The sequence below is a fragment of the Sulfitobacter sp. 1A13679 genome, assembly GCF_043557115.1.
Classification (GTDB): Bacteria; Pseudomonadota; Alphaproteobacteria; order Rhodobacterales; family Rhodobacteraceae; genus Sulfitobacter; species Sulfitobacter faviae.
This window is the reverse complement of sequence record NZ_JBIFFO010000016.1, coordinates 57,174-104,970: the sequence shown is the minus strand read 5'-3', so window position 1 is coordinate 104,970 and position 47,797 is coordinate 57,174. Positions and strand designations below refer to the sequence as shown.

Annotated in this window: 40 protein-coding genes and 1 pseudogene (1 of these 41 running past the window's edge); 23 read left to right on the top strand and 18 right to left on the bottom strand. The window is 63.9% G+C overall.

Translation table 11 applies throughout. The annotated features are described in order from the left end of the window. The 3 genes and pseudogenes from glmU to ACGYLA_RS13585 all read left to right on the top strand — a co-directional run. A pseudogene (gene glmU, locus ACGYLA_RS13595) lies at positions 1-534 on the top strand (bifunctional UDP-N-acetylglucosamine diphosphorylase/glucosamine-1-phosphate N-acetyltransferase GlmU); the annotation flags it as partial. A gap of 2 nt (positions 535-536) precedes the next feature. Next, positions 537-2,357 (top strand): glutamine--fructose-6-phosphate transaminase (isomerizing), encoded by a 1,821-nt coding sequence (gene glmS, locus ACGYLA_RS13590; protein ID WP_394433152.1) that lies wholly within the window; start codon positions 537-539, stop codon positions 2,355-2,357. Further along, entirely contained in the window at positions 2,354-3,052 is a 699-nt protein-coding gene (locus tag ACGYLA_RS13585) for a DNA alkylation repair protein (protein ID WP_394433150.1), read from the top strand. The genes glmS and ACGYLA_RS13585 overlap by 4 nt, the downstream gene beginning before the upstream one ends. A gap of 3 nt (positions 3,053-3,055) precedes the next feature. On the opposite strand, the gene ACGYLA_RS13580 is transcribed toward ACGYLA_RS13585, so the two are convergent. Beyond that, positions 3,056-3,571 (bottom strand): hypothetical protein, encoded by a 516-nt coding sequence (locus tag ACGYLA_RS13580; RefSeq protein ID WP_394433148.1) that lies wholly within the window; start codon positions 3,569-3,571, stop codon positions 3,056-3,058. An 85-nt stretch (positions 3,572-3,656) separates the two neighbouring features. On the opposite strand from ACGYLA_RS13580, the gene moaA reads away from it, so the two are divergent. From moaA to ACGYLA_RS13565, 3 genes are read left to right on the top strand one after another with little or no spacing between them, the layout of a single operon-like run. After that, entirely contained in the window at positions 3,657-4,664 is a 1,008-nt protein-coding gene (gene moaA, locus ACGYLA_RS13575) for a GTP 3',8-cyclase MoaA (RefSeq protein ID WP_394433146.1), read from the top strand. Between the two features lie 4 nt (positions 4,665-4,668). Continuing rightward, complete coding sequence (locus tag ACGYLA_RS13570; protein WP_394433144.1) at positions 4,669-5,961, top strand: 3-deoxy-D-manno-octulosonic acid transferase; 1,293 nt, start codon at positions 4,669-4,671, stop codon at positions 5,959-5,961. Further along, positions 5,954-6,997, top strand: a complete 1,044-nt coding sequence (locus ACGYLA_RS13565) for a glycosyltransferase family 4 protein (RefSeq protein WP_394433142.1) — start codon at positions 5,954-5,956, stop codon at positions 6,995-6,997. The genes ACGYLA_RS13570 and ACGYLA_RS13565 overlap by 8 nt, the downstream gene beginning before the upstream one ends. Positions 6,998-7,058: 61 nt before the next feature. Here ACGYLA_RS13565 and ACGYLA_RS13560 read toward each other — a convergent pair whose 3' ends face one another. From ACGYLA_RS13560 to ACGYLA_RS13540, 5 genes are all read right to left on the bottom strand, one after another. Continuing rightward, a complete protein-coding gene (locus ACGYLA_RS13560) occupies positions 7,059-8,222 on the bottom strand; it encodes a M20 aminoacylase family protein (RefSeq protein WP_394433140.1) in 1,164 nt (387 codons plus the stop codon). A gap of 67 nt (positions 8,223-8,289) precedes the next feature. Continuing rightward, a complete protein-coding gene (locus ACGYLA_RS13555) occupies positions 8,290-9,456 on the bottom strand; it encodes a M20 aminoacylase family protein (RefSeq protein ID WP_394433138.1) in 1,167 nt (388 codons plus the stop codon). Positions 9,457-9,479: 23 nt separating this feature from the next. After that, on the bottom strand, positions 9,480-10,826 hold the full coding sequence (locus ACGYLA_RS13550) for an NAD(P)/FAD-dependent oxidoreductase (protein ID WP_394433136.1): 1,347 nt from the start codon (positions 10,824-10,826) through the stop codon (positions 9,480-9,482). A 95-nt stretch (positions 10,827-10,921) separates the two neighbouring features. Beyond that, positions 10,922-12,085, bottom strand: coding sequence for an acetylornithine deacetylase (gene argE / locus ACGYLA_RS13545; RefSeq protein WP_394433134.1), 1,164 nt, complete (start codon positions 12,083-12,085; stop codon positions 10,922-10,924). A gap of 10 nt (positions 12,086-12,095) precedes the next feature. Continuing rightward, entirely contained in the window at positions 12,096-13,928 is a 1,833-nt protein-coding gene (locus tag ACGYLA_RS13540) for an ABC transporter ATP-binding protein (protein ID WP_168612028.1), read from the bottom strand. Between the two features lie 313 nt (positions 13,929-14,241). On the opposite strand from ACGYLA_RS13540, the gene ACGYLA_RS13535 reads away from it, so the two are divergent. The 4 genes from ACGYLA_RS13535 (at position 14,242) to ACGYLA_RS13520 (ending at position 19,393) form a co-directional block, all read left to right on the top strand. Next, a complete protein-coding gene (locus tag ACGYLA_RS13535) occupies positions 14,242-15,963 on the top strand; it encodes a peptide ABC transporter substrate-binding protein (protein ID WP_168612027.1) in 1,722 nt (573 codons plus the stop codon). Between the two features lie 120 nt (positions 15,964-16,083). Further along, positions 16,084-17,121, top strand: a complete 1,038-nt coding sequence (locus tag ACGYLA_RS13530) for an ABC transporter permease (RefSeq protein ID WP_394416307.1) — start codon at positions 16,084-16,086, stop codon at positions 17,119-17,121. After that, on the top strand, positions 17,114-18,112 hold the full coding sequence (locus ACGYLA_RS13525; RefSeq protein ID WP_394433132.1) for an ABC transporter permease: 999 nt from the start codon (positions 17,114-17,116) through the stop codon (positions 18,110-18,112). The genes ACGYLA_RS13530 and ACGYLA_RS13525 overlap by 8 nt, the downstream gene beginning before the upstream one ends. Positions 18,113-18,319: 207 nt before the next feature. Beyond that, complete coding sequence (locus ACGYLA_RS13520) at positions 18,320-19,393, top strand: YeeE/YedE family protein (protein WP_394433130.1); 1,074 nt, start codon at positions 18,320-18,322, stop codon at positions 19,391-19,393. Here ACGYLA_RS13520 and ACGYLA_RS13515 read toward each other — a convergent pair. From ACGYLA_RS13515 to ACGYLA_RS13500, 4 genes are all read right to left on the bottom strand, one after another. Then, positions 19,329-20,597, bottom strand: a complete 1,269-nt coding sequence (locus ACGYLA_RS13515; RefSeq protein ID WP_394433128.1) for a DUF3422 family protein — start codon at positions 20,595-20,597, stop codon at positions 19,329-19,331. The genes ACGYLA_RS13520 and ACGYLA_RS13515 overlap by 65 nt on opposite strands. Positions 20,598-20,807: 210 nt before the next feature. Next, on the bottom strand, positions 20,808-22,241 hold the full coding sequence (locus ACGYLA_RS13510; protein WP_168612023.1) for an NAD(P)(+) transhydrogenase (Re/Si-specific) subunit beta: 1,434 nt from the start codon (positions 22,239-22,241) through the stop codon (positions 20,808-20,810). 13 nt (positions 22,242-22,254) lie between these two features. Further along, on the bottom strand, positions 22,255-23,829 hold the full coding sequence (locus ACGYLA_RS13505) for a Re/Si-specific NAD(P)(+) transhydrogenase subunit alpha (protein ID WP_394433126.1): 1,575 nt from the start codon (positions 23,827-23,829) through the stop codon (positions 22,255-22,257). A gap of 244 nt (positions 23,830-24,073) precedes the next feature. Next, positions 24,074-24,790 (bottom strand): hypothetical protein, encoded by a 717-nt coding sequence (locus ACGYLA_RS13500; protein WP_394433124.1) that lies wholly within the window; start codon positions 24,788-24,790, stop codon positions 24,074-24,076. A 236-nt stretch (positions 24,791-25,026) separates the two neighbouring features. On the opposite strand from ACGYLA_RS13500, the gene ACGYLA_RS13495 reads away from it, so the two are divergent. Beyond that, positions 25,027-25,779: an SDR family NAD(P)-dependent oxidoreductase gene (locus ACGYLA_RS13495; protein WP_394433122.1), complete on the top strand. Its 753-nt coding sequence runs from the start codon at positions 25,027-25,029 to the stop codon at positions 25,777-25,779. Positions 25,780-25,823: 44 nt separating this feature from the next. Next, on the top strand, positions 25,824-26,411 hold the full coding sequence (locus ACGYLA_RS13490) for an REP-associated tyrosine transposase (RefSeq protein WP_394433120.1): 588 nt from the start codon (positions 25,824-25,826) through the stop codon (positions 26,409-26,411). Positions 26,412-26,556: 145 nt separating this feature from the next. On the opposite strand, the gene ACGYLA_RS13485 is transcribed toward ACGYLA_RS13490, so the two are convergent. From ACGYLA_RS13485 to ACGYLA_RS13475, 3 genes are all read right to left on the bottom strand, one after another. Next, on the bottom strand, positions 26,557-27,339 hold the full coding sequence (locus tag ACGYLA_RS13485; protein ID WP_168612018.1) for a gamma-glutamyl-gamma-aminobutyrate hydrolase family protein: 783 nt from the start codon (positions 27,337-27,339) through the stop codon (positions 26,557-26,559). Positions 27,340-27,397: 58 nt separating this feature from the next. Then, positions 27,398-29,560 carry a malate synthase G gene (locus tag ACGYLA_RS13480; RefSeq protein WP_394433118.1) on the bottom strand — a complete coding sequence of 721 codons (2,163 nt, stop codon included), beginning with the start codon at positions 29,558-29,560 and terminating at the stop codon, positions 27,398-27,400. Between the two features lie 81 nt (positions 29,561-29,641). Then, entirely contained in the window at positions 29,642-29,866 is a 225-nt protein-coding gene (locus tag ACGYLA_RS13475; RefSeq protein ID WP_168612016.1) for a hypothetical protein, read from the bottom strand. Positions 29,867-29,969: 103 nt separating this feature from the next. Here ACGYLA_RS13475 and pepN point away from each other — a divergent pair, with 103 nt between their 5' ends. Together pepN and ACGYLA_RS13465 are read left to right on the top strand one after the other, a co-directional pair. After that, complete coding sequence (gene pepN, locus ACGYLA_RS13470) at positions 29,970-32,528, top strand: aminopeptidase N (protein ID WP_394433116.1); 2,559 nt, start codon at positions 29,970-29,972, stop codon at positions 32,526-32,528. 22 nt (positions 32,529-32,550) lie between these two features. Then, the gene (locus ACGYLA_RS13465; protein ID WP_394433114.1) at positions 32,551-32,982 is read left to right on the top strand and encodes a hypothetical protein; all 432 of its coding nucleotides are present in this window, start codon (positions 32,551-32,553) and stop codon (positions 32,980-32,982) included. A 1-nt stretch (position 32,983) separates the two neighbouring features. On the opposite strand, the gene ACGYLA_RS13460 is transcribed toward ACGYLA_RS13465, so the two are convergent. Continuing rightward, positions 32,984-33,724, bottom strand: coding sequence for a lytic transglycosylase (locus tag ACGYLA_RS13460; protein ID WP_394433112.1), 741 nt, complete (start codon positions 33,722-33,724; stop codon positions 32,984-32,986). A 252-nt stretch (positions 33,725-33,976) separates the two neighbouring features. Between ACGYLA_RS13460 and ACGYLA_RS13455 the strand changes: the two genes are divergently transcribed. The 4 genes from ACGYLA_RS13455 to ACGYLA_RS13440 all read left to right on the top strand — a co-directional run bounded on the left by ACGYLA_RS13455 (position 33,977) and on the right by ACGYLA_RS13440 (position 37,853). Then, entirely contained in the window at positions 33,977-35,251 is a 1,275-nt protein-coding gene (locus ACGYLA_RS13455) for a hypothetical protein (RefSeq protein ID WP_394433110.1), read from the top strand. A 71-nt stretch (positions 35,252-35,322) separates the two neighbouring features. Beyond that, on the top strand, positions 35,323-36,837 hold the full coding sequence (gene gatB / locus ACGYLA_RS13450; RefSeq protein WP_168612013.1) for an Asp-tRNA(Asn)/Glu-tRNA(Gln) amidotransferase subunit GatB: 1,515 nt from the start codon (positions 35,323-35,325) through the stop codon (positions 36,835-36,837). Further along, entirely contained in the window at positions 36,834-37,319 is a 486-nt protein-coding gene (locus ACGYLA_RS13445; protein WP_394433108.1) for a thioesterase family protein, read from the top strand. The genes gatB and ACGYLA_RS13445 overlap by 4 nt, the downstream gene beginning before the upstream one ends. A 45-nt stretch (positions 37,320-37,364) precedes the next feature. Further along, entirely contained in the window at positions 37,365-37,853 is a 489-nt protein-coding gene (locus ACGYLA_RS13440) for a DUF4177 domain-containing protein (RefSeq protein ID WP_394433106.1), read from the top strand. Between the two features lie 9 nt (positions 37,854-37,862). Here the strand turns inward: ACGYLA_RS13440 and ACGYLA_RS13435 are convergent, their stop codons facing one another. After that, positions 37,863-38,120, bottom strand: coding sequence for a BolA family protein (locus tag ACGYLA_RS13435; protein ID WP_394433104.1), 258 nt, complete (start codon positions 38,118-38,120; stop codon positions 37,863-37,865). A gap of 77 nt (positions 38,121-38,197) precedes the next feature. Here ACGYLA_RS13435 and ACGYLA_RS13430 point away from each other — a divergent pair, with 77 nt between their 5' ends. From ACGYLA_RS13430 to ACGYLA_RS13410, 5 genes are all read left to right on the top strand, one after another. After that, positions 38,198-38,824 (top strand): DnaJ domain-containing protein, encoded by a 627-nt coding sequence (locus ACGYLA_RS13430; protein WP_394410221.1) that lies wholly within the window; start codon positions 38,198-38,200, stop codon positions 38,822-38,824. Positions 38,825-38,955: 131 nt separating this feature from the next. Next, complete coding sequence (gene cobS, locus ACGYLA_RS13425) at positions 38,956-39,942, top strand: cobaltochelatase subunit CobS (RefSeq protein WP_067263280.1); 987 nt, start codon at positions 38,956-38,958, stop codon at positions 39,940-39,942. A gap of 105 nt (positions 39,943-40,047) precedes the next feature. After that, the gene (cobT, locus tag ACGYLA_RS13420; protein ID WP_394433101.1) at positions 40,048-41,925 is read left to right on the top strand and encodes a cobaltochelatase subunit CobT; all 1,878 of its coding nucleotides are present in this window, start codon (positions 40,048-40,050) and stop codon (positions 41,923-41,925) included. A 42-nt stretch (positions 41,926-41,967) separates the two neighbouring features. Continuing rightward, entirely contained in the window at positions 41,968-43,758 is a 1,791-nt protein-coding gene (locus tag ACGYLA_RS13415; protein ID WP_394433099.1) for an aminopeptidase P family protein, read from the top strand. Between the two features lie 30 nt (positions 43,759-43,788). Further along, positions 43,789-44,133 (top strand): DUF427 domain-containing protein, encoded by a 345-nt coding sequence (locus ACGYLA_RS13410; protein ID WP_394412123.1) that lies wholly within the window; start codon positions 43,789-43,791, stop codon positions 44,131-44,133. 7 nt (positions 44,134-44,140) lie between these two features. Here the strand turns inward: ACGYLA_RS13410 and ACGYLA_RS13405 are convergent, their stop codons facing one another. The 3 genes from ACGYLA_RS13405 to ACGYLA_RS13395 form a co-directional block, all read right to left on the bottom strand. Beyond that, positions 44,141-45,826: a chloride channel protein gene (locus ACGYLA_RS13405; protein ID WP_394433097.1), complete on the bottom strand. Its 1,686-nt coding sequence runs from the start codon at positions 45,824-45,826 to the stop codon at positions 44,141-44,143. A 62-nt stretch (positions 45,827-45,888) separates the two neighbouring features. After that, the gene (gene recN, locus ACGYLA_RS13400; protein WP_394433095.1) at positions 45,889-47,559 is read right to left on the bottom strand and encodes a DNA repair protein RecN; all 1,671 of its coding nucleotides are present in this window, start codon (positions 47,557-47,559) and stop codon (positions 45,889-45,891) included. Between the two features lie 32 nt (positions 47,560-47,591). After that, positions 47,592-47,797: the end of an outer membrane protein assembly factor BamD gene (locus ACGYLA_RS13395; protein ID WP_067263264.1), read on the bottom strand. 661 nt of this gene lie beyond the right edge of the window; only the last 206 of its 867 coding nucleotides appear in the window; its start codon lies off the right edge, out of view — the gene reads right to left on this strand; its stop codon occupies positions 47,592-47,594.

Sequence of the window (47,797 nt, the reverse complement as noted above, 5' to 3'; positions counted from 1 at the left end):
GAGCCGAATGTCGTCTTCGGCCCGAATGTCACCGTGGAATCCGGCAGCACCATCCGCGCCTTCTCGCATCTCGAAGGGTGCCATGTCTCACGCGGCGGGGTCGTCGGCCCCTACGCCCGGTTGCGCCCCGGCGCGGAACTGGCCGAAGACGTGCGCATCGGCAATTTCGTCGAGGTGAAGAACGCGCAGATCGCCGAAGGGGCCAAGGTCAACCACCTGAGCTATATCGGCGACGCCACCGTGGGCGCGCGCAGCAACATCGGCGCGGGCACGATCACCTGCAATTATGACGGGGTGATGAAACATCACACCACCATCGGCGCAGGGGCGTTCATCGGGTCGAACACCATGCTCGTGGCCCCGGTGACCATCGGCGAGGGCGCGATGACCGGCTCGGGCTCGGTCATCACCTCGGACGTGGAGCCAGAGGCGCTGGCCCTGTCGCGCGCCCCGCAGGTTGAGAAACCCGGCATGGCGCGCAAAATGTTCGAAATTTTGAAGGCCAAGAAGGCAAAATTGCAAAGAGGCAGCTAATTATGTGTGGAATTGTCGGGGTGCTTGGCACCCATGAAGTCGCGCCGATCTTGGTCGAAGCGCTGAAACGGCTGGAATATCGCGGCTATGACAGCGCGGGCATCGCGACCCTGAACGAAGGCAAGCTTGAGCGCCGTCGCGCCTTGGGCAAGCTGGTAAACCTCTCGGACGCGCTGGTGCATGAGCCGCTGGCGGGTAAGTCGGGCATCGGCCACACCCGCTGGGCCACCCATGGCGCGCCGAGCGTCACCAACGCCCACCCGCATCAGGCGGGACCAGTGGCCGTGGTGCATAACGGGATCATCGAAAACTTTCGTGAGTTGCGGGCCGAACTGGCCGAACATGGCGCGCAATTCGTGACCGAGACCGATACCGAGACCGTCGCCCTCCTGACCCAGCATCACATGGCGCAGGGCGCAGGCCCGGTAGAGGCCGCCAAACAGACGCTTGCCCGGCTCGAAGGCGCTTTCGCGCTGGCTTTCCTTTTTGACGGACACGACGACCTGATGATCGCGGCGCGCAAGGGCTCGCCCTTGGCCATCGGCTATGGCGAGGGTGAAATGTATGTGGGCAGTGACGCCATCGCGCTTGCCCCGCTGACCCACCAGATCGCCTACCTCGAAGAAGGGGATTGTGCAGTCATCACCCGGACCTCGGTCGAGGTCACCGACCGCAACGGGGCGCTCGCCAACCGCGCGATCAAATCCGTGCAGATCGACAATACCCGCATCGACAAGGCGGGGCACAAACACTTCATGGCCAAGGAAATCGCCGAGCAACCCGGCGTGATCGGCGCGGCCATCGGCCATTACCTCACCCCCGAAGGCGAGATCAACATCAGCGCGCAGGATATTGATTTTACGCAGTTTGACCGGATCCTCATGGTCGCTTGCGGCACGGCCTCCTACGCCTGCTTCACCGCGAAATACTGGTTTGAGCAGATCGCCCGCCTGCCGGTCGAGATCGATGTTGCCTCGGAATTCCGCTACCGTGAACCGCCGATCCCGCCCCGGACGCTCGCGGTTTTCGTCAGCCAATCGGGTGAGACCGCCGACACGCTCGCCGCTCTGCGCTATTGCGAGGGCAAAGCCGCGCGTATCCTGTCGGTCGTCAACGTGCCCGAAAGCTCCATCGCCCGCGAAAGCGATCTGGCGCTGCCGATCCACGCCGGTGTCGAAGTCGGCGTCGCCTCGACCAAGGCCTTCACCTGCCAGTTGGTCGTCCTCTTCGCGCTGGTGCTCAAAGCCGCGCGGGACCGCGATGTGATCAGCACAGAGAACTTCGCGGATCACATCTCAGCCCTGCGCGGGCTGCCCGCGACCATCAGCACCGCGCTTGAACAAAACGACGCGATGCAGGAGGCCGCGCTCAAGCTCTCCCATGCCCGCGACGTGCTGTTCCTTGGCCGGGGCCAGATGTACCCCCTCGCCCTTGAAGGCGCGCTGAAACTCAAGGAAATCAGCTACATCCACGCCGAAGCTTATGCATCGGGTGAGCTGAAACACGGCCCCATCGCGCTGGTGGATGAGCATGTGCCGGTGGTCGTCATGGCCCCGCGCGACGCGCTGTTCGACAAGACCGTCAGCAACATGCAAGAGGTCATGGCGCGCAAGGGCAAGGTGATCTTGATCTCCGATGCCAAAGGTCAGGCCGAGGCCAATGACGGGGTCTGGTTCAGCATCGAAATGCCCCCGGTGCCGGATGCGCTGGCGCCGATCCTCTATGCGGTTCCAGCGCAGTTGCTGGCCTACCACACCGCCGTGGCGAAGGGCACGGATGTGGACCAGCCGCGCAATCTGGCGAAATCGGTGACGGTGGAATGACCCCCGAAACCGCTTTGCAGGAGCTCGAAGCGCAGGCCAACCCGGCCCGCGCGGAAGAGATGCGCGCCTATCACAAGGCCGACCGGCGCTATCTCGGCCTGACCAACCCGCAAATCGCAGCGCTTGCGCAAAGCTGGCGAGCGGCACTCGATGTCGAAGGCCGTGTCGCCCTCGCCGATGGGCTTTGGCAGTCCGACATTTTCGAGGCGCGTGTGGCGGCGGCCAAATTGCTGACCCAAGCGCGGCTGCGCCCCGATGATCAGGCCGCTTGGGCGTTGATCGCAAGTTGGACGGCGGATTTCGACAGTTGGGCGATTGCCGATCATGCCAGCATGGCGGCACAGAAACGTCTGGTGGCTGACCCCACCCGCTTGGACGAGGTGGAAGACTGGGTCGCCTCGGATCACCTTTGGACCCGGCGCGCGGCACTTGTCTCCACCCTGCCTTGGACCAAGCAGAACAATCCCAAACCAGAGGAGCTTGAAGCCCGCGACCGTATCCTCGGCTGGGCCGCGACGATGGTGCCGGATCACCGCTGGTTCATCCAGAAAGCCATCGGTTGGTGGCTGCGCGATCTGTCGAAACACGACGCTGACCGCACCAGCGCCTTCATCGCCACCCATGGGGAGGCGATGAAACCTTTCGCGGTGAAAGAAGCCCTGCGCCTGCTGAAAAAGTCAGACGGCGCAGGCTGACCCTTAGCCTTCGGTCGAGACCTCGACCGTGGTAAGGTCGGTCAGCGACGCGCCGATCAAACGCAAGGCAGGCAGCGACATGCGGCTGCCTGCGGTTGCGGGCCCCTCCAGCGGGATCAATGTCACGGCGGCGGATTTGCCCGTTGCGGGGTTGGTCACCCGCCCCGGCTGTTCGGCGTCGATCAGAGGTGTTTTCAACCACAGCCCCGGCTCCGTCGCGCTGCCCAAGCTGACCACGGTCGACCCCAAGGCGGCACCGGCGCTGGCAGGCGCGCGGGTGGCCGCTTCGCGCTCTGCGGCCGTGGTGGTATCCAGCGCCTCGGCGCTGCTGCCCGCGGTGGCGATGGGAGAGGCGGCGGGCGGCGTTGCGCTCGGAGTTGCGACCTCAGCCGTGGCATCGACCGATGCGGGTGCGGGTGCAGGCTCTGACTGGCTGGCATCCATCCCGAGGCGTTCCGTCAGGTTGCTGCAACCGGCGGTGGCGGCGGCGATGAAAAGCGGTAAGATTATACGTGTCATTCGCGCAGCCTATCCGTGCCCTGCCCCCTTATCAATCGCCCAAATGGCGCTTGCCCCGGGTTGGGCGGGGCATTACCTATGAAGCATGACAGCACCCCTCATTGACCCTTTCATGCGCGCGATCACCTATCTGCGCGTCTCCGTCACCGACCGCTGCGATTTTCGCTGCGTCTACTGCATGTCGGAGAACATGACCTTCCTGCCGAAGAAGGAATTGCTGACGCTGGAGGAGCTCGACCGCCTGTGCAGCAATTTCATCGACCTCGGCGTCGAGAAGCTGCGCATCACCGGGGGCGAGCCGCTGGTCCGGCGCGGCATCATGACCTTCTTTGACGGCATGAAACGGCACCTCGACAGTGGCAAGCTGAAAGAGCTGACGCTGACCACCAACGGCAGCCAGTTGGAGCGTTTCGCTGACGATCTCTATGCCGCCGGGGTGCGCCGGGTGAATGTCTCGCTCGACACGCTGGACGAGCAGAAATTCGCGGATATCACCCGCTGGGGCCGCCTGCCGCAGGTGCTGCGCGGGATCGACGCGGCGCAGCGCGCAGGCCTGAAGATTAAGATCAACGCCGTGGCGCTCAAGGGCTTCAACGAGCCGGAACTGCTGCATATGACCGAATGGTGCGCCGAGCGGGGCATAGATCTCACGTGGATCGAAGTCATGCCGATGGGCGACTTGGGCAATGAGGATCGTTTCGGCCAATACTGGTCGCTGCGCGACGTGCGCGCGCGTTACGCCGAGCATTACACCGTCACCGATCTGGCTGAGCGTACGGGGGGCCCTGCGCGCTATGTGCGGCTGGAGGAGACCGGGCAGAAGATCGGCTTCATCACGCCTCTGAGCCACAACTTCTGCGAAAGCTGTAACCGCGTGCGGGTCACCTGCACCGGCGAGATTTTCATGTGTCTGGGCCAAGAGGACGTGGCCGATCTGCGCAAACCTCTGCGCGACCACCCGGACACGGACCTGCCGTTGCAGGAGGCCATTCGCGCGGCCATCGACCGCAAGCCCAAAGGCCATGATTTCGACTATTCGCGGCAGCGTGTCGACGGGCAGATGCCCCGCCACATGAGCCACACGGGCGGCTGAGCCTTTGGCTGTGCCGTTTCTCTACCGGGCATGGGTCGCGGCGAGCCGTATGATCTTGCCCGTGGCCGGGCGGCGCTCCATGGCCAAACTGCGCCGCGCCGAGGTCGCAACAGAACGCGCGCGCGAAAAGCTGGGCCATGCCAGCCAACACCGCCCCGAGGGGCAGTTGATCTGGTTTCACGCAGCCTCGGTTGGGGAGAGCCTGTCGGTTCTGGCGCTGATCGACCGGATGGGGCGCGCTTTGCCGCAGGCGCATTTCCTCATCACCTCCGGCACCGCCACCTCGGCCCGTTTGGTGGGCAGCCGCCTGCCCCCGCGCACGCAGCATCAGTTCGCCCCGCTCGACGCCCCCGGCCCGCTAAAGCGTTTCCTTGACCATTGGCGGCCCGATGCGGCGCTCTTCGTGGAAAGCGAGCTTTGGCCGCAGATGCTGCGACGGACCCATGCACGGGGCACGGCGATGGCGCTGATCAACGCCCGCCTCTCGCAACGCTCTATCGAAAGCTGGCAGAAACGGCCCGCACTGGCGGGGTTCCTCTTTGGCGTGTTTGACCTGATCCTGACACAGAATGACGCGATGGCCCGGGCCATGGCCACGATCAACGCCCCGGCTGACCGGGTCACGCCGGGGATCAACCTCAAGTCCATGGCGGGCCCCTTGCCACAGGATGAGGAGACCATCGCCGAGGCGCGGGAGGCCTTGGAGGGCCGCCCTGTCTGGATCGCCTCCTCAACCCACCCGGGCGAGGAGAAAGCGGTCTTGGAGGCGCATCGCCAACTGCTGGAGCGCATCCCCGAGCTGTGCTTGATCCTTGCCCCCCGCCACCCCGAGCGGGGTGACGAGGTCGCCGGTCTCATCGCCAGCTACGGTCTGACGCATGGGCGTCGAACACGGGGCGACATGCCGCGCGAACAGGTCTATCTGGCCGACACTCTGGGCGAGTTGGGCACATGGTACGCGCTATCCGACATCGTCTTTCTGGGCGGGTCGCTGCAACCGATTGGGGGGCACAACCCCTATGAGGTCGCGCAGGCCGGGGCGATGGTGCTCTCGGGCACCCATGTCGCCAATTTTGCCGAGACCTATGCCGAGATGGAAGCCGAGGGCGCCGCGCGGCTGGTGGCGGGCACGCAGGATTTGGCGGACCGTGTGGGGGCTCTGCTGCGCAACGATATTGCCCGTGCAAGTGGTGTAGCCGCGGCCAAGGCCTATGCCGCCGGGCAGACCGACAAGCTCGACAGTATTGCCGAGCGTCTGATCACGGCCCTGCACCTGCGAGAGGACAGCGATGCCTGAGCTTTTCGTCACCAACTACAACCGTAATTTCACCGGGGTGTCGGCCACGGCGGCCAATGTGGTCCGGCAACAGGTCGACCGGCATGACTTGGCGCTGGTGGGCCAGCCCCTGCCCGGCTGCCCGGTGCCACTGACCCGCGTCGCGGCGGGGCGGATCACCCGCAAACATCCCCCCCAAGACCGCCCTTTCGCCATCTGGCATGTGCGCCGCAACACCGAAATGCGCAGCGCGCTTTGGCTGCGCGATGTGCGTGGGGCAAATATCCGGATCGTCTTTACCTCTGCCGCGCAGCGCCTGCATTCGGCCTATCCGCGTTGGCTGATCCGGCAAATGGACGCGGTGATCGCCACGACCGAACGCGCGGCGGAGTTTGTGCCCCATGTCCGCGCCGTGGTGCCGCATGGGGTAGACACCGATGTCTTCTCCCCCGCCACCAACCGGGCGAACGCTTGGGAGCAGTTGGGCTTTGGCGGCACCCATGGCATCGCCACCGTGGGGCGCATCCGGCCCGAGAAAGGCACCGACCTTTTCGTCGAGGCCATGCTGCGCCTGCTGCCCCAACGCCCCGGCGCGGTGGCGCTTGTGATTGGCCGGGCGGGCGGCAAGTATGAGGCCTTTCTGACAAAGCTCAAGACACAGGTCGAGGCCGCGGGCCTTGCGGACCGCCTCCTTTTCGTGGGCGAATACCCTGCTGCCGACCTGCCGAAACTGATGCGCGCGCTGTCGTTGGTGGTGCAACTGCCGCGTTACGAAGGCTATGGCATGGTCCCGCTCGAAGCGCTCGCCTCGGGCGTGCCTTTCGTGGGCAGCGATGCGGGCTATTACGGCGCCTTCTCGAACGGGGGGCGCGTGGGCAAGGTCGTACCACTGGGGGCGGCGGAGGCGGCGGCCCAATCCGCCCTGTCCCTGCTTGAGCGCGATGACCAAGCCGCCCTGTCAGAGGCCGCGCGCCACTGGGCCGAACACCGTTTCAGCGCGCGGGCCGAGGCCGATGGGATCGAGGCCGTCTACGGCGCGCTTTGGGAGCGCAGCTAGCCCCCAAAGCAGAGCGCGCCCCCCCAAGGGAGGCGCGCTCTAGTCATTACTGAAGGTAGGATCAGGCCGCAGGCATCCGTTGCTCGACGATGCTTGCCCACCAGCTACACCCCGCCGGGATGGCTTCGTCGTTGAAGTTATACTCCGGGTGGTGCACCGCCGCCGTGTCACCGTTGCCAACGAGGATATAGGCGCCCGGACGCTCTTCGAGCATGAAGGCAAAGTCTTCACCCCCCATGACCAGCGGCGCTTCTTCACATTGGCCTGAGATCGAGCGTGCGACATCGGCTGCAAACTCGGTCTGCTCCTCGTGGTTGACCATGACCGGGTAGCCGCGATGGTAGGTCACATCAGCCGTGCCGCCGAAGGTTCCCGCGATGCCGCTGCAGATCTCGTTGATCCGCTTCTCAGCCAGCTGGCGCATTTCGGCGGACATGGTGCGCACGGTGCCTTTAATCTGCACCTTCTGTGGGATCACGTTGAAGGCTTTCGAAGAAGTCTCGAAAGCGGTGACCGACACCACGATCTGCTCCACCGGGTCGGCGTTGCGCGAAGTGATGGTTTGCAGCGCGAGCACGGCTTGGGCCGACATCACGGTGGTGTCGACGGTCTCATGCGGTTTCGCGGCATGGCCACCACGGCCTTCGAAAGTGATGTCGAACTGGTCGGTCGCGGCAAAGAACGATCCCGCGCGGATGCCGAAGGATCCCGTGGGCATGCCCGGCCAGTTGTGCATGCCGTAGACCTCTTGGATACCCCAGCGGTCCATCATGCCGTCTTCGCACATCTCGCGACCGCCGCCGCCGCCCTCCTCGGCGGGCTGGAAGATCACCACGACAGTGCCGTCGAAGTTCCGGGTCTCGGCGAGGTATTGTGCAGCACCCAAGAGCATGGCGGTGTGGCCGTCATGGCCGCAGGCATGCATCGCGCCATCGGTCTTGGAGGCATAGTCCAGCCCGGTCTGTTCGTGGATCGGCAGCGCGTCCATGTCGGCGCGCAACCCGATGACCTTGCCCGAGCCCGTCTCCTTACCCTTGATCACGCCGACGACACCGGTGCGGCCAATGCCCTCAACCACCTCGTCGCAGCCGAAGCTGCGCAGTTTTTCGGCCACGGTGGCCGAGGTGCGGTGGGTCTCGAACAGGATCTCGGGATTTTCATGCAGGTCGCGGCGCCATGCGGTAATGTCGTCATGCAGCTCGGCAAATCGGTTCTTAACGGGCATTTAGGAAGTATCCTCCGGAGTTGGGTTGGGCGCTGTTTTCATGCAGTCGCATTTATCTGCCCCATGCTTACGCCCTTGCCAGCCGGTCCTCAACCACCTGCGCGAACCATGAGCAGCCCGCCGGGATCGCGGCATCGTCAAAGTCATATTCCGGGTGATGGACCGTCGCCCCTTCGCCGTTGCCGATCATAATATAGGCACCCGGTCGCGCATTGAGCATATAGGAAAAATCCTCTCCGGCCATGATCGGCGGGGTGTCCCGGTCGGTGCCGGGAGTGACCTTGTCGGCGGCCTCTGCGGCAAAGCGGGTTTGATCGGCGTGGTTGCGGGTGACCGGGTAACCGCGCTGGTAGTCGATCTCGGCCCGGCATTGATGTGCCTCCGCCGTCAGGCGTGTGAGGTCGTGCAGCCGACGCTCGGCCAAATCCTGAACCTCCGGATCCAGCGTGCGCACCGTGCCGCGCAACAGCACCTTATGCGGCAATACATTGTGGCTGTCGGTGTCGCTGCGCAGGGTGCAGACCGAAACGACGACCTGTTTCAGCGGATCGGTGTTGCGGCTGGCGATGGATTGCAGCGCGATCATCACATGCGCGGCGGCGAGGTTCGTGTCCACCGCCTCATGCGGGGCCGCGGCATGGCCGCCTTGGCCCGTCAGCGTGATGGCAAACTCGTCCGCCGCGGCCAAGAGCGCGCCCTCGCGGATCGCGAATTGCCCCGTGGGGTGGCCGGGCATGTTGTGCATGCCGTAGACCTCATCGATGCCCCAGCGGTCCATCAGCCCTTCCTGCACCATGACATTGCCGCCACCGCCGCCCTCCTCGGCGGGCTGGAAGATCAGCACCACGCGCCCGTCGAAATTGCGCGTCTCCGCGAGGTATTGCGCCGCCCCAAGCAGCATCGCCGTATGACCGTCATGGCCGCAGGCATGCATCTTGCCGGGGTGTTTCGAGGCGTGCGGCAATCCCGTCGCTTCGGTGATCGGCAGCGCGTCCATGTCCGCCCGCAGCCCGATGGTGCGGCCCGAGGTGTTGCTTTGCCCCTCGATCACCGCGACCACGCCGGTCTGGGCGATGCCAGTGGTGATGTCGGTGATGCCGAAGCTGCGCAGCTTCTCCTCGACGAAGCGCGAAGTCTCGGGCAGGTCGAACATGAGCTCCGGGTGTTGGTGAAGGTGACGGCGCCAGGCGGTGATCTCGGCATGGGTCTCGGCAAAGCGGTTCTTGATCGGCATGGAATGTCCTTTTCGAAATATGCTCAGAGCGTCGGGCCAAGGCGGATGGCACTGCCATCGCTGAAACGGTCGGCGCGGAATCTGCGCAGATCATGGCCCGGCGCGTCGCCCATGACCAGAGCCGCCAGCACCCGCCCCATGGCCGGCCCGATGCCAAAGCCGTGGCCCGACATGCCGGTGCCGATCACAAGGCCCGGGATCTGCGCGCAAGCATCCACCACCGGCACGATATCGGGCATCGTGTCGATCATGCCGGCCCATGAGGCGCGGGCGGTGATGGGCGGCAGATCGGGATAGAGCGCGGCAAAACGTTTGCGCGCCCGGCGCTGGGCGCGGTGGTCCGGCATGGGGTCGAGGATGCGCATCGCCTCGAAGGGGCTGTGCGCGTCAGCCGCCCAGTTCCGGGGCGTGCGCCACGCATCGGGAAAGCCGCGCGGGGCCGCGGCGCGCAGACGCTGACCGAAGGGGCTTTGGCGCAGTTGCGGCAGGTAGTGCCGCAGCGCGCGGAAGGCATCGGGGCCGACATAGAGATCGGGACGCCCGCCGGGCGCCAGCGTATAGCCGCCATCGGCGCGGCGGCGGAAGGCAAGACCCGCCTCGGCGGCGGCCCCGGCGTGGACCTCGGGCAGAACATTGGTGGCCAGCACGCTCTCGCGCACCGAAAGCTGCGGCAGGCTGACACCATGGGCACGCAGGAACAGCGCCGACCACGCCCCGCCCGCCAGCACGACCGAGGAACAGCGGATCGCGCCCGCCTCGCTCACCACGCCCGCCACGCGACCAGCGGCGAGGTCAAGGCGCCGCACCGCGCAATTCTCGATGATCTTCACGCCCTCGCTCGCTGCCAATGCCGCCAAGGCGGGCACGGCGACCCAAGGCTCTGCGCGCATGTCGGAGGGGGTAATGAGCGCCCCGGCATAGGTCCCGGCCAGCCCCGGGAAAGCCTTGGCAACTTCGCCCGCGTCCATCAACCGGCTGTCGACGCCGTGGGTCTTGGCATGGGGCAGCCAGTCGGCATAGCCCTGCATCTTGGCTTCGGTCCCCGCCAGATAGGTGACGCCGGTCTGCTGCAGGCCGATGTCGCGGTCGAGTTCTGGCGCAAGCTCACGCCAAAGCCGCGCGGCCTCGACCATGATCGGCAATTCGTCTGAGTCGCGCCCTTGTTGGCGGATCCAGCCCCAGTTGCGGCTGGATTGTTCCGCGGCGATGCGGCCCTTTTCCAAGAGCGTGACCTGTTTGCCTGCGCGGGCCAGAAACAAGGCGGTACAAACGCCGATCACCCCACCGCCGATGACGACGACCTCGCTCTCGCGCGGCGGGGTGCGCGGGTAGCTGGCGGGGGTGGCAAGGGTGATAGGAAAGGCGGACATGCGGACCCCGGTGGCTGACGCCGCGCGGCTGCACCGGGCGGCCGTGAAAAGGACTGGCCCCGCGCGGGGCCAGCCACAGGTCTGTCAGGGATGGCTCAGCCCTGCAAGCGGGTCAGCAGACGGCGCATGAAGTCGTGGCCGGCCTCGAATTGCGCCACCTCGATAAACTCGTTGGGCTGATGCGCCTGCGCGATATCGCCCGGGCCGCAGATCACGGCGGAATAGCCCGCCTCCTGAAACTGCCCGGCCTCGGTGCCGTAGCTGACCTTGTGGCTGGCGTTGTCGCCGGTGATCTGGCGCACGATCTGCTCGGCCTCGCCGTCCTTCTCGGGCTGCAGGGCGGGCACGTCGAAGCGCGTCGAGGTCTCGATATAGGTCTCGGGCACCACGTCCTGCATCTGCTTTTCGACCTCGCGCACCTTCTTGAGGTAGGCGGTGCCCCATTTGTCCTTGTCCTCGCCGGGGACGACGCGGAAATCCATCGCGAACTTACAGTCCTTAGCGGTGATGTTGTGGGCCGTGCCGCCCTCGATCACGCCGACATGGGCGGTGGTGAAGGGCGGATCGAACATCGCCGCCGTCTCGGTCGGCTTGGCGGCCATGTTGTCGCTGTTCACGTCATTGGCCCATTCGATAAGCTTCGCGCCCGCCATGATCGCGTTGACCCCGGTGTGCAGCAGCGAGGAATGCACCTCGAAGCCCACCAGATGGGTGTTGAAGCCGATGCCGCCCTTGTGGCCGGTCACCGCCTGCATGGTCGAAGGCTCGCCCACGATCACCGCCGAGCCCTTGGGCACCACGCCCTGCATCGCCTGGATCATCGGCGGGGCACCGGTGCAGCCGATCTCCTCATCGAAGCTGAGCGCGATCTGCAGCGGGCGATTGACTTCTGCATAATGCGCCTCGACCAGCGCCCAGATCGCCAGCGCATCAAAGCCCTTCATGTCGCAGGTGCCGCGCCCGTAGTAGCGGCCGTCCTTCTCAGTCACGGTGAAAGGGTCGGTGTCCCAGGCCTGCCCGTCGACCGGCACCACATCCGTGTGCCCCGAAAGGACCACGGCCCCCTCCTCCCACGGGCCGGCATGGGCAAAAAGCGCATGTTTCGGCTGGTCGGGATCGATGTAGCGGTGGCTCTCGATCCCGTGCGAGGCGAGGTAGTCAGCCACCCAGTCGATCAGCGGGATATTCGTGTCGCGCGACACGGTGGGAAAGCTGATGAGTTTGGTCATCAACTCGAGCGGGGTCAGGCGTTCGGTCATGGGTCTTCTTTCAATAGCCGCTGTCGGTGGTCAGCACATGGTGCCCCGGCTCCACCTCGCGGTAGACCGAAGGCTCGGGCCGGTAACTGACCGGATGGATTGGCGAGGGGATCGGCTTGAAGTTCAGGTCCTTCTCGGACTTGCGGCGGCGCGGATCGGCGATCGGCACGGCCTTCATCAGCGCCTGCGTATAGGGGTGCTGCGGGTTCTCGAAGACCCGCTGGCGCGAGCCCATCTCAACGATGCGGCCCAGATACATGACGCCGACATAGTGGCTCACGCGTTCGACCACGGCCATGTCGTGGCTGATGAACAAAAACGACAGTTCCATCTCGGCCTGAAGCTCCATCATCAGGTTCAAGACCTGCGCCTGCACCGACACGTCCAGCGCCGAGACCGCTTCGTCCGCGATGATGAGCTTGGGGTTCAGCGCAAGCGCACGGGCGATGGCGACGCGCTGGCGCTGGCCGCCCGAAAGCTCATGCGGGAAGCGGCGCATGAAGCTGCGCGGCAGTTCCACGCGGTCGAAAAGCATCTCGATCCGCTTGTTGATCTCACCGCCCTTGAGCGTGCCGAAGTTGTGGATAGGCTCGGCCACCTGATCGGCCAACTGCATCTGCGGGTTGAGCGAGGCGAAGGGGTCTTGGAAGATCATTTGCATGTCGAGCCGCGCGGTGCGCAGCGCCGATTGGTCCAGCGACATGATGTCGACGCCGTCGAGGTTCACCTCCCCCGACATCGGCTCTACCAACCGCAGGATCGAGCGTCCGGCGGTGGATTTGCCGCAGCCCGATTCGCCGACGAGGCTGAGCGTCTGGCCCTTGTTGAGCGAGAACGACAGGTCCTCGACCGCATGCACATTGGCGACGGTGCGACGCAGGAAACCGCCCTGCACCGGGAAGCGCGTGGTCAGGTTCTTGACCGACAGAAGCGTCTCTTCGCGGCCCTTGATCGGCACGATCTCCTTGTCGGGCGTGCCCAGCAGTTTCATCGGCTCGGGGTATGGCTTGCCCGTCATCTCGCCGAGCTTCGGCACCGCGGCGAGAAGCGCCTTGGTATAGGGGTGCTGCGGGTTCTCGAAGATCTCCTCGACGGTGCCTTCCTCGACCTTCTTGCCGCGGAACATCACGACCACGCGGTCGGCCATCTGCGCCACCACGGCCATGTCGTGGGTAATGAACATCACCGCCGTCCCGGTCTCGCGCTTAAGCCGATCCATCAGGGCGAGGATCTCGGCCTGAATGGTCACGTCGAGCGCGGTGGTGGGCTCATCGGCGATCAAGAGGCGCGGCTCACAGGCCAGCGCCATGGCGATCACCACACGCTGGCGCATGCCGCCCGAAAGTTCGTGGGGGTACTGCTTGAGACGCCGCTCCGGCTCGGGGATGCGGACCTGTTTCATTAGTTCCAGCGCGCGGGCCTCGGCCTCTTTGCGGGTCATGTTCAGATGCAGGCGCAGACCTTCGGTCATCTGCTTGCCGATGGTGAACACGGGGTTCAGTGCGGTCATCGGCTCTTGGAAGATCATGCCGATCTCATTGCCGCGAATCTTGCGCATCAGATTGCCGCCGCTGGCCGCAAGATCAACCTGGCCTTCTTCACCGCGCTCAAAAAGCAGGCGACCGCCTGCAATTTCACCGCCGCCATACTCAACCAGTCGCATCAGCGACAGGGAAGACACCGATTTGCCCGATCCTGATTCTCCGACCACGCAAACCGTCTCACCGGGATTGATGTCGAAACTGACATCCTCGACACCGACCACGGGGCCATCTTTGGTTTGAAATTCGACGCGCAGGCCCTGAATTTGGGCGATTGGCGCCCCATTGGTGTGATCCAGCATCTGTTTCCCTGTTGTTTTTATTGGCGCAGATTTTGCCCGACGCTACGGCGAATGTCACGAGACTGTCAAACCTGACGCGCAGAGTTCGGGCTTTGTCATAATTGCGCCACGTCCGCCCTTGCAATTTCCGGCAAACCTGTTTCGATATAGCCCATGCGGTTTGGAAAGAGCGCTTCGATCACAGGTTGAATATTGCTTGTTTTGTTATGTTTAGCTGGCGAAGCTCATGTTCTTTCCGGGGCGACAACAACAAGGCGGGGAACATCCCGTCGACAATAAGCGGCACGCCCACGTGTCCAACATGGAGTAAGATATGAAATTGAAGACCCTATTGATGGGGGCTGTCGCATCGACGGCGCTTGCCCCTATGGCCTTTGCCGAAGCCCATGAGGGCGAGCGGGGCCGCGACGGCGAAGTCAAGATCATCTATTGGCAGGCGCCTTCGATCCTGAACCCCTATCTGTCGAGCGGCACAAAAGACGTCGAAGCCTCCTCGCTGGTTCTCGAACCGCTGGGCCGCTACGACCAGAACGGCGCGCTGGTGCCCTATCTGGCAACCGAGATTCCGACGCTGGAAAACGGCGGCGTGAGCGAAGACCTCAAGACCATCACATGGAAGCTGAAAGACGGCCTAATGTGGTCCGACGGCACCCCCGTCACCGCCAATGACGTCAAGTTCACCGCTGATTACTGCATGAACCCCGAAGGCGGCTGCGCGCAGTTGGCTAAATTCGAAGGTGTCTCCTCGGTCGACGTGGTCGACGACCAGACAGTCAAGGTTACCTTCTCCGAGCCGATGCCGAACCCCTACGGCCCCTTCATGGGCGGCCAATCCCCGATCATTCAGGCGGCACAGTTCGCCGATTGCACCGGCGCCAAAGCGCCTGAGTGCACCGAGGCCAACTTCAACCCCATCGGCACCGGCCCCTTCACCGTCACCGAGTTCCGCCCGAACGACGTGATCACCATGGCCGCGAACGAGAATTACCGGGACCCGAGCAAGCCTGCCTTCGCCACGCTGACCTTCAAAGGCGGCGGTGACGCGACAGCGGCGGGCCGTGCCGTGATGGAAACGGGTGAGTTCGACTACGCCTGGAACCTGCAACTGGCCCCCGATGTCATCGCCAAGATGGCCGAAGGCGGCAAGGGCAAGCCCATGTCGGCTTTCGGCACGCTGGTTGAGCGTCTTGAACTGAACATGACCGATGCCTCCCCCGATCTGCCGGAGGGTGAGCGCGCCACGGCCAAACACCCGCACCCGATCCTGAGCGATGAGAAAGTCCGCCGGGCGCTCTCCATGGCGATCGACCGCGAACTGCTGGTCGAGGTCGGCTACGGCCAAGCGGGCCGCGCCACCTGCAACATGGTGCCTGCGCCTGAGCTTTACGCCTCGGACAACACCGACTGTCTGACCCAAGACATCGAAGGCGCCAAGGCGCTGTTGGACGAAGCGGGCTGGGTTGACAGCGATGGCGACGGTGTGCGTGAGAAGGATGGCGAGAAACTGTCCCTGCTCTACCAGACCTCGACCAACGCCGTGCGTCAGGACTTCCAAGCGCTGATCAAGGATTGGTGGAGCCAGATCGGTGTTGAAACCGAATTGCGCAACATCGACTCTTCGGTCTTCTTCGGTGGCGACCCCGGTTCGACCGACACGTTCCAGCGTTTCTATGCAGACGTTGAAATGTACGCCAACAACTTCGACGGCACCGACCCGCAGAGCTACCTTGCCCAGCGGACCTGCGCCAAGTTCCCAAGCCCGGAAACACAGTGGCAGGGTGAGAACATCAACCGCTTCTGCAACGAAGAGTATGATGCGATGGTGGCCGAACTGGGCCGCACCGGCGAGATGGAAAAGCGTGGCGAACTGGCCAAAAAGCTGAACGACATGCTGACCAAAGACAGCTACTCGATCCTGCCGCTGGTGGACCGTGGTCGCGTCTCGGCTGCTTCCAACACCCTTGGTGGCGTTGTGCTGAACACATGGGACTCCGAACTGTGGAATGCCGCCGATTGGTACCGCATGGAAGAGTGATCCAGGACGGAGGCGCGGCAGGCCCGCGCCTCCCTTCAACGACCTTCGGGGGTGTGCGTCATCCGCGCGCCCCCGTCTCGCCCCCACCCCCTCACAGACTGACCTACAAAGGCGACGCCCATGTTGACCTTCACCATCCGACGACTTCTTTTGTCGATCCCGACGCTTTTGTTTATCAGCCTGGTGATTTTCCTGCTGCTGCAACTCGCCCCCGGCGACCCGATGGCCCAAGTGCCGCTGACGGTCCCGCCCGAGGTGAAAGAAAAGATGCGCGAGGCGCTTGGCCTCGGCCAGCCGATCTATATCCAGTATTGGAAATGGCTCGTGCAGGTCTTTTGGATCGAGCCGCAGGTCTTCATCGACTACCTGACCAACCGCTCCGCCCTGTTTAGCTGGCTGCCCGATACGGCGCTTTCCGAAGGCAAGCTGCGCGTGATCTCTTGGCAGACCCGTTCGCCGGTGATGGACATCGTGATCCAGCGCATGCCGCAGACCCTCTGGGTCGTGGGGCTGGCCTATATCGTGGGCATCGTCATCGCGATCCCGATCGGCATCTACTCGGCCTACCGGCACTATTCGGTTTTCGATCAGGCCGGGACGTTCATTACCATGATCGGCTTTTCGATCCCGCCCTTCTTCACCGGTCCGCTGCTCATCGTGATCTTCTCGGTCTCTCTCGGCTGGCTGCCGTCGATCTATGACACGACCCATGTTGTGAACGATTGGGAGAGCTTCAAGGTGCAGTTCTTCCAGATGATCATGCCGGTGATGGTGCTGGCGCTGCAAACCACGGCGCAGATCAGCCGCTACATGCGTGGTGCCATGCTCGACAACCTCAACCAAGACTACGTGCGCACCGCCCGCGCCAAGGGGCTGAAGGAAAGCGTCGTGGTCATGGTGCATGTGCTGCGCAACTCGATGATCCCAGTGGTCACCGTCATCGCGCTTGGCATGCCCGCGATCTTTGGCGGCGCCATCATCACCGAGAACGTCTTTAAGGTGAACGGCATCGGCCAACTGCTGCTGACCGCGCTACGCGCCAACGACCTGCCGATGGTGATGACCCTAACCTTCATCTTCGCGGTGCTGATCGTGCTGTTCAACCTGATCGCAGATATCCTCTACGGCCTGCTTGACCCAAGGATCCGTTATGACTGAGCAACCCATTCCCGCAAGCCCGGTCGAAGCCGACCTCGAGTTCATGAAGGCCCTGCAAGACAAGGGCCCGCAAAAACCGCCGCGCAGCCAATGGCGCGATGTTTGGGACCAGTTCCGCAAACACAAGGGCGCGCTTTTCGGCGGTGGTTTCCTGATCTTCATCACACTGGCCGTGATCTTTGGCCCCTATCTGTGGGACATCGACGCCAAGAAGCTGGACATCCGCAACAAGAACTGGCGGCCGATCTATACCCTGCTGTGGGATGGCGATGCCAAGGCGGGCTGGGCGCATCCCTTCGGCACCGACCAGTTGGGGCGCGACATCCTTGCGCAGATGCTCTTTGGCGGGCGGGTGTCGATGGCCGTGGGCTGGATGGCGATGGTGCTGGCGCTGATCATCGGCACCGCCGTCGGCGTGCTCTCGGGCTTTTTCAAACGTATGGACTTCTGGCTGATGCGGTTCACCGACCTGATCCTCAGCCTGCCGATCCTGCCTCTGGTCCTGCTCGCCGTGACGCTCTTTGGCCAACCGCTGCGGGCGCAGTTCGGGCCGGAGGGTGGCATGTTCATCCTCATCGTCTCGGTCATCAGCCTGACCTCATGGATGCAGACCGCGCGGATCGTGCGCGGCGATATTCTGGCGCTGAAAGAGCGTGAGTTCATCCTCGCCGCGCGCTCCATCGGCACCACGCCGGGCAAGATCATCCGCCGCCATCTGCTGCCCAATGTGATCTCGCCCATCATGGTCTCGGCCACCTTGGGCCTCGCCACGGCGATCATCACCGAAAGCGCGCTGAGCTTTCTTGGTGTCGGCTTCCCATCGGACTTCCCGACATGGGGCAAGCAACTGGCCGATGCCGTGGACCGGATGCAGGAGTTCCCCGAGCGGGTGATGCTGCCCGGCATCGCCATCTCGCTGACCGTGCTGGCGGTGAACTACCTCGGCGACGGTCTGCGCGACGCGCTCGACCCGCGCATCCGCGGACGCTGAGCAAAATAAGAACCGACCGGCCCCTGCCCCCTGTGGCGGGGGCCGATTGTTTTACGCCCCTTGACGCAGGGTGAACAGCGTCGCCCCTTTTCCCATCAATGCGGAATTTAATTCACCCCTCTGGGGGTCGGCCCTGTGCGCTTTCACTTGATTGTGACCCGCACCCGCTCCAAATGGGAAATAATTCCGTTTTCGAGGGTTTTCGCGATGTTTGAGTCTTTCGGCTTTGAAGAGACGACAGCAAAAGAGGCGTCCGTTCTGCTGGCGGCCCTCATCGGGCTGGCGTTCGGCGTGCTGGCGCAGCGCACGCGGTTTTGCTTTCGCCGGAGCCTTGTGGGTGAAGACCGACGCCAAGCGCTTGGCATCTGGCTGACCGCACTGGCGCTGGCGGTGATCGGCACGCAGGCCGCCGTTGCCGCCGGATGGATCAGTTTTGACGCGCATCGCTTCATGGCCAGCGACGTGCCGCTTTTGGCGATTGCCGTGGGTGGGCTGCTCTTTGGCGCGGGCATGGTGCTGACACGCGGCTGCATCTCGCGCCTCACGGTGCTGACAGGCGGCGGCAACCTGCGGGCGGCGCTGGTGGTGCTGGTCTTTGCCGTGGTGGCCCATGCGACGCTGAAAGGCGTCTTGGCACCGCTGCGCGTGGCGCTCGGCTCTGTCACCGTGAATATGGGAGAGAACGTGAGCCTCGCCGCCCTGCCCGGCGGTGCGCTGCTCTGGGCTGGTGTGATCGCCGTGGCGGCGCTGGCCTATGCGCTGCGCTCGGGCAACCGTCCGGGGCAACTGGTGATGGCGGCGCTGATCGGTCTCTTGGTCCCCGCCGCATGGGTCGGCACCGGGTTCATCCTGCTTGATGAATTCGACCCGATCGCGATGGAGAGCCTCAGCTTCACCTCTCCCTCCGCCGATACGCTGTTCTGGACCATCGCCAGCAGTTCAATCCCCGCAGGCTTTGGCACCGGGCTATTGGGCGGCGTTTTTGTCGGTGCGCTGATCGCCAGCCTTTTCGCGCGGGAGTTCCGGTGGCAGAGCTTTGACGCCCCCCGCCAGACCGGGCGCTACCTGACCGGGGCCGCCATGATGGGCGTGGGCGGCGTGTTGGCCGGGGGCTGCACCTTGGGCGCGGGGCTCTCCGGCGTGCCGACGCTTTCGGTCGCAGCCATCGAGGCCATCGTGATGATCGCTTTGGGCGGCTTGGCCATGCACGCGCTGCTCAACCGATCTTCCGCCGCAGACGGCGCAGCGTCCACCACACGCCAAGCACAACCGGCAGAGTGACAGCGGCGGTCAGCAGCCCTTTGCTGACCCCAAGTGGCGCAGCAAGCGGGTAGAGCAGATAGCCCGCCAGCGACACCGCGTAATAGCTGATCGCCACAACAGACAGCCCCTCTACAGTATGTTGCAGGCGCAGTTGTAGATCGGCGCGGCGGTCCATACTGGCAAGGATCGCTTGGTTCTGGGCCGAGCGTTCCACATCCACCCGCGTCCGCAAAAGATCCGCTGCCCGCAGTGCCCGCGCGGCGAGGGTCTGCAAGCGCGTCTCGGTCGATTTCACCGTGCGCATCGCGGGCGCATAGCGGCGCATCATGAACTCGCCAAAGCCCTGCCGCCCCAGAAAACGCGCCTCACGCAGGGCCGAAATACGTTCATAGACGATGGCCTCATAGGCCACCGTGGCAGCGAAACGATAGGCAGTCTCCGCCGTCAGCGCCTCCAGCGCGACCGACACGTCCAAAAGCGCGTGCAGCGTTTCCTCAGCCGCCGTGCCCGCCCCGCTGCGCATCGCCCCCATGAGCGTCGAGAGCTGCCCGTCCAGATCGTTCAACGCCCCGGCCATGTCGCGCGCCTGCATGAAGCCCAGCATCGACATCGCCTTATAGGTCTCGATCTCGCAGAGCCGCTGCACGATCCGCCCGATCCGCCGCTGGCCTGTCGTTGCATCGGTGAAAAGCGCGAGACGCAGATGGCCTGCGGGATCAATCCGAAAGTCACTGGCCACCACCGCCGCCCCATCCAGCACCTCCGCCACGGCGAGGCTTTCGGGCACGAACCAGTCCTGCAAATGCGCCGCGATCTCATCGTCGGCTTCCGGCTTCGGCAGCACCGCAAGCAGGGCTGAGGTGATCCGCTCCCCCTGCACCTCGGCCAGCCAATCTTCTGGAAAAGCGTCGAAATCCGTGGCGGCGAAGGGCAGGCTCCGGCCCGTGGGGGCGATGACCGTATAGGTGACGAACTCGGTATGCTGCTCCCATTTCAGGGTGAAGCGGCCCATCTCTCCGTAATAATGCGTGGCCGCCGCATCGGCGCGCGGGGCGCCGTAATGGGCCAGCAGCGCGTTCAACTCGGCCTGCGGCACGGCATCGGGCGCGGGTTTCACCGCGAGAAAGGCAACCCGAGAGGGCGCGGCAAGCTGCGGAAACGGGCGCGCGTGCATTTCGCCGGTAAGGGCAAGCCGCTGCGGGTGGTCTTTGATCGGGGCCATGACGGGGTCCGCTGTTGGGTGTATCCCGTCAAGAATAGCGCCATTGCCCCCGATGAACAGTGAAAAATCACGTCTTTTCAACGGGTTGATGCATACCGAGGTATACCGCAAGGCCATAACGGAAAACGCCCCACCGTTTCCGGCGGGGCGCTCATGGGATGGGCGGGGAATTTTTCAAAAATTCCCCGCCGTTTTCTTTAAAAGAAAACGTTAGTCGATCAGCGGCAGCAGCTTGTCGAGGCTGGCCTTCGCGTCACCGTAGAACATGCGCGTATTCTCCTTAAAGAACAGCGGGTTCTCGATCCCCGAATAGCCCGTGCCCTGCCCGCGCTTGGAGACGATGACCGTCTTGGCCTTCCAGCATTCCAGCACCGGCATCCCGGCAATGGGGCTGTTGGGATCGTCCTGTGCAGCGGGGTTCACAATGTCGTTGGAGCCGATGACAATGGCGACGTCGGTCTCGGGGAAGTCGTCATTGATCTCCTCCATCTCCATCACGATGTCATAGGGCACCTTGGCCTCGGCCAGAAGCACGTTCATATGCCCGGGCAGACGGCCCGCCACCGGGTGGATGGCGAAACGCACGTTCTTGCCCTTGGCGCGCAGCTTCTTGACCAGATCGCTGACAGCACCTTGGGCCTGCGCCACCGCCATGCCGTAGCCGGGGATGATGATGACGCTGTCGGCCTCGTTAAGCGCCTGTGCCACACCGTCGGCCTCAATCGCCACCTGCTCACCCTCGACCTCCATCGCGGGGCCAGCGCTGCCGCCGAAACCGCCGAGGATCACGGAGATGAACGAACGGTTCATCGCCTTGCACATGATGTAGCTCAGGATCGCACCCGAGGAGCCCACAAGCGCGCCGACCACGATCAGAAGATCGTTGCCAAGCGAGAAGCCGATCGCCGCCGCGGCCCAGCCCGAGTAGCTGTTCAGCATCGAGACAACCACCGGCATGTCCGCACCGCCGATGCCCATGATCAGGTGATACCCGATGAAGAGCGCCGCCAGCGTCATGACAAACAGCGGCAGGAAGCCCCCGGTGTTGAAGTACCAGATCAGGCAGAGCAGCGAGATCACCGCCGCAGCTGCATTGAGCAGGTGACCGCCCGGCAGCTTGGTGGCGGCAGAGCTTACGCGGCCCGCGAGCTTGCCATAGGCGATGACAGAGCCAGTGAAGGTCACCGCACCGATGAAGACGCCGAGGAACAGTTCGACCCGCAGGATCGCGATCTCGACGCTGTCCTTCTTGGCCAGCAGCGCGGCAAAGCCTTCGGTCGCCTTGCGCGCCACATCGTCCATCGCCAGCACGTTGCCCAGTTCGATATGGGCGTTGTAGCCCACGAAGACGGCGGCGAGGCCCACGAGGCTGTGCATCGCCGCGACAAGCTCGGGCATCTGCGTCATCTGCACGCGGGTTGCCAGTTGGTAACCGATGGCCCCGCCCGCGGCGATCAGGATCAGCGAGAGGAGCCACAGCCCCGCCCCCGGCCCGATCAGCGTGGCGATGACCGCCAGCGCCATGCCGGCGATACCGTACCACACCGCGCGTTTCGCGCTTTCCTGCCCCGACAGACCGCCGAGCGACAGGATGAAGAGAACCGCTGCGACCACATAGGCCGCTGTCGTGAATCCGTATTCCATGATGCTCGCTCCTTCAGGATTTCTGGAACATGGCGAGCATGCGCCGTGTCACGAGGAAGCCGCCGAAAATGTTGATCCCACACATGAAGACCGACAGGGCAGCAAGAAGGATCACCAGCCAAGAGCCGGAGCCGATCTGCATCAGCGCGCCCAGAATGATGATCGAGGAGATCGCGTTGGTCACCGCCATCAGCGGCGTGTGCAGGCTGTGCGCCACGCCCCAGATCACTTGGAAACCGACGAAGACCGCCAGAACGAAGACGATGAAGTGCTGCATGAAGCTGGCGGGGGCCACGAGGCCCACACCCAGCAGCAGCGCCGCGCCCACGACCAGCAGCGTGACCTGGTTCTTGGTCTGCTGCTTGAAGACCGCCAGTTCCTCGGCGCGTTTTTCCTCCGCCGTTTTCTCCTTCGGCTTTTCCTTCTTCGGCGCCGCCGCGATGGCCGCGACCTTGGGCGGTGGCGGCGGGAAGGTCACTTCCTTCTCGTGCGTGATGGTGGCACCGCGGATGACATCATCTTCCATGTCGTGGTTGATGACACCGTCCTTCTCGGGTGTGAGGTCCGCCATCAGGTGGCGGATGTTGGTGGCGTAAAGCGTGGAGGCCTGCGTCGCCATGCGCGAGGGGAAGTCGGTATAGCCGATGATGGTCACGCCATTCTCGGTGACGACCTTCTCGTCCATCTTGGTGAGCTTGCAGTTGCCGCCCTTCTCGGCGGCAAGGTCCACGATCACGGAACCCGGCTTCATCGCCTGCACCATATCCTCGGTCCAAAGCTCCGGCGCTTCGCGGTTGGGGATCAGCGCCGTGGTGATGACGATGTCCACATCCGGCGCAAGCTCGCGGAACTTGGCCAGCTGCGCTTCACGGAATTCGGGAGAAGAAACAGAGGCATAGCCGCCGGAGGCGGAGCCATCCTGCTGCTCTTCCTCGAAGTCGAGATAGACGAATTCCGCACCCATCGATTCGACCTGCTCGGCCACTTCGGGCCGCACGTCGAAGGCCAGCGTGATCGCACCCAGCGAGGTTGACGTGCCGATGGCGGCAAGCCCCGCGACGCCCGCGCCGACGACCAGCACCTTGGCCGGGGGCACCTTGCCCGCCGCCGTGATCTGACCGGTGAAGAAACGTCCGAAGTTGTTGCCCGCCTCGATCACCGCGCGGTAGCCCGCGATGTTCGCCATCGACGAAAGCGCGTCCATCTTCTGGGCCCGGCTGATGCGCGGCACCATGTCCATCGCCATGACGGTCGCGCCCTTCGCGGCGGCGGCCTCCATCAGCTCGGTGTTGCCGGCTGGGTTGAACATGGAGATCAGCGTCTGGCCTGCGCGCAGGTGCTTGACCTCATCCTCAGAGGGCGGGCGCACCTTGGCGACCACATCGGCGGCCTCATAAAGCGCGGCGGCGGATTGCACCACCTCGACATCCGCGGCTTCATAGGCGGCATCGTCAAAACCCGCAGCCGCCCCGGCGCCCGTCTCGATGACGCAGCTATGCCCGAGCTTTTGCAGTTGCAGCGCGCTTTCCGGGGTCATCGCGACCCGGTTCTCGCCCTCAAATATTTCTTTTGGTGTCCCGATCTTCAAACCAAGAGTCCCCCTTTGCTGGCCCGTCGCGCCGCTCTGGCGCAACTTTGTTAGTCAGAGCGATAGCGCGCGCGCAGCAATAGTACAAGCAAACCGCGGGGTGAAACGGTGCAAAATTGCTGCACCGCGACATCGGAAGAACGGTTTGCTGTTTTCGGCGCAGAGATAGAACAGCCGTTCCACCCCGCGCCAGTAGCATGGCCCGAGGGCCATGCCGAAGTGTCAAACGACGGCTAAGTCGCGATCAAAGACCGGGGATCAGACGCGCCAAGCCGCGCTGGTCGAAGGTGGTGCCACGATCCGCGCCGAAGTTGATCTCACCGCCCAGACCGACGAAGGGCTCGGACTCGCTGATGCTGCCCACGTCCACCTTAGCAGACCCGACTTCCAAGAACAGATTGGTGGTCGGGGAAACCTCACGATCGAGCCGCATGGCAAAACGCGACAGGTCGTCTCCATCGCTGCCTAGCCGATCATAGGAGCCGCTGATGCCAAAGCCTTCGGCCAGCGCATAACGCGCCTTGATACCGCCAAGCGTGCCGTCGCCTGCATCGGTATCGACATGGGCCAGATAGCCTTCGAAGTCCCAATCCAGCATTTCATAGCCTGCTTCGAGACCCAAGATATCCGCATCTCCGCCCAAGGCTTCCTCCCGGGTGTAGAAGGCCCCGAAAGAGGTTGCTTCATCCCAGTGGTAAATGCCGTGCAGGCCCAGCAAATGGCTGTCTTCATCGACAAAGTCGAAGTCGCTGTAACCGGCGTCGAACTGCAAGCTAAGGTTGCGGTTAAAGCCAAGCTCTACCGACCCATCAATGCCAAGCCGGCTGAAATCGGTGTCGTCCGCGAATGCGGAATAGGAAAGCCCGACCGATCCGCCCGTCACTTCGACCGCCTGCGCTGTGGTTGCCCCAAAAGCGAGGGCTGCGGAAAGGGCGAGAACTGAAAATTCTATGTGTTTCATATTACTGCTCCAATGGTTCTGGCAAGGCCCTGTCATCAGGTTACCCATCCGACCAGTGCGCCAAGGCGGCGAGCGCTGCAATAGTCAGGCGTAAGGCTTCCGCAAATGTGATCGGCGGGCGGCAAGATTTGGCCTATCGCCGTGCCAGCCGCCCCGCACATAACGCCCCGTCATCACAAGCTGCCTATTGTACTGCCGCCCCCTCCGCGCCACCCTGCCCGCAAAGGGGAGGCTTTATGACGCTGAAAGACAAACACGCATTCATCACCGGCGGCGGCACAGGCATCGGGCTGGCCATCGCGCAGGACTTGGCCGCCAAGGGCGCGAAGGTCACCATCACCGGGCGGCGGCAGGAGGTGCTCGACGCCGTGTCGGGCAATGGCATCAGCGGCATGGCGATGGACGTGCGCGACGAGGCGCAGGTCACCGACACCATCGCCCGCGCGGTCGAGGCAAATGGCCCGGTGCAAATCTGCCTGGCCAATGCGGGCGTGGCCGAAGGCCGGTCACTGCATAAAACCGACCTCGATTTCTGGCGTGACATGATGGCGACCAATCTCGACGGGGCCTTTCTCACCATCCGCGAGAGCCTGAAATCCATGCGCCAGACCGATTGGGGCCGGGTCATCGCCGTCTCCTCCATGGCCGGGCTGCGCGGCCTGCCGGGGGCGGCCTGCTACTCGGCCTCCAAACACGGGATGATCGGGCTGATCCGCTCGCTCAGCGAAGATTACATGGGCCAGCCGTTTACCTTCAATGCGCTCTGCCCCGGTTACGTCGATACCGAGATCATCGCGCGCAACACGCAGGCGATCTCCAAACGCGCCGGGCTCTCCGAGGAAAAGGCCCGCGATGTCATGGTCAACGCCAACCGCCACAAACGCCTGATCGCCCCCTCGGAAGTAGCCGCTGCGGCGGCATGGCTGGTCGGCGAAGGCTCCGAAAGCGTCAACGGCCAGTCGATCGAGATCGCTGGCGGGCAAATGTAGCGGCGTTAAGGTTGCTTTAACCAAGCTGGGCCAAGCTCAGGGCCATGAGAGACAGCCTTCCATCCTATGGCCCGAACAGCTATTTCTTTACCCTGCGCCTCGCGCCGCGCGATGATGATGCGCTGCTGCGGCATATCACGGCCCTGCGCCAAGCGATGCGTGAGACTTTGGCGCGCAAACCCTTCCGGATCGATGCCATCGCCATTTTGCCGGATGTGCTCCATACGGTCTGGACCCTGCCGCCCGACGATAACGATTACGGCAACCGGATCGGCATGTGGAAGGGGCGGTTTTCCCGCCATCTCCCGCCGGCCCCGCATCGCAGTCTGCGGCAGATCAAACGGGGCGAGAAAGGGATTTGGCAGCGTCGATTCTGGGAGCATCGGATCCGCGACCCCGCGGATTTCGAACGGCATTGCAGCTTGGTGCACCTCAGCCCCGTGCATGCAGGCTATTGTGACCGTCCTGAGGCTTGGCCCTATAGCTCCTATACTCGCGCCTGCTCAGGTCCGACAGCGCTTCAGGGCGCGGAGGCGGGGCCGCTAGAGGAGGACGCGGTCTTGGATGATGATGTGACGCCGCTGAACCACGCGGCCCCACTTGTTGCGCCATTCAGCGGGCTGCACAGTTGAAAGGCGTTAAGACAAGGCACTCGTTGACGGCGCGATCGGGGTCGCGGGGGATTGACAGAACGACTGCGTCGCGATGCAGGCTGCCGCGCCCCGAGAAGCGCGGCGCGCGTTTATCGAGAGTGCAACGCGCGCCCGTCGCCCCGTCCTACTGCGCGGCGGTCATCACCGGCATGGCCGATCCATCTGCCGCCCAGGCCCGCACCGCCGCGCCGAAATGTTCGAACAGCGGGCGCGAAACGGGGTCATTGGCCGCATTCCACTCGGGATGCCACTGAACGGCGAGGGTAAAGCCCGGCGCGTCTTTGATATAGATCGCCTCGGGCGTGCCATCATCCGCGTGGCCGTCGATCACCACGCGCGGACCGGGTTCCTTGATCCCCTGCCCGTGCAGCGTGTTGGTCAGCACTTTGGACGCGCCCATCACACGGTGGAACACGCCGCCTTCGGTAAAGCTCACGTCATGGCGCAGTTCAAATTTCTCTTCGATGGTGCCATCGGGGGGCATCCGGTGGTTCATCCGCCCCGGCAGATCGCGAATCTCAGGATAGAGCGACCCACCCATGGCGACGTTCACTTCCTGAAACCCGCGGCAGAGGCCGAGGAAGGGCTGGCCCCGCGCCACACAGGCCCGCACCAGCGCCAGCGCCACCGCATCGCGCGCGCGGTCAAAGGCACCGTGGGCCTCCGTCTCAGGCTCACCATATTCTTCGGGATGCACATTCGGGCGCCCGCCGGTCAGCAGGAAACCGTCGCAGACCTCCAGCAATTCCTCGACCGAGACAAAGCGCGGATCGCTCGGCACGATAAGCGGCAGACAGCCCGAAACCTCGGCAATCGCTTCGGTGTTCATCTGCCCGCCCGCGTGGACGGGGTATTGATCGTTCAGCAGGTAGGAATTGCCAATGATACCAACGACAGGTCGGGCCATGAGTTACCTCTTATTCACCATGGCCCGAACATAGGCGCTTCGCGCCGTGGTCTCAACCTCAGCTCTGCGCCTTCAGCTCCAACCGGCGCGCGTGCAGCACTGGTTCGGTATAGCCCGAGGGCTGTTCGCGCCCCTTCAGCACCAGATCGCAGGCCGCCTGAAAGGCCACCCCGTCAAAGCCCGGTGCCATGGGGCGATAGCTGGGATCGTCGGCGTTTTGACGGTCCACCACGGCTGCCATTTTTTTAAGCGCGGCCTCGACTTCCTCGCGGCTGATGACGCCGTGATGCAGCCAATTCGCCAGCGCTTGGGCCGAGATGCGGCAGGTCGCGCGGTCTTCCATCAGGCCCACATCGTTGATGTCCGGCACTTTGGAGCAGCCGACGCCCTGATCGATCCAGCGGACCACATAGCCCAGAATGCCCTGCGCGTTATTCTCGATCTCGCGGGTGATTTCTTCGGTGCTGAGGTTGCGGCCTTCCATCACCGGGATGGTCAGCAGTGCGTCGAGCGTGGCGCGTGCGCCGCCCTCTTTGATCTCTTCCTGCCGCGCCAAGACGTTAACCTTGTGGTAATGTGTAGCGTGCAGGGTAGCCGCGGTGGGCGATGGCACCCATGCGCAATTGGCCCCGGATTGGGGATGGCCGATCTTGGCCTCCAGCATCTCGGCCATACGGTCGGGCATGGCCCACATGCCCTTGCCGATCTGCGCGCGGCCCTGCAAGCCGCAGGCAAGGCCGATATCGACGTTGCGATCCTCATAGGCGCCGATCCAAGCGCTGTTCTTCATCTCGCCCTTGGGCACCATGGGCCCGGCTTCCATACTGGTATGGATCTCGTCCCCCGTACGGTCGAGGAAACCAGTATTGATAAAGGCCACACGGTGTTTCGCGGCGCGGATACATTCCATGAGGTTGGCGCTGGTGCGGCGCTCTTCGTCCATGATGCCAAGCTTCACAGTATATTGCGGCAGGCCGAGCGTCTTTTCCACATGGGTGAAAATCTCATCGGCAAAGGCCACTTCCTCGGGCCCGTGCATTTTGGGCTTCACCACATAGACGCTGCCGGTGACCGAGTTGCCGCCCGCGCGTTTGAGGTCATGAATGGCGATCAGCGTGGTCACCATGGCGTCCATCAGCCCCTCGCCGATCTCGCGCCCTTCACGGTCGAGCACGGCGGGATTGGTCATCAGATGGCCGACATTGCGCACCAGCATTAGCGAGCGGCCTTTCAACGTGATCTCACCTGAACCATCGGGCGCGGTATAGCGACGGTCCTCGGCCATGCGGCGGGTGACGGTCTGGCCGCCTTTTTCAAAGGTCTCGGCAAGGTCCCCTTTCATCAGCCCCAGCCAGTTGCCATAGGCCAGCACTTTGTCTTCGGCATCCACCGCCGCGACGCTGTCTTCGCAATCCATGATGGTGGAAAGCGCGGATTCGATGATCACATCCGCAACGCTGGCGGGGTCGTCCTTGCCAATGGCATGGTCGGGGTCGATCTTGATCTCAATATGCAACCCGTTGTTGCGCAAGAGCACCGCGTCGGGCGCCTCCGCCGCGCCTTGGTAGCCCGCAAACTGCGCCGGATCGGCCAAGCCACAGGGCGCGGCATCCTGTGCCATCACAGCTTCTAGGTGCCTGTCCACAACGCGATATCCGGCCAAATCCGCATGGCTGCCCGCCGAAAGCGGCACGGCCTCGTCCAAAAAGGCTTTTGCCTGTGCCACCACCCGCGCGCCGCGCGCGGCGTCATAGCCCTTGCCCGTCGGCAAGTCGCCCAGCGCATCGGTGCCATAGAAAGCGTCGTAGAGGCTGCCCCAGCGCGCATTGGCAGCGTTAAGCGCGAAGCGTGCGTTGGTGATCGGGACCACAAGCTGCGGCCCGGGCACCTGCGCGATTTCGGGGTCTACATTCTGCGTTTCGATCTGGAACGCCGGCCTTTCGGGCAGAAGATAGCCAATCTCGCGCAGGAAGGCGGTGTAGCTTTCCGCGTCATGGGGCTGGCCTGCGCGCGCGCGGTGCCAGTCGTCGATCTTGGCCTGAATTTCGGCCCGTTTTTCAAGAAGCGCACGGTTCTTCGGCCCGAGGTCATGCACTAGGTCCGACAGCCCCGCCCAGAAGACATCCGCGTCCACACCGGTGCCCGGCAGCGCCGATCCTTCGATGAAGTCGACCAGCGCGGGCTCTACCTGCAAACCGTTCTTGTCAATTCTACCCGTCATTCTCCGCCCTCTCCCGCGCTGGATACCTTTGTGAAAGGTCTAGCAGAAAGGCAAAGCGGCGCAAGCGCGGGCAGGCAGGCGCTAGTCGGCAACCGGCTCCGGGGTGGCGATCACCGGCTCGGCGTCCGCCGGGCCATCGACGGGCTGAACCTCACCTTCCGGCGAGGGGTCGGTGGCCTGCAACACCGCGTAGACGATCCCGGCAATCATCAAGAGCGCCCCTGCGATGATCGCGGTTTTGATACCGATCAAAGCGGGACGGTGACGTTTCTTCTGCGTTTCGGTATCGGTGTCGGGGGCGGACATGGATACACCTCATTGCTCGAAGTTGGGGCAGCTCGGCTTGCAGGCCGCCTTCTGGAGACATAACATTTCCCAGACCAATTACGTTCCCGCGACTGGAGGCCCAATGCGCGACGCCACCCCCCAAACGATCTATCTCAGTGACTACCAGCCCTTCGGCTTTCTGGTGGATGAGGTGGCCCTGACCTTTGACCTCGATCCCCATAAGACGCGGGTCAAAAGCCGCATCGCCTTTCGCCCCGACCCGGCGGCGCAGGAGGCTGACTTTTTCCTGCATGGCGAGCAACTCAAGCTTATCTCCGCGCAGATTGACGGCAAGCCGGTCACCCCGAAGGTGACGGAACGCGGTCTGACCTGCGATGTGCCCGACGGCCCCTTCATCTGGGAGGCCGAGGTTGAGATTGACCCCAAGGGCAACACCGCCCTCGAAGGGCTTTACATGTCGGGCGGCATGTATTGCACTCAATGCGAGGCCGAAGGCTTTCGCAAGATCACCTATTACCCCGACCGCCCCGATGTGATGAGCGTCTTCACCGTGACCATCAACGGTCCGCATCCCGTTCTGTTGTCCAACGGCAATCCAGTTGCGCAGGGGCAGAACCATGCCGAGTGGCATGACCCATGGCCCAAGCCTGCCTATCTTTTCGCGCTGGTGGCGGGCGATCTGGTCGCCCATTCCGACCGTTTCACCACCATGTCGGGCCGCGAGGTCGATCTGAACCTCTATGTGCGCCCCGGCGACGAGGGCAAATGCGCCTTCGGAATGGAGGCGCTGAAGGCGTCGATGAAGTGGGACGAAGAGGTTTACGGTCGTGAATACGATCTCGACATCTTCAACATCGTCGCGGTGGATGATTTCAACATGGGCGCGATGGAGAACAAGGGGCTGAACATCTTCAACTCCGCCGCCGTTCTCGCCTCCCCCGAAACCTCGACGGATGATAATTTCGAGCGGATCGAAGCGATCATCGCTCATGAGTATTTCCACAATTGGACCGGCAACCGCATCACCTGTCGCGATTGGTTTCAACTCTGTCTCAAGGAAGGGCTGACCGTCTACCGTGACGCGCAGTTCACCTCGGACATGCGCTCTCCGGCGGTGAAACGCATCGGTGATGTGATCGACCTGCGCGCACGTCAGTTCGCCGAGGATCAAGGCCCGTTGGCCCATCCGGTGCGGCCCGAAAGCTTTCAAGAGATCAACAACTTCTACACCGCCACCGTCTATGAGAAGGGCGCCGAGGTGATCGGCATGCTCAAGACCTTGGTGGGCGATGACGCCTATGGCAAGGCGCTGGACCTCTATTTTGAGCGTCACGACGGCGATGCGGCGACGATCGAAGATTGGCTGAAGGTCTTCGAAGACACCACGGGCCGGGATCTGACCCAGTTCAAACGCTGGTATTCGCAGGCGGGCACGCCGCGCCTTTCGGTGGTGGAGGCTTGGGATGCGGGCAAAGGCATCTTCACGCTGACCTTCACCCAGCACACCCCGCCCAGCACCGCCACGCCTGAGCCGAAACCGCAGGTTCTGCCGATCACCGTGGGGCTGATCGGCGCGGATGGAGCCGAAGTGGCCCCCTCTCGCGTGTTGGAGATGACCGAGGCCGAACAGAGCTTTACCTTCGACGGGTTGGATGCGCGCCCCGTGGCCTCGGTGCTGCGCGGCTTCTCCGCCCCGGTGGTGCTGGAGCAAGACCTCTCGAAAGAAGAGCGGCTGCTGCTGCTCGCCCATGACAGCGATCCCTTCAACCGGTGGGAGGCCGGGCGCACCTTGGCGCGGCAATCATTGCTGGCCGTGATCACCGAAGGCAGCGCGCCGGATGACGCATGGCTCGAAGCCCTGCGGGCCGTGTTGGAGGATGAGACGCTGGAGCCTGCCTACCGCGCGTTGATGCTGGGGCTGCCCAGCCACGCTGATCTGGCCAGCACCCTGCATGACGCAGGCAAAACGCCGGATCCGGCGGCGATCCATCAGGCGGTGGAGGCCACCCGCGATGCCATGGCCGAGCGTTTTGCCGCGCTGCTGGGCGATCTTTATGACCGCCACAGGGTCGACGCCCCCTATCTGCCCAATGCGGCGCAATCGGGCAAACGCGCCTTGACCAATGCAGCACTTGCCCTGCTGACCCGCGTTGAGGGACCAGCGCGCGCGCAAGCGCAGTTCGACGATGCCGACAATATGACCCAACAGCTCAGCGCCCTCGCCGCCTTGCTGCGCGCGGGCCATGGCGACAAGGCGCTGGCAGAGTTCGAAGAGCAGTGGCGCGATGACCGGTTGGTGATGGACAAATGGTTCGGGCTGCAAGTCTCGCAAGCCGCGCCGGACAAGGCCGCAGAGGTCGCGCAAAAGCTTACCGAACACGCCGATTTCAATTGGAAGAACCCCAACCGCTTCCGCGCGGTCTTTGGCAGCCTTGCCATGCATCACGCAGGGTTCCACCATGAGAGCGGCAAGGGCTACGCCCTGCTGGCCGACTGGCTAATCAAGCTTGACCCGGTGAACCCGCAGACAACGGCGCGGATGTGCTCGGCCTTCCAGACATGGCGGCGCTATGACATGGCGCGGCAAGAGATGATCGAGACCCAACTCGACCGCATCCTCGCCAGCCCCGATCTCAGCCGGGACACCTCCGAGATGCTCAGCCGCATTCGCGGTGCCTGACACGCCTATTCAGACAGAGGGCATGGCGGCCTATATCTACCGCCGCCATGCCCGCAGCCGAACGGCCCTGTTGCTGTTGCTCGTGATCTGGCTAGCCCTCGCGGCGGCGTGGCTCTGGCTCGACGCCTCGGGCTGGATCATCGGGCTGCTGGGGCTTTTTACCCTGCCCGCGCTATGGGAGGTCTTCAGCAATCCAGCGAGCGGCCTGACGCTCGACCAGCACAGCCTGTCGTGGTTCACCGGCAAACGAGATGCAAAAATCGCGCTGGCGCAGGTCGACCGGGTTCGGCTCGATACACGCCTTGATATGTCCGTGCGCGCCACGGTCATTCTCCGCACCGGGCGCAAGATCAAACTGCCCTTCGAGGCCACCCCGCCGCACCGCGCATTGGAAGCCGCGCTTCAGGAGCGCGGCATCACGACGGAACGGCATCACTTCACGCTGATCCAGTAATCTACGGGCGGCTGCGGGGCCGGGTCGCGTTCAACGGTTTGCAATAGGACTGCCGCCGCAGCCAGCGGGACATATCCGCCCGTTTGGACGCGCTGCGCATCGGCCCCCAATCGGCCCCGACGCCGCGCCGCCCGTTTCCGGCGATCACCCCGTCGCGCGGCACGGTCGTTGCCATGATGCGCACGGCACAGCTGAGGTTCGCGGCGCCGTTCTTGAGCGCGTCACCGCTGCCGACATTGCATTTATACCCCCGCGCGGTGCCCGGCAGAATTTGGAGCAGCCCGTACCAGCGCCCGCCCCCACCCACGGCCCATGACCGATAGGTGCTTTCATGTTTTGCCAGCGTCGACATGAAGCCCACCCAAAAAGCGCGACGCTGATTGTCCGACGCCGTCGGATAGGCCGGGCACCATTCCGCCACATCGGCGGGCACCATATCCACCAAGGGTTTGCCGTGGGATTTCAGCGCCGAGATCGCGGCGCGGGTCCAAAGCGAATGCCCCCGCATATGCTGCCAGCGCGTGCGCGGCAGATTGCCCGGACGCGCGGGCGGGCGGAGCGTTGTGGAAAAGGGCGCGGTCTCAAGCGCGGGCGGTTCGTCCTCTGCCTCGACCTCATCGGGGAAGGACAAAGACGTGGCGGCGGTCTGCACCACATTATCCACTTCCACCACCGGGGCGGGCTGTTTGGGCAATTCGGCCCAAATCATGGTGGGGCTGGCGCAGAGCAAGAGGGCGATCATGGCAGGTTTCATGACGCGCATAAGACCGCCCCAAAACGCGCTTGGCAAGCGCGGCAGCGGCGCGGGATCGGCAGATTTCCTCTGATCGGGAAACAGCGCCCGCCGCGCCGCCGGATTGTCGCGAAGGATCGCCTTCGCCTGCCCAACCGCGCTGCAGAATTTTCCCGAAAGCTCCGCACGCCGGACACGGTTCCGCCCCATTGCCCGGTCAAACCTAAATCATCGACAAACAGCAGGCAGGACCGGCCCCAGATGAAGAAACTCTCGCATATGATCCCGTCCGCCTTGCAAGGGTTCTTTGCCAAGCCCGCACCGCAAGCGCCCGAGTTCGAGCCGCTGGAAATGCCGCTCCTGCGCCGCCGTGCGCCGCGCGACGCGCTGCTGCGCATTTCCTGCCCCGACCCCACCGCCGAAGAGATGCAGCGCGACCGTCACCAGTACCGCGCGCAATGGCTGGTGCGCCAAGAACGTTGGGAGGAGATGGCAGAGCTTTTGCAGGAGGCCGACGAGAACCGCGAGATGACACCGGGTGCGATGCCGGTGGCCGAGCTGATGGCCTTTGGCGCACGGGCGGATGTGATTCTCGCCGCGGAACATGCGCTTTACGACGGAAAACCGACCAGTGACGCGCCCCTGATGGCCGGGATCGAAGCGCTGGAACATGTGCTGGCCGACCACGCCGGGAGCGCCATGATCGCCGCCATCGTGGCGCAGGCGCATATGGACATCGGCTGGGCCTGGCGCGGCACGGGATGGGACAGCGACGTGCCCGCCCGCAACCATGCGGCCTTCGCCGCGCATTTTGAACGCGCCGAGCAAATTCTCGCGCCATTCGACAAGGACACAGCCGCCTCGCCCCTGCTCGCGGCGACGCACTGTGCCCTGCTTGGGGGAACCGGCGGTGACGCCCGCGCCGTGGCAGACCGCTACGCCCGGCTCATCGACCTGAACCCCGCAAACCCGCGCCCCATGCGGGCCATGGGCAACCACCTTCTGCCGCGGTGGCATGGCTCATATGACCAGTTGGAACTCGAGGCCCGCCGCACCGCCGCGCGGACCCAAGAGACATGGGGCGCGGGCGGCTACACTTGGGTGCAATTCGACGCGATCAGCTGCGATGCGCAGGCCTGTGCCAACCTAGATGTGCCGTTTTTCATCGAAGGGCTGCACGACATCCTCGCCCGCCGCCCCGATCCGCATACCGCCAACCTGCTGGCCGCCTATTGCGCCAGCGCCATCGGTCAGGCGGCAGAGACAGCGGATGCCGCCGGGGCCGTCCGGGCCGAGATCGCCGATTGCGCGCGTTGGATCGTGCGCGACCACATGACGGAACTGCACCCGATGCTCTGGGCCCATGCCGCGCGCGGCTTTGACAACAACCTGCGCGTCCGCTCCGCCCGGCGTTTCGCCGCCTCAGGCCGGGACGAGGCCATGCGCATCATCACCGGCCTGTTTCAACGCGAGATCGAAGCGGGCAAACGGGTTATTTTCACCGAAGGCCGCCGCCAGATTGCTGTGCCGGGCTAAGCCTGCCTCTTGAAGCGCGTGGTGCGCTCCAGTATGACCGGCCAAGTTCCAATTGACCGAAGGCGGCCGCGATGCTTGATCTGAGTTACGACACCCCGAAACCGCGCGTGATTGCCGGTGCCAAACATGACTGGGAACTGGTCATCGGGATGGAGGTCCACGCGCAGGTCGCGTCGAACGCCAAGCTCTTCTCTGGCGCGTCCACCAAATTCGGCGCCGAGCCCAACAGCAATGTCGCCTTCGTCGATGCCGCCATGCCCGGCATGCTGCCGGTGATCAACGAATATTGCGTCGAACAGGCCGTTCGCACGGGGCTTGGCCTGAAGGCCGAGATCAACCTCAAGTCCGCCTTTGACCGCAAGAACTACTTCTACCCCGACCTGCCGCAAGGCTATCAGATCAGCCAGCTCTATGAGCCGATCGTCGGCGAAGGCGAAGTGCTGGTGGAACTGGGCGACGGCACTGCGCGCTTGGTGCGGATCGAGCGCATCCACATGGAGCAGGACGCGGGCAAGTCGATCCATGACATGGACCCGAACATGTCCTTCGTCGATCTGAACCGCACCGGCGTCTGCCTGATGGAGATCGTCTCCCGCCCCGACATTCGCGGGCCCGAGGAAGCCGCCGCCTATCTCGCCAAGCTGCGCCAGATCATGCGCTACTTGGGCACGTGTAACGGCGACATGCAGTCGGGCGCGATGCGCGCGGACGTCAACGTCTCGGTCTGCCGTGTGGGCCAATACGAGAAATATCAGGAAACGCAGGATTTCTCGCATCTGGGCACCCGCTGCGAGATCAAGAACATGAACTCCATGCGCTTCATCCAGCAAGCCATCGAAGTCGAAGCCAAACGCCAGATCGCGATTGTCGAGGCCGGTGGCGAGGTCGTGCAGGAAACCCGCCTCTTCGACCCCGACAAGCAGGAGACACGCTCGATGCGCTCCAAGGAAGAAGCGCATGACTACCGCTATTTCCCCGACCCCGATCTGCTGCCGCTGGAGATCGAACAGGCATGGGTGGACGACATCAAAGCCAATCTGCCCGAACTGCCGGACGAAAAGAAATCCCGTTTCATCAATGACTTCGGCCTGTCGGACTATGACGCCTCTGTGCTGACCGCCGATCTCGACAGCGCGGGCTATTTCGAGGCCGTGGCGAAAGGCCGCGATGGCAAGATGGCCGCGAACTGGGTCATCAACGAGTTGTTCGGCCGCCTCAAGAAAGACGATAAGGGCATCACCGAAAGCCCGGTTACCCCGGCGCAATTGGGCAGCATCGTTGATCTGATCGCCTCGGATGCGATTTCCGGCAAGATCGCCAAGGAAGTCTTTGAAATCGCCTATACAACCGGACGCGAGCCGGAAGAGATCGTGGAGACCGAGGGCCTTAAGCAGGTGACCGACACGGGCGCGATCGAAACCGCGGTGGACGAGATCATCGCCGCCAACCCCGCGCAGGTCGAAAAGGCCCAGCAGAACCCGAAGCTGGCGGGCTGGTTCGTCGGTCAAGTGATGAAAGCCACGGGCGGCAAGGCCAACCCCAAGGCCGTCAACGAAATCGTGTCGCGCAAGCTCGCCCAGCAATGAGCGACACCCCGGCCCCCTTCCGTTCGGGCGAGATGACGGTTCTCCCCGAATGGATCGATTTTAACGGCCATCTGAACATGGCCTATTACAACGTCCTGTTCGATCAGGGCGTTGACCAAGCCTATGGCGAAATCGGTCTGGGGCCGGAGTATCAACGCACGGGTTGCACCACCTATGTGGCTGAATTCCACGTCTGCTACCTGCGCGAACTGCATGAGGGTGACCGCGTCTATACCACCTTCCAATTGCTCGACCATGATGAGAAGCGGTTTCACAGCTTTCAGGAACTGTGGCACGTTGACGGCTGGCTTGCCGCCACCGCCGAGGGGCTGACGCTGCATGTGGACCAGTCCGGCCCGCGTGTGGCCCCCATGCCGGACCATATCCTGACCCGTCTTGACGCGATGCGCCGCAGCCATGCCAAACTGCCCAAACCGGCGCAGGCCGGTCGCAGCATCGGCATCCGCCGCAAATCCGCCTGAAACTCACCTGACGCGGCTCATGTCGCCAACCCAGCCGAGGCCCCTATGCGCTACGAATACAAGATCCTTCCCGCCCCCAGCAAAGGGCAGAAAGCCAAAGGTCTGAAAGCCCCCGAAGCGCGTTTCGCCAAAACCTTGGAAGAATGCCTGAACGAACAGGCCGCCGAGGGCTGGGAATACCAGCGGGCCGAGACATTGCCTTCGCAAGAGCGGTCGGGCCTGACCTCGACCACCACGGAATGGCGCAATGTGCTGGTGTTCCGCCGCTTGGCGACCGCAGCGGGCCAGCAGGAGGATGGCGATCTGCTGCCGCCCGCCACTGCTGCCGCAACGCCCGCCTTGGCCGCTACGATCGAAGGCGAAGATACCGCGCTTCAGGCCGATGCGCCCGCCTCCATCACGCCCGAGGATGGCGCGCCTGCGAAAGAGGACCCCGCCAAAGCGGCGACGCCGCCTGCGTTTCTGTCCGGCCCCTCGGCGGATGAAGCTTCGCCGCAAGGCAGCGACGAAGACGACGATAAAACAAAGCCCTGAACGCGGCGCTTATTCGTCCAGGTCAAGCGCCAGCGCGTGAATGCGCCCCATCAGGTCCGCCCCCAACGCGCTGTGCACCGCCCGGTGCCGCGCCAGCCGGTTCTGGCCCTTGAAACGCTCTGACCGGATGCGCACGTTAAAGTGGCTTTCGCCCCCCTCCTGAAATCCGGCATGACCGCGATGGCTTTCGCTGTCATCCACCACTTCCAGTTCACGCGGCGCAAAAGCGGCTTCCAGCCGATCCGAAATCTCTTGTGTTGTGGACATGTTTTTACCCCCGGCCCCCTTCAATCCTGCGACGCAGGGTATATGGTGACCGGCCTGAGTCGGAAAGGTCTATCCACATGCCAAAACCTGATCCCTTCGGATTCGACATGTCCGTGTCGTCCTCCAAAAAGAAAAACCCCCGCGGCCGCCGCGGCATGTCCGGTGCGTCGGAAACCTCGACCCGGATTTGCGACCACGAAGGCTGCGACGAGCCGGGCAAGTTCCGCGCGCCCAAAGCGCCCGATGTGCTGGATGACTACTTCTGGTTCTGCCAGAAACACGTGCGCGAATATAACGCGAAGTGGAGCTTCTTTGACGGCACCACCGAGGCCGAATTGAACGCGCAGATGTCCAAGGACAAGGTCTGGGAGCGCACCACCAAACCATTGGGCGACCCCGAGCAGCGCGCATGGGCCCGTCTTGGCATCGAAGACCCGCATCAGGTCTTGGGCAAGAACGCGACCCAGAACCCCGGCAAGGGCCAGCAAGCGGGCCGCCGCCTGCCGCCCACCGAACGCCGCGCGATCGAGATTCTCGAGGCCAAAGACACTTGGACAAAACCCGAGGTCCGCAAAGCCTACAAAGCGCTGATCAAGGTGCTACACCCCGATATGAACGGCGGCGACCGCAGTCAGGAAGAGCAGTTGCAACTGGTCGTCTGGGCATGGGACCAGATCAAGGGCAGCCGCAACTTCAAGGACTGATCCCGCGACCGGACCAGCGGCCGGTTGCGGATAATGCCAGTTGCCCCCTTCCCCTTGCGGATATGCACGATATGTTGCACCAGATACGCGCGCGGCCCCGACCGCGCGCCTAAGGAAAAGGATGACGAGCGATGGCCGACGGTGCACTGGAACATGACATGAAACCCACCGAAGAGGTCTCGGTGCGCGATGTCTTTGGCATCGACACCGATATGGTCGTCAAGGGCTTCCCGCAGCGCACCAGCCGCGTGCCGGACATCGACAGCACCTATAAGTTCGATCCCGACACCACGCTGGCGATCCTTGCAGGCTTTAGCCACAACCGCCGCGTCATGATTCAAGGCTATCACGGCACGGGCAAATCGACCCATATCGAACAGGTCGCCGCCCTGCTGAACTGGCCCACCGTGCGCGTCAACCTCGACAGCCACATCAGCCGGATCGACCTCATCGGCAAAGACGCGATCAAGCTGCGCGACGGCAAACAGGTCACCGAATTCCACGAGGGCATCCTGCCTTGGGCCCTGCGCAACCCGACCGCGATTGTCTTTGACGAATACGACGCGGGCCGCGCAGATGTGATGTTCGTGATCCAGCGCGTGCTTGAGCATGACGGTAAGCTAACCCTGATGGATCAGAACGAGATCATCACCCCGCACCCCTATTTCCGCCTCTTCGCCACGGCCAACACCGTGGGCTTGGGCGATACCACCGGCCTTTACCACGGCACCCAGCAGATCAACCAAGCGCAGATGGACCGTTGGAGCCTTGTCGCCACGCTGAACTACCTCAGCATCGACGCCGAGACCGCGATCGTGCTGGCCAAGAATCCGCATTACAACACCGAGAAGGGCCGCAAGACCCTCAAGCAGATGGTCACCGTGGCCGACCTCACCCGCACCGCCTTCATGAATGGCGAGCTGTCGACCGTGATGAGCCCGCGCACCGTGATCGCTTGGGCGCAGAACGCCGAGATCTTCCGCAATGTGGGCTATGCTTTCCGGCTGTCTTTCCTCAACAAATGCGACGAACTTGAGCGCCAGACCGTGGCCGAGTTCTATCAGCGTTTGTTCGACGAGGAACTGCCTGAAAGCGCGGCCAGCCTGAGCTTGGGCTAAGCCGCCCCGGCGGGTTCGCCCGCCGCCCTGCAGGACGCGTTTCGGCACGCGAAGGCGCCCTGCCCTTCCCAGACGCGCGCCTGCCTGACAGACAAGGGGACCGGCATGAGTAAACAAAGCGACAACCCCGCTGACGCGTTCAAAAAGGCGCTGGCCGAGGCGACCAAGGTCATGGCCGATGACGCCGAACTGACGGTCAGCTACTCGGTCGATCCTTCGGGGCTTTCGGGCGACGCGATGCGGCTGCCACAAGTGAGCCGCCGGATGACCCGCGAAGAGGTGCTGCTGGCGCGCGGCACCGCCGATGCGCTGGCGCTGAACCGCCGCTACCACGATGCCGCGACCCACGCCCGCTATGCGCCCCAAGGCGACGTGGCGCGCGAGCTTTACGAGGCGATGGAGACCGCGCGCTGTGAGGCGATGGGCGCGCGCGACATGCCCGGCACCGCCGGCAACATCGACGTCAAGATCAAGCATGAAGCCCTGCGCCGCGGCTACGATCAGGCCAAACAGGCCAGCGACGTGCCGCTCTCGGTCGCGGCGGGCTATATGGTGCGGCATCTGGCCACCGGGCGGGATCTGCCCGCAGGGGCCGAGAACGCCATGGAACTCTGGCGCGGCTTTATCGAAGATCAGGCGGGCGGCACGCTCGAAGGGATCGACGGCAGCCTTGCCGATCAGGCGGATTTCGCGCGGCTGGCCCGCAAGATGATCTCGGACCTCGGCTATGGCGATCAGTTGGGCGACGATCCCGACAGCCAAGACGAGGATCAAGAGGATCAGGCCGAAGAGGGCACCGAAGAGGAGCAGGATCCCGACAGCACCGGCCAAGACGATCAGGACGAGGAAGAGGCCGAAGGCACCCCCGAGAACAGCCAAGAGCAGCAGCACGACGAAAGTCAGGCGCAGGTCTCGATGGATGACGAGGCCGATCAGGAGCTGGGCGACGAGGCGGAGATGCCCGAGGGCGACGCGCCCATGGACCCGCCGCCGCCGCCGCCCGTCTCGGACGCCGACCCGGAATACCGTGTCTATCAGGGCGAGCATGACGAGGTGATCGGGGCCGAGGAACTGGCCGAGCCAATCGAATTGGAACGCCTGCGCGCTTATTTGGATCAGCAGCTAGAGCCGCTGAAAGGCGCTGTGGGCCGTCTGGCGAATAAGTTGCAACGCCGCTTGCAAGCGCAGCAAAACCGCTCGTGGGAATTCGACCTTGAAGAGGGCACGTTGGACGCGGGCCGTCTGGCGCGGGTGGTGGCCAACCCCACGACGCCGCTTAGCTTCAAAATCGAAAAGGACACCGAGTTCCGTGACACCGTGGTGACGCTGCTCTTGGACAACTCCGGCTCGATGCGAGGCCGCCCGATTTCCATCGCTGCGATCTGCGCCGACGTGCTCGCCCGCACGCTGGAGCGCTGCAACGTCAAGGTCGAGATCCTCGGCTTTACCACCCGCGCCTGGAAGGGCGGACAGGCGCGCGAGGCGTGGCTTAACGATGGCCGCCCCGCGCAGCCCGGTCGGCTGAACGATCTGCGCCACATCATCTACAAAAGCGCCGACGCCCCGTGGCGCCGGACGCGCGACCACTTGGGTCTGATGATGAAAGAGGGTCTGCTGAAAGAGAACATTGACGGTGAGGCGCTGGAATGGGCGCACCGGCGGATGCTGGCGCGGCATGAGGCGCGCAAGATCCTCATGGTAATTTCCGACGGCGCGCCGGTGGATGACAGCACCCTGTCGGTAAACCCAGCCAACTATCTGGAAAAACACCTGCGCGACGTGATCGCCATGGTCGAAAAACGCCGCGCGGTCGAGCTTTTGGCGATCGGGATTGGCCATGATGTCACGCGTTATTACGACCGCGCCGTCACGATCACGGATGTGGATCAGCTTGCCGGGGCGATGACAGAACAGCTTGCAGCGCTCTTTGACAGCGATCCGCGGAAACGGGCGCGTGTCATGGGCATGCGCCGCGTGGGCTGAACCGTCGGATCGGTATTTGAAAAAGGATGAAGGAGGGGCCGCGTGTTCCAGAGTTTCGAGGTCACCGCGCGTCCGGAACAGGGTCCCCCGCGTTTGGCGGCGCTGCGGGCGGAGTTGCAGGCGGCGGGCTTGGAAGGGTTTCTCGTGCCCCGCGCCGATGCGCATCAGGGTGAGTATGTTGCCCCGCGGGATGATCGGCTGGCTTGGCTGACGGGGTTCACCGGCTCTGCCGGGTTCTGTGCGGCGCTGCGCGATGTGGCGGGGGTTTTCATCGACGGGCGCTATCGGACGCAGGTCAAAGCGCAGGTGGCGGATGTCTTTACCCCGGTGCCTTGGCCCGAGGTGTCTTTGGCCGATTGGTTGAAGGATCAATTGCCCGAGGGCGGTGTGGTTGGTTTCGATCCGATGTTGCATACGCCCGCGCAGATGGATCTTTTGTTCGAGGCCTTGGCGGGGTCTGGCATCGAGATGCGGTGCGTCTCGAATATGGTCGACCGTATTTGGGAAGACCAACCCGATGCCCCGATGGGCCAGGTGGCGGCGCATCCTGAGCGTTTTGCAGGGGAAAGCCATGAGGCCAAGCGCCGGCGTTTGACCGCGGATTTGCGCGCGGCGGGGCAGAAGGCGGCATTGATCACCCTGCCCGACAGCCACAACTGGTTGCTGAACATTCGCGGGCAAGACATTCCGCGCAACCCGGTGGCGCATGGTTTTGCCGTGTTGCATGACGATGCGCGGGTCGATCTGTTCATGGCCGCTGAGAAACTGGTAGATGTGGAAGAGCATCTGGGGCCAGCGGTGGTGCAGCGGGATCCTGAGGGGCTGCCCGATTACCTGCGCGCGCTCGAGGGGCCGGTGCGGCTTGATCGGCAGTCGGCCCCGCTGTTGTTCGCGGATTTGCTGGGGGATCGGGCGCAGGCCGGTGAAGACCCCTGTGCTTTACCCAAAGCCTGCAAGAATGACGCCGAGATTGCCGGGGCGGCTGAGGCGCATTTGCGCGATGGTGCCGCGATGGTCGAGCTGCTCGCCTGGCTGGATGCGCAGGCGCACGGCACGGTCACCGAGACGCAGGTGGTGGAGCAGTTGGAAGGCCTGCGCCGCCGGGACCCTGCGCTGCGCGACATCAGTTTCGAGACGATCTCGGGCACCGGGGCGAATGGGGCGATCATCCATTACCGGGTGAATGAAGAGACCGATACCGTTTTGCAGGAGGGGCATCTTTTGGTGCTCGACAGCGGCGGTCAATATCTGGACGGCACCACCGATATTACCCGCACCATCGCCATCGGCAGCCCCGATCAAGAGGCGCGCGCGGCCTTCACGCGGGTGCTTTCAGGGATGATCGCCATGAGCCGTCTGCGCTGGCCGCGTGGGCTTGCGGGGCGAGATATCGAGCTGCTGGGCCGTTTGCCGCTTTGGATGGCGGGGCAGGATTTCGATCACGGTTTGGGCCATGGGGTGGGCGCCTATCTCTCGGTCCATGAGGGGCCGCAGCGGCTGAGCCGGATGAGCCATGTGCCGTTGCAACCGGGTATGATCCTTAGCAATGAGCCGGGCTATTACCGCGAGGGGGCCTTTGGCATTCGGATCGAGAACCTGTTGGTGGTGCAAGAGGCCCCCGCCCTGCCCGGCGGTGATGCGCATCGCAAGATGCTTGATTGGCGCACGCTGACGCTGGTGCCGATTGATCGGCGTTTGATTGATGTGGCGGCGCTCAGCCCTGAGGCGCGGGACTGGCTAAACGCCTATCACCGCGACGTGGCGGAAAAGATCGGGCCGCGGGTATCACCTGTTACAAAACTGTGGTTGGATGCGGCAACGGCGCCCCTGTGAGCGTCCGATTTAAGTAAAGGGGGGTACGGCATGGCCGACCATATCAAGATTACTCCGGCTGAGGGCACATGGGTTGTTCGCGCTGGCGGAGCCGTATTGGGCGAGTCCACGGGCGCGCTGGAACTGCGCGAGGGGGACTATCCGCCGGTGATCTATTTCCCGCGTGGCGACATCGCCATGGCTTTCCTTGATGGCACCGATAAGACCAGCCATTGCCCGCATAAGGGCGATGCGACCTATTTCTCGGTGGTGACCAAGAGCCGGACCTTGCAAGACGCCGTCTGGTCTTATGAAAATCCGAAAGCCGATGTGTCCGAGATTAAGGGCTATTTGGCTTTCAACCCGATGGAAGAGATCGCCATCGAACGGATCTGAGCGCGGCTCAGGAATGCTCCTCTGCCGCCGTGGCGGCGAGGGCGCGGTTATAGGCTTTCAGCGCATCGACATGGAACAGCGCGCCCAGCAGTTCGGGCGGCGCATCCGCGCTGAGGGTGACCACCGGTATGAAATTGGAATGGGTCTGGTCGAACAGCGGCAAAGCGGCCTCTAGCGTGGCGCTGCCGTCGATATAGGTGCCCTTGTCGATCAAATCCCAACAGGCGTCTTCCGCCGCCGCGTCTTCATCATCCGGGCGGCGCATGATACGGCCCACCATGAACATCGAGAGCAGATAGGCCTGCGGACCGGCGGCCAGATGAATGCCGCGCCTCTCCATCTGGGTGAGGAAGAAGGACCGGTCGACCAGACGGGAGGCCAGCGCGGTCGACATGCTGACGGCGACCATAACCGCCAGACCGGTCTGCCAGTCGCCCGTCATCTCGAAAACGATGAGCGTCGTGGAAATCGGCGCCCCCAGTACGGCGGCGGCTACCGCGCCCATCCCCGCCAGAGCATAGAGCGAGGAGGAGCCGGAGATCTCGGGGAAGACACCGGTGGCGATGATCCCGAAGCCAAGCCCGGTCAAGGCGCCGAGCATCAGCGAGGGCGAGAACACCCCGCCACCCATGCGTCCGCCTAGCGTGATCGCCACGGCGGCGACCTTGAGCACGGCAAAGATGATCGCCTCATGCAGCACCAGTTCGCCGACCAGCGCGCGCGAGGTCGTCTCATAGCCCACGCCGATGATATGGGGAAACCAGAGCGCGATGACCCCAAGGATCGCCCCCGCCACCGCCGGGCGCAGCCAGCGGGCAAGACCGGTGCGCGCTTGCAGGTAGTTGCCGAAATCCTCGGCCCAGAAGATCGCGCGCATCAGCACGACCGACACCAGACCGCAGGTCAGCCCCAAAAGCAGGAAGGCGGGCAGTTCGACGTAGAATTGCACGTCGCCAAGGCCGGGCAGGACGAATTCCGTGAGCCCGCCGAACTCCAGCCGGTTGATGACCGTGCCCGCGGCGGAGGCGATGACGATGGGGGCGAAGGCGTGGACTGCAAAGTGGCGCAGCACGACTTCGAGCGCGAAGAGCGCGCCAGCGATGGGGGCGTTGAAGCTGGCAGAGACCGCCGCCGCCACGGCGCAGCCCAAGAGATCCCTCCCGGTGATCCCATCGGCCTTGATGAAGCGGCTGACCTTGGTCGAGATCACGGCGGCGAGATGCACCACCGGCCCTTCGCGGCCCGAGGAGCCGCCTGTGGACAGGGTGATGAGCGAGGCCAGGGCCGAGGCCACCCCGGCACGGGTCTCGACCCGGCCGTCGTGCATGGCGGCGCCGAGGATCACATCGCCCACGCTGCGCGCGCGCCCGTCGCGGGTGAAACGGTGCAGGATCAACCCCACAAGCAACCCGCCCAGGGTTGGGATCAGCACCACCCAATACCACGGCAGCCCGGCAAGGAAGCTGTGCAGGAATTGCACATCGTCCGTGCCGTAAAGCGTGGCCTGCAACCAGTTGATCCCTTTGCGAAAGAACAGGGCGGCAAAGCCCGCGGCGATGCCCACCAGCAGCGCGATAAACCAGAATGTCACCTTCCCCGGTCCGCGGGTGCGCAGCACCGTCCAGCCCTGCTTGCAGCCGCCTAGCGCCTGCTGAAGTTGTTGGGAAAAGAATGCGTTATCTTGCGGGGGCATGTGACTTGGACCAGTTGTACCCTTTCTGTCTAGGGCAAGCTGACCTTAGGTAAAACCGTCATTTATGACGTCGTCGCGCCCTGTTGCCCGTTCAGCAGCACCTCAGCCGCCGCGCGGGCCGCATCGGTGATGGTATCGCCCGCGAGCATCCGTGCAACTTCGTCCACCCGCTCTTCGGGGGCGAGGGGTGTGACGGTCGAGGTGGTCATGCCTTTGGACACCGATTTCGCCACACGCCAGTGATGCGCGCCAAGGGCTGCGACCTGCGGCGAATGGGTGACGACCAAGACCTGCCCCTCGGCGGCCAGCGCCTTCAGGCGGCGGCCCACGGCGTCGGCGGTCGCGCCCCCTACCCCGCGGTCGATCTCGTCAAAGATCAGGGTGAGACCGGATTGGGTCTGGGTCAGGCAAACCTTCAGCGCCAAGAGGAACCGGCTCAACTCCCCGCCCGAGGCGATCTTGCCCAAGGGCCCGGCAGGCGCGCCGGGGTTTGTGGCGACGGTGAAAGAGACCGCATCGCGCCCCTCGGGGCCTGCGGGTTCTTCGGTCAATTGCGTCTGGAACACTGCGCGTTCCATCTTGAGCGGGGCAAGCTCTGCCGCCACGGATTTGTCGAGCTTGGCCGCGGCCTTGCGGCGCTTGTCGGTCAGCGCGGTGGCACGTTCGTCATAAAGCGCCTGCGCGTCGCGGACGGCTTTCTCCAGCCCCTCCTGCGCCGCTTCGCCCGCATCGAGCGCATCGAGCTTGGCACGCAGCGTGTCGGCGAAACCGGCCAGTTCATCGGGCTGCACGTCATGTTTGCGTGCAAGGCCGCGGATCGCAAAGAGCCGCTCTTCGCAGGCTTCCAACTCATAGGGGTCGAACGACATGCCGTCGATCGCATCGGCCACGCCCGACATCGCCTCGTCCAGTTCTACCATGGCCCGGTTGAGCGCGGCGAGCGGGCCCTCCAGCGCGCCTTCGGCCTTGTCGGCCACCCCATCGAGCCAGCGCAGCGCGTCGCCCATGGCGGTCTCTGCGCCGCCTTGACCCATCAATTCGTAAGCGTTGACCACATCGCGGCGGATTTTCTCGGCCCCCTGCATCTGGCGGCGGCGGGTGTCGAGGGTGGCCTCCTCTCCCGCTTCGGGGTCGAGCTTGTCCAACTCGGCCACCGCGTGACGCAGAAATTCTTCCTCGGCGGCGATGGCTTCGCGTTCGGCAGCGGCGGCGGCAGCGGCTCTGCGGGCGGCCCCGAGCGCGCTCCACGCCTCGCGAACCTTGGCAATCGCAGCGGCATTTCCGGCGTAGTCGTCGAGGATGGCACGGTGGCCGCGTGGGTTCAGCAGGCCGCGATCGTCATGTTGGCCGTGCAGTTCCACCAATGTTTCGGACAGGCGGCGCAGCACCTCACCCGAACAGCGGCGGTCGTTGACCCAAGCGGTCTTACGCCCGTCGGAAGTGTTAATGCGCCGCAGGATCAATTCGTCTCCGGCAGGCAATCCCGCCTCTTCCAGCACCGCATGGGCCGGGTGGCCCGGCGGCAGATCGAACCACGCGCTCACCTCACCCTGTTCTGCCCCTTGGCGCACCAGATCGGCACGCCCGCGCCAGCCCAGAACGAAGCCGAGCGAATCCAATAGGATCGACTTGCCCGCGCCCGTCTCACCGGTCAGCACGTTCAGCCCCGGCTGGAAGCCAAGCTCCAGCCGGTCGATGATCAGCATGTCTGAAATATCAAGTCCGCGCAGCATCTAGAACCGTCGGGTGGGCGATCCCACCCCCCTTAAAGCCACTCGCCCTTGATGGTCTGGCGATAGGCTGCACCCAGCCAATTGTCTTTGTAGAAGGCAGGCTCAAGGCCGCGCCCGGTCAGCAGTTTGTAGCTGTCCTCATACCACTCGGAGCCCCGGTAGTTGTGGCCAAGGATGGCCCCCGCCGTCTGCGCCTCATGGTTCAGGCCGAGCGAAAGATAGGCTTCGACAAGACGGT

What these genes read in the sequence shown, in the direction of transcription:
- ACGYLA_RS13445 (WP_394433108.1), top strand. Translation starts at nt 36,834, where the DNA reads ATGAGCGACACCCCGGCCCCCTTCCGTTCGGGCGAGATGACGGTTCTC.
- argE (WP_394433134.1), bottom strand. Translation starts at nt 12,085, where the DNA reads ATGACCGAACGCCTGACCCCGCTCGAGTTGATGACCAAACTCATCAGC.
- ACGYLA_RS13480 (WP_394433118.1), bottom strand. Translation starts at nt 29,560, where the DNA reads ATGACGGGTAGAATTGACAAGAACGGTTTGCAGGTAGAGCCCGCGCTG.
- ACGYLA_RS13435 (WP_394433104.1), bottom strand. Translation starts at nt 38,120, where the DNA reads ATGTCCACAACACAAGAGATTTCGGATCGGCTGGAAGCCGCTTTTGCG.
- ACGYLA_RS13455 (WP_394433110.1), top strand. Translation starts at nt 33,977, where the DNA reads ATGAAGAAACTCTCGCATATGATCCCGTCCGCCTTGCAAGGGTTCTTT.
- ACGYLA_RS13555 (WP_394433138.1), bottom strand. Translation starts at nt 9,456, where the DNA reads ATGCCGATCAAGAACCGCTTTGCCGAGACCCATGCCGAGATCACCGCC.
- ACGYLA_RS13460 (WP_394433112.1), bottom strand. Translation starts at nt 33,724, where the DNA reads ATGATCGCCCTCTTGCTCTGCGCCAGCCCCACCATGATTTGGGCCGAA.
- ACGYLA_RS13580 (WP_394433148.1), bottom strand. Translation starts at nt 3,571, where the DNA reads ATGACACGTATAATCTTACCGCTTTTCATCGCCGCCGCCACCGCCGGT.
- ACGYLA_RS13500 (WP_394433124.1), bottom strand. Translation starts at nt 24,790, where the DNA reads ATGAAACACATAGAATTTTCAGTTCTCGCCCTTTCCGCAGCCCTCGCT.
- pepN (WP_394433116.1), top strand. Translation starts at nt 29,970, where the DNA reads ATGCGCGACGCCACCCCCCAAACGATCTATCTCAGTGACTACCAGCCC.
- ACGYLA_RS13495 (WP_394433122.1), top strand. Translation starts at nt 25,027, where the DNA reads ATGACGCTGAAAGACAAACACGCATTCATCACCGGCGGCGGCACAGGC.
- moaA (WP_394433146.1), top strand. Translation starts at nt 3,657, where the DNA reads ATGACAGCACCCCTCATTGACCCTTTCATGCGCGCGATCACCTATCTG.
- ACGYLA_RS13530 (WP_394416307.1), top strand. Translation starts at nt 16,084, where the DNA reads ATGTTGACCTTCACCATCCGACGACTTCTTTTGTCGATCCCGACGCTT.
- ACGYLA_RS13405 (WP_394433097.1), bottom strand. Translation starts at nt 45,826, where the DNA reads ATGCCCCCGCAAGATAACGCATTCTTTTCCCAACAACTTCAGCAGGCG.
- ACGYLA_RS13465 (WP_394433114.1), top strand. Translation starts at nt 32,551, where the DNA reads ATGGCGGCCTATATCTACCGCCGCCATGCCCGCAGCCGAACGGCCCTG.
- ACGYLA_RS13550 (WP_394433136.1), bottom strand. Translation starts at nt 10,826, where the DNA reads ATGTCCGCCTTTCCTATCACCCTTGCCACCCCCGCCAGCTACCCGCGC.
- ACGYLA_RS13540 (WP_168612028.1), bottom strand. Translation starts at nt 13,928, where the DNA reads ATGCTGGATCACACCAATGGGGCGCCAATCGCCCAAATTCAGGGCCTG.
- ACGYLA_RS13560 (WP_394433140.1), bottom strand. Translation starts at nt 8,222, where the DNA reads ATGCCCGTTAAGAACCGATTTGCCGAGCTGCATGACGACATTACCGCA.
- ACGYLA_RS13510 (WP_168612023.1), bottom strand. Translation starts at nt 22,241, where the DNA reads ATGGAATACGGATTCACGACAGCGGCCTATGTGGTCGCAGCGGTTCTC.
- glmS (WP_394433152.1), top strand. Translation starts at nt 537, where the DNA reads ATGTGTGGAATTGTCGGGGTGCTTGGCACCCATGAAGTCGCGCCGATC.
- cobS (WP_067263280.1), top strand. Translation starts at nt 38,956, where the DNA reads ATGGCCGACGGTGCACTGGAACATGACATGAAACCCACCGAAGAGGTC.
- cobT (WP_394433101.1), top strand. Translation starts at nt 40,048, where the DNA reads ATGAGTAAACAAAGCGACAACCCCGCTGACGCGTTCAAAAAGGCGCTG.
- gatB (WP_168612013.1), top strand. Translation starts at nt 35,323, where the DNA reads ATGCTTGATCTGAGTTACGACACCCCGAAACCGCGCGTGATTGCCGGT.
- ACGYLA_RS13475 (WP_168612016.1), bottom strand. Translation starts at nt 29,866, where the DNA reads ATGTCCGCCCCCGACACCGATACCGAAACGCAGAAGAAACGTCACCGT.
- ACGYLA_RS13565 (WP_394433142.1), top strand. Translation starts at nt 5,954, where the DNA reads ATGCCTGAGCTTTTCGTCACCAACTACAACCGTAATTTCACCGGGGTG.
- ACGYLA_RS13585 (WP_394433150.1), top strand. Translation starts at nt 2,354, where the DNA reads ATGACCCCCGAAACCGCTTTGCAGGAGCTCGAAGCGCAGGCCAACCCG.
- ACGYLA_RS13515 (WP_394433128.1), bottom strand. Translation starts at nt 20,597, where the DNA reads ATGGCCCCGATCAAAGACCACCCGCAGCGGCTTGCCCTTACCGGCGAA.
- ACGYLA_RS13410 (WP_394412123.1), top strand. Translation starts at nt 43,789, where the DNA reads ATGGCCGACCATATCAAGATTACTCCGGCTGAGGGCACATGGGTTGTT.
- ACGYLA_RS13430 (WP_394410221.1), top strand. Translation starts at nt 38,198, where the DNA reads ATGCCAAAACCTGATCCCTTCGGATTCGACATGTCCGTGTCGTCCTCC.
- ACGYLA_RS13535 (WP_168612027.1), top strand. Translation starts at nt 14,242, where the DNA reads ATGAAATTGAAGACCCTATTGATGGGGGCTGTCGCATCGACGGCGCTT.
- ACGYLA_RS13520 (WP_394433130.1), top strand. Translation starts at nt 18,320, where the DNA reads ATGTTTGAGTCTTTCGGCTTTGAAGAGACGACAGCAAAAGAGGCGTCC.
- recN (WP_394433095.1), bottom strand. Translation starts at nt 47,559, where the DNA reads ATGCTGCGCGGACTTGATATTTCAGACATGCTGATCATCGACCGGCTG.
- ACGYLA_RS13490 (WP_394433120.1), top strand. Translation starts at nt 25,824, where the DNA reads ATGAGAGACAGCCTTCCATCCTATGGCCCGAACAGCTATTTCTTTACC.
- ACGYLA_RS13485 (WP_168612018.1), bottom strand. Translation starts at nt 27,339, where the DNA reads ATGGCCCGACCTGTCGTTGGTATCATTGGCAATTCCTACCTGCTGAAC.
- ACGYLA_RS13440 (WP_394433106.1), top strand. Translation starts at nt 37,365, where the DNA reads ATGCGCTACGAATACAAGATCCTTCCCGCCCCCAGCAAAGGGCAGAAA.
- ACGYLA_RS13525 (WP_394433132.1), top strand. Translation starts at nt 17,114, where the DNA reads ATGACTGAGCAACCCATTCCCGCAAGCCCGGTCGAAGCCGACCTCGAG.